The organism is Pirellulales bacterium (assembly GCA_035533075.1).
In the GTDB taxonomy this organism is placed as follows: domain Bacteria; phylum Planctomycetota; class Planctomycetia; order Pirellulales; family JAICIG01; genus DASSFG01.
On the sequence record DATLUO010000242.1, the window covers coordinates 1 to 54,661 of the forward strand.

The window sequence follows — 54,661 nt, forward strand, 5'->3', positions numbered from 1 at the left end:
AGCTCTATGCCGCGCGCCGCGGCACATCGCCGACCGGCGGGTAGCTGCTTAGAAGAACACCTGCGTGCGGAACCAGAACAAGTTGTTGTGCCCGGTGGTGCTGGTCGTGGTCAGCAATACCGGCCGGTTGTAGCCCGCATATTGCCAGTCGAAGGTCAGCTTGACGTAGTGGTTCCAGTACCAGTTGAAACCGAGGTCGGTCACGTTGGCGTTGTTGGCCGAGGTGGTCGGATCGGCCAAGGGCACGCCGAAGGCGGCGCTGGAGAACACGTTGTCGCTGAGGTGGATGTTGGCGAAGCGGGCAAAGAGCTCCACCGCGCCCAGCCGGCCTTTTTCCGACCCCTCGCCGCGGACGTGGCTGACTTCCCCCATCGGCCGGCGCGGCTCAAGCAGTTCCACGCGGCGCGTGATTTCCTCACCGGTGAGAAAGTAAAACATGGCCACGGAGTATCCGGTCGACCGCACGCGCGTGTGGATCGGGCTGCCGAATCCGGCGAACTCGTCGGTGCCCAGGTGAATGTTCTCGCGGCTGGGAATGCTGCCCGTGGCGATCGAGTAATCCTGATAGCCGCCCTGATACCCGGCGACGCAGCCAAAGCTTTTGAAGTAATAGGCCAGGTCGCCCGACCATTGCATGCGGATGCCGTTTTCGAAGGCGGCGGGGTTGAAGCGAAAAAAAGTGGGCGAGAGATTGGCGGCGGCCGCCGACGCGCTCTGATCGTTCGCCGTGCGCAGCGAAAACGGCTGGGCCGGGTTGCGCTCGTTGCCGAAATTGAACGAGCCGCCCATGTTCAGTTGTTCCAGAAAGCCGATCTTACTCTTCAAAAACGGCTTTGTGTTCATGAACCAGAACAGGTCCTTGCCGCTGTTGAAATCCTGAAACGACCGCCGCGGGCCGTTGAACAGCCCCAGGGCGTATTCGAACCGCTTCGCGAGGAGCTGGCCGTGAAACATGCCGCCGATCTCGCGGTTGGGCGCCAGGTTCGTGACGTACACCGACCGCTCCGGTGCGATCAGGTCGTTTTCCGAGACCTTGATGTATTCGTAGGTATAAGGCGTCTTCATGCGGCCAATGCGAAACTGGAGTTTCTCCTTGTCGATTTGCTCGAAGCTGATGTCGGCAAAGGCGTCCAAGAGATCGAGCGGCCCGTAACCGCGGTTGATGACCGTGTAAAAATTGACGTGCTCCGAGACATGGCCCATGAAATACCAGCGTTGCCGCGGGATGAAGAAGTTGTCGTGCAGCGGATCGCCGGTGGGGTTGAACATCCGGGCATCGACCTGCGTCAGGTTGTGGAACGTCAACTCGAAATAGTCGTCGTCGGTCTTCCAGCTAAGACCGTCGCCGAACCGCGTGCTGACCTTGCGCCGCACGGCCTCCATGTCGGGGCGATATTCTTCGGCGCCCTCTTCGGCCGCGGGGACGAGTTCTTCCGGCTGACCGACGGTTCCCAGGCTGCGGCGGGGCCGCACCGGTCCCTGCAGGGTCGGCCCGCGCAACCCTTCTTCACCCAGCGTCCCCGGCCCGCCTTCGCGCGGCGGCCCGATCGTGCCCAGCGCCGAACCTGGCCGCCGCGGCTGGAAGGTCAGGCGTTGGATCGACTCGCCCAGCGGGTCGTTCGCCACCGCCGGCTTGGGCGCCGCCGGCGCGAAAGGCCGCACCTGCGGGAACCTGAAAGTATGGTTGGGACCGATCTCGTCGCTCGGAGGGTCCGCGGCCTGCTCGTCTGCCGCTTGCACTTCGCCAGCCTTTGAATCGGCCCTGGCAAACGACAGTTGCGCGGCCGCTTCCCGGCCTTGGCCAAGAACGAAGCCCAGCAGGGCGATGCCCAGCGGAGATCGAAGAAGTGACATAGCTCAGGCGCAGAACCACGCCGCAAGGGAAGGGGCGCGGTTTATAGCACACATCGTCGCCGCCCCGCAAGAGAGAACAACCGCCGCATGCGGCATATAATGCACGCGGTGGCCGTTGCGACGAGTCGTGGTGGCGCTTGCCTAATCTCGTGGCATGAGACGCAACGCGCGTTGGCGGCAGGCGGACATCCTCTTTCCGCAAGTGAAAAGTTTTTTGCGCCTCGCATCGCGGGTGTGGGCGGCAGCGGCCGCGCGGCGGCACCCTACGAAATTGTCATCCTGGCCGCATCCACTTTCGCCCATTAGACTTGCCGCGACTGCAAACCCTCGCGAGCGGCGCGGGCGCCGAGCGCCGCCGACCGCGGTACACCATCTGCCTGTCCGTACCGCCGGCCATCGTTGTCACGGAGGCCGACAGCAGTCACGGCTGACATATTCCTGACGGAACAGTAATGAATCCAATTGTCTTTGCGATGCGGCACCCGATCACGACCATGATGCTGGTCGTGGCGCTGATCAGCGGCGGGGGGCTGGCTTATAGCCGCATGCGGGTCGATATCTTTCCCTCGCTCAATGTGCCCAAGATTTACGTCTTCCTCGATTACATCGGCATGAGCCCCGATCAAGTCGAGGGATTCATCGTCAACCAGCTCGAACTTTACTTCCAGTACGTCGACGGCATCCAAGACATCAACACGCGGAACATCCAGCAGGTTGCCTTGTGCGAGCTGTCGTTCTTCCCCGGCACCGACATGGGCCAGGCCATGGCGCAAGTGGTCGCCATGTCCGACCGGGCCATGTCGTGGATGCCCAAGGGAACGCTGCCGCCCATGATCATGCGCATGGACTCCGGCAGCGTGCCGGTCGGCTACCTGGTGTTCGAGAGCGACAAGACGTCGTTGGGAGCCATGGGCGACCTGGCGCAAAACGTCATTCGGCCGCTGGTGCAGAAATATGTGCCCGGCACGGTCGCCATCTCGCCCTTCGGCCCCAACATGCGGTCGATCGTGGTCACCGTCGATCCGCAGAAGCTGCTGGCCTACAACCTCAAGCCGCAGCAGGTGATCGAGGCGGTGGCCACCGGCAACACGATCATTCCGGCCGGAAATATCTACACCAAAGACTCGATGCCGCTGGTCAGCAACAATGCGACCGTCGTCGACATCCAACGCCTGGGCGACATACCGCTCAAGATCGGCCGGAACGTCTATCTGCGCGACGTGGCCAGCATCACGGACGATACCGACATCACCTACGGTTATGCGCTGGTCAACGGCCGCAAGTCGGTGTACCTGCCGATCATCAAGAAAGACACCGGATCGACCCTCACCGTTGTGGCCGACGTCCGCAAGTCGATGGACTTGTTCCGCAATGCCATCCGTCCCGACATGTATCCGGAGGTCAAGCTCAGCTTCGAGTTCGACGAGTCGCCGACCGTGGTGGCGGCGGTCGAGAGCGTGGCCACCGAAGGACTCATCGGCGCCTGCCTGACCGGCCTGATGATCATGCTCTTTCTCGGCGACGTGCGGAGCGTGATCGTCGTCGTCTCGAACATCCCACTGGCTCTGCTCGGCTCGCTGTTCGGCCTCTGGCTGACGGGCAACACCATCAACATCATGTCGCTGGGCGGACTGGCGCTGGCCATCGGCATTCTCGTCGACGAGGCGACGGTGGAGGTGGAGAACGTCCACGCGCAGATGGCCAAGACGTCGAAGGTGGCCTCGGCGGTGCTGCACGGCAACCTGATTACGGCCGTGCCCCGGCTCTTGGCCTTGCTCTGCATTCTGTCGGTGTTCATCCCGGCCTTCATCATGGAAGACCCGCTCCGCTCGCTGTTCATGCCGCTGACGCTGGGCGTGGGCTTCGCCATGATCTCGTCGTACCTGCTGTCCAGCACCTTCGTGCCGATCATGTGCGTCAGCCTGCTCAAGCACACGGGGCACGGGCATGGCGAGGAGAAACTCGGCCTGTTCGGCCATCTTCTGAAAGCCTACAAGAAAATTGTGAGTGGGTTCGTGCATGCCCGGTGGATCGTGGTGCCGGCCTACCTCGCCGGGTGTGTCGCGATCATCGGCGTGCTGGGTGTGCAGGTTGGCACCGAGCTGTTTCCGCAGGTCGATTCGGGACAGTTCGTGCTGCGGTTTCGCCCGCCACCCGGCTCGAACTTCGAGTTGACGCGGCAGATGGCGGTGAAGTGCCTGGAGGAGATCGAGCGGGAGGCGAAGCCGGAAAACATCGACATTTCGATGGGCTTCGTGGGCCAAGTGGCCCCCAACTTCGGCATCGATAACATGGTGCTCTTCATGCGCGGTCCCGACGACGGCCAGTTGCGCGTGGCGCTCGGCGAAGCGAGCAGCATCAAGCTGGCTGAGTTTCGCGAGCGGCTGCGCACGGTGCTGCCGGAACGGGTCGTTCCCTGGCTGGCGACGCGCCTGGAGCAGGGTGGTTTGTCCAAGGCCGAAGCCGAGCGGCAGGCCGGTCTGGCGACCTTTGGCTTCCAACCGGGTGATATCGTGACCAACGTCATGAGCTTCGGCTCGCAGACGCCGATCGCCGTGCGGCTGGTAGGCACCGATCTCAAGCTGGTCCGCCAGCACGCCGAAAAGATCGCAGCGGAGATGAAAAACATTCCCTACCTGCGCGACGTGGGATTCGAGCAGCAGCTCGACTACCCGTCGGTCGAGGTAACCATCGATCGCGAAAAGGCGGGCCTCAGCGGGGCCAAAGTCGACGACGTGGCGCGCGCCCTGGTGATGGCGACGTCGTCGACCCGCTTTACCAATCTCAATTACTGGGTCGACGTGAAGACCGGCTTCGACTACCTGGTGCAGATTCAGGTGCCGCCGTTGCGGATGGAAAAGCCCGAAGACGTCGAGGTCTTGCCGTTGGAATCGGTCAATCCGCTGGTGAACCTGATGGTCCGCGACGTGGCCGCCGTCAAGAAGGGCGTGCGGCCCGGCGAGCTCGATCGCGACATGTCGCAGCGCTACCTGACCCTGACGGCCAACGTCGAAGGTGAGGACATGGGCCGGGCCTCGCGGCAGGTGCAAGCCGCGATCGACGCCGCCGGCAGCCCGCCCCAAGGCGTTCGCGTCGAGCTGATGGGCCAGTTGCCGCCCATGCTGGCGATGTTCAAGGCGCTGAGCATCGGGCTGGCGGTCGCCGTGTTTGTGATCGTCGTGCTCTTGACGGCGTATTTCCAGTCGCCGCGATTGGCCCTGGTTTCCATCGGTGCCGTGCCCGGCGTGCTGGCGGGCATCGCCACCATCCTCTATTGCACGAATACCTCGCTGAACATAGAGTCGTTCATGGGATCGATCATGTGCCTGGGCGTCTCGGTGTCGAATTCGGTGATGCTCGTGACATTTATGAGCGACCATTGGAAGGGCGGATCGCCCGCGGTCGAGGCGGCCATCGTGGGGGCCGGCGAGCGGCTGCGGCCCATTCTCATGACGGCCTGCGCGATGACGGTGGGTATGGTGCCCATGGCGCTGGCCCTGGAGCGCGGCAGCCAGATGCAGGCGCCGCTGGGCCTGGCGGTGATCGGCGGGCTGGTGATGTCGACCTTTGCCACCCTGCTGGTGCTGCCGTCGGTGTTCGCGATGGTCATCGGCGGGAAGGTCGCCCGTTCGCCGTCGATGTACCCCGACGATCCCGAAAGCCTCTACTACGATCCGCACGCCTTCGACACCGACCGCGCATCGGGCCATGGCGATTCCGGCCACGGCGCCGACCGCTCTCGGACTGGGCCCGCCGGTCAGACCGGGCCGGTAGAAACTGCCGTCGATCGCCGCTTCGACAAGGTGTTGGCTTTCCCTTGGGATCCTACGGCCGTCAGCAGCGACCCGTTCGTCACCCATCACACCCAAGAAGAAATGCTCGACACCCTGGGCTTTGACGCCAAGGACGTGCCGCCCGACGAACGGGTGCGAGATGAGGAGAATCCGCCGCGAAGATAAAGCGATGCGGTGGCGGGCGCACCGCCGCCCAAGAGCAAGCTGAATAACGTACTACACTTTTTGCATGGGAGATTGTTGATGTACTGGCCCTTTCGTTGGAGATCGCTTATGCGACGTGGCATCTTGCCCGCGGTTTTGCCTCGTTCCGCTCACGGGCGGTGGCTGGTGTTGGGGCTGCTGGCCGCGCTGCTGGCGCCCGGTTGCGGCCGGCAACAGAAAACCGAAGTCGCACGAGCTCCGCGGCCCCTGACGGTCCAGGTCCGGCGGCCCGAAACTCGGGATATCGTGCGGTCCGTCGGGCAGCCGAGCTTTGTCGAAAGCTACGAGCGCACCAGCATCTACCCCAAGCTGAGCGCCTATATCAAAAAGTGGCACGTCGACATCGGCGACAAGGTGACGAAAAACCAGGTGCTCGCCGACCTGTTCGTGCCGGAGGTCGAGGAAGATTGCCAGACCAAGTACGAGGCCCTCGAGCTGGCCGAAGAACGCGTGAAGCTGGCCGATGAGAAGGTGAAAGTGGCCGATGCGAACGTGCTGGTGGCCGCGGCGCACCTCGACGCGGCCAAGAAGATTCTCGATCAGTACGAGGCCCAAGTCGCCCGCTGGGACGCCGAAGTGAAGCGCCTCACGCGCGAGACGAAGCTGGGCCACGTCGATGCGCGGGTGCTGGGTGAATCCGACAGCCAGCTTAAATCGAGCATCGGCGCTCGCGACGCGGCCTTGGCCGAGATCGAGAGGTCCGAGGCAGACCTGAAGTCGAAGACGGCCACCTTTGACGAAGACGAAGTGGGCGTCGAAGTCGCTCGGGCGGCGGTCGAAGTCGCCAGGCATGACTACCTACGGGTGAAGTCGCTGGTCGATTGGTACCTCAAGCTGTACGCGCCGTTCGACGGCGTGATTGTCGCGCGCAATGCGAACACCTGGGACTTTGTGCTGCCCGCCACGGGCGACCCCACCGCCGACCATCAGCGCGATCCTGACCTTTCGCCGGGCGGCAAGGCCGCACCCATCTATGTGGTCGACCGCACCGACGTGGTCCGCGTGTTTGTCGACATTCCCGAGCATGAGGCCAACTTTGTCCACGTCGGGTCGAAGGCGACCGTGCTCGCCAAGGCGTTCCGCGATCAGCCCGTGGTGGCCACCGTGACCCGCACCAGTTGGGCGCTGAACGTCAAGAGCCGCACGTTGCGGGCCGAGATCGACCTGCCCAATCGAGGCAGCACGATTCCCGACGACCTGCCGGCGAGCACTCGCGAGGCCCTGACCCACGTCAAGATGCCTGGCACCGATACCGAAATGTTGCCCGGCATGTACGCCTACGGCAAGGTCATGATCGAGCGCCCGAAAGTGCGGGCGCTGCCGGTGGCCGCCCTGATGCACAGCGGCGACCAGACGTTTTGCTGGAGCTACCAGGACGGCACGGCGGTGCGGACCGAGGTCACGACCGGCGTCAGCGACGGCGAGTGGATCGAAGTCACTAACCGCCGCCGCCGGCCGCCGGCCGAGGCCGGCCTACGCAAAGTCCGCCTCGGCGCGCCGACCGAAGTCGCCCAAGAGTTGCCAACGGCCTTCGACGAGGAGGCCGACTGGGTGCCGTTCGACGGCTCGGAGCAGGTGATTGTGGGCGACCTGTCGATTCTCACCGATGGCGCGCCCGTGCAGATGGCCCCGGCGGCAAGGGGTGGCGAGATCGCCCATGCCAGCCCCAACGGAATTTAACGCAGACCCCAACAGAAAGATTGCTCATGAACGACTCTTTTATTCATAGATCGGTTCTTCGTGCCGCACACGCCCTGGGGCCGGCGTTGGGCCTGCTGGCCGCACTGGCGGCGCCGGGTTGCGGTCACCAGCACAAGGCCGAAGTCAAAAGCGTTTCGGATCCCCCCGCCGTTCAGGTGATGCGGCCCGAGACTCGGGATATCGTCCGCATCGTCGGGCAGCCGAGCTTCGTCGAAGCTTACGAACGCACCTCGATCTACCCCAAGCTGACGGCCTATATCCAAAAGTGGAACGTCGATATCGGCGACAAAGTGACGAGAGACCAGGTGCTCGCCGACCTGTTCGTGCCCGAGATCGTGGAGGACTGGAAGCAAAAGGGCGCGACCGTCGAATACGATAAGAAGCGGGTCAAGCTGGCCGAGAAAACGCTGCTGGTGGCCAAGGCCGATGTGGAAGTGGCGATGGCGCTCGTCAAAGCCGCCAAGGCCACCTGGGCGCAATACACGTCGGAGGCGGTCCGCTGGGAATCGGAGGTCAAGCGGCTCAGGGCCGAGGTCGGACGCGGCGTGGTCGATCCCCAAGTGCTGCTCGAATCGGAGAACCGGCTGCGCGGGTGCGTCGCCGCGCGCCAGGCGGCCGAGGCCGACATCGTCAAGGCCGAGTCCGAACTGCAATCGAAAAGGGCCACGGTCGGTCAAGACGAAGTCGCCGTCAGGGTCGCCCAGGCCGACGTGGAAGTGGCCGACAGCGACTATAAACGGCTGGGGGCCTGGGCGGATTGTGGGCCGGGTCAAAAGCCCTACATCAAGCTCTATTCGCCGTTCAACGGCGTGATCGTGGCCCGCAATGCCAATACCTGGGACTTTGTCTTGCCTGCCACGGGCGACCCCTCCGCCGACGAGCACGCTCCCTACCAATCGCCCAGCGGCCAGGGCAGCCCCATCTACGTGGTCGACCGCACCGACGTGGTCCGCATCTTTGTCGACATTCCCGAACACGACGCCAATTTCGTCGACGTCGGCTCGAAGGCGAGCGTGCTCATCAAGGCCTTCCGCGAGCAACCGATCTTGGGCACGGTCACGCGCACGAGTTGGGCGCTCAACGTCAACAGCCGTACGTTACGCGCCGAGATCGATCTGCCCAACACCGGCAGCCCCATTCCCGACGACCTGCCCCAGGTCGTGCGGGATGCCCTGACCCGCGTCAAACTGCCCGACACCGACAGCCAGATCCTGCCCGGCATGTACGCCTACGGCAAGGTGATTATCGAGCGACCCAAAGTCCGTGCGCTGCCGGTGGCCGCGTTGGCCTACGCGGGCGAAAAAACCTTCTGCTGGATCCACGAGAACGGCAAGGCGGTGCGGATCGAAGTGCAAACGGGCGTGAAGGACGGCAAGGGCAAGTGGGTTGAGGTCATCAACCGCCGGCGCAGGACGGCCGCGGAAACCGGCATCCACAACGCCAGCTTCAACGCGCCGGCCGAAGTCACGCAGAACCAACGTCCGGCGATGCACGATGACGCCGACTGGCTGCCCTTCGACGGATCGGAGCAGGTGATCTTGGGCGACCTGTCGGTCCTCACCGACGGCGAGCCCGTCCACGTCGTTGCGGGGAGCGGCGAAAGCAAAGCAGCCGGCGCCGACCCGCACGGGATATAGCGGCGTGACTTCACCGGTTCAATGCTCTCGGGACAGCATGGCGTCTCCGTGGCGTCAAGCGGTGCCCCGGTTCGACGCGCCGGGGCATCGCTTCGCTTCTTGGCAAAACGTCTCGCATGGGTCACGTGAAGTAGGGAGCTGGCGGCTTAAGCACGTGCCAACGATCCATGCGGCACGCCAGTTGCTTGCCCTTCTCTTCGCAGCAGTGTGGCGACCGTCAGCGAGGACTTCTGGATCGCTGTACAGTGACAGTCATGTCTTGTTCTCATTGGCGGCGGCGACGCAAGGCTAGGCGTCGTAACATCTTCGACGGACGAGCAGACCGAGGCACCAGGCGGGGCAAAAGTACCGGGATGGCTCACCGTGCGCATCAAAGGCAGCTTCCACGTGGACAGAAACTTCTTTCCAGCACGGACAGGAAGTTTCCTTCCACTGCGCGGTACAGTGGCCCTTGCGCCGTACAGCGGCCCTCCCGCCTGGCTTTTTTCGGGCGTAGTTTTTTACGGCAGTAGCGTTCCACAGGAGTAAGCCATGAATCCGACCGTCTTCGCCATGCGGCACCCGATCACGACCCTGATGCTGGTCGTGGCGCTCGTCAGCGGCGGCGGGCTGGCCTACCAGCGGATGCGCGTCGACATCTTTCCCGCGCTCAACGTCCCCAAAATCTACGTCTTTCTCGACTACATCGGCATGAGCCCCGACCAGGTCGAAGGGTTCATCGTCAATCAGCTCGAGCTCTACTTTCAGTACGTCGACGGCATCCAGGACATCAACACGCGCAACATCCAGCAGGTCGCCTTGTGCGAGCTGTCGTTCTTCCCCGGCACCGACATGGGCCAGGCCATGGCCCAGGTGGTGGCCATGTCCGACCGGGCCATGTCGTGGATGCCCAAGGGAACCCTGCCGCCGATGATCATGCGCATGGATTCCGGCAGCGTTCCCGTCGGCTACTTGGTGTTCGAGAGCGAGCGGACGTCGCTGGGCGCGATGGGCGACCTGGCGCAGAACGTCATCCGGCCGCTGGTACAGAAATATGTGCCGGGCACGGTCGCCATCTCGCCCTTCGGCCCCAACATGCGCTCGATCGTGGTCAACGTCGATCCGCAGAAGCTGCTGGCCTACAACCTCCGGGGCGAGGACGTCATCGACGCCCTGGCCAAAGGCAACACGATCATTCCGGCCGGCAACATCTACGTCCATGACTCGATGCCGGTGGTCGCCAACAATGCGACCGTGGTCGACATCCAGCGGATGGGCGACATTCCACTCAAGGTCGGCCAGAACGTCTATCTGCGCGACGTGGCGACCATCCTGGACGACACCGACATCACCTACGGCTATGCGCTGGTCAACGGCCGCAAGTCGGTCTATCTGCCGATCATCAAGAAAGACACCGGATCGACCCTCACCGTGGTGGCCGACGTTCGCAAGTCGATGGACCTGTTCCGCAACGCCATACGTCCCGATATGTATCCCGAGGTCAAGCTCAGCTTCGAGTTCGACGAGTCGCCCACGGTGGTGGCGGCGGTCGAAAGCGTGGCCACCGAAGGCCTGATCGGCGCGGGCCTGACCGGCTTGATGATTCTCCTCTTTCTCGGCGACCTGCGGAGCGTGATCGTCGTGGTCTCGAACATTCCGCTGGCTCTGCTGGGGTCGATGTTCGGACTGTGGCTGACGGGCAACACCATCAACATCATGTCGCTGGGCGGCATGGCGCTGGCCATCGGCATTCTCGTCGACGAGGCCACCGTGACCATTGAGAACGTCCACGTGCAAATGCAACACACGCCGAACATCGCCACGGCGGTGCTGCGCGCCAGCAATGCCACCGCCGTGCCGCGGCTGTTGGCCTTGCTCTGTATCCTGTCGGTGTTCATCCCGGCGTTCATCATGGAAGACCCGCTCCGCTCGCTGTTCATGCCGCTGACGCTGGGCGTGGGCTTCGCCATGATCTCGTCGTATTTGCTCTCCAGCACGTTTGTGCCCATCTTGTGCGTCTACCTGCTGAAGCACATGGGGCACGGGCACGACGAGGAGAAACCCGGGCTGTTCGGCCGCATGCTCAAGGTCTACGGCAAGCTCGTCGCTTGGTTTGTGCGATTGCGGTGGGTGATCGTGCCGGGCTATCTGGCCGGCTGCGTGCTGATTCTCGCCGGGCTGGGGTTGCAGATCGGCACCGAGTTGTTCCCGCAGGTCGACTCCGGCCAGTTCGTACTCCGTTTCCGTCCGCCGCCCGGCTCGAACTTCGAGCTCACGCGGCAAATGGCCGTGAAGTGCCTGCAAGTGATCGAGGACGAGGCGAAGCCCGAGAATATCGACATCACCATGGGCTTCGTGGGCCAGGTGGCGCCGAACTTCGGCATTGACAACATGGTGCTCTTCATGCGCGGGCCCGACGACGGCCAGATGCGCGTGGCGCTCAACGAAGAGAGCGGCATCCGGCTCGACGAGTTCCGCGAGCGGCTCCGCAAGGTGCTGCCCGAACGCATCATCCCCTGGCTCGCCGCGCGCCTCCAGCAGGGAGGCCTGTCGACGGCGGAGGCCCAGCGGCAAGCCAAGCTGGCCACGTTCGGCTTTCAGCCGGGCGACATTGTGACTTCGGTCATGAGCTTCGGTTCACTGACGCCGATCGCGGTGCGGCTCGTGGGCACCGATCTGAAGCTGGTGCGGCAGCACGCGGAAAAGATCTCCGCCGAAATGAAAAAGATCCCCTATCTGCGCGACGTCGGCTTCGAGCAGCAACTCGACTATCCTTCGGTCGAGGTGACCATCGACCGCGAGAAGGCCGGCCTGAGCGGCGCCACCGTGGATGACGTAGCTCGCTCGATGGTCTTTGCGACTTCATCCACCCGTTTCACCAACCTCAACTACTGGATCGACGTCAAAACCGGCTTCGACTATCTCGTGCAGATTCAGGTGCCGCCCTTGCGGATGGAACAGCCGGAAGACGTGGAGATTTTGCCGGTGGAATCGGTCAATCCGCTGGTGAACCTGATGGTCCGGGACGTGGCGACGGTGCGCAGAGGCACGCGGCCGGGCGAGCTCGATCGCGACATGTCGCAACGTTACGTGACCTTGACGGCCAACGTCGAGGGCGAGGACATGGGGCGGGCCTCGCGGCAGGTGCAAGCGGCGGTCGATGCCGCCGGCGCGCCGCCCCAGGGCGTGCGCGTCGAGCCCATGGGCCAGTTGCCGCCGATGATCGCCATGTTCAAGGCCCTGGGGGCCGGCCTGGCCGTGGCCGTGTTCGTCATCCTGGTGCTCTTGACCGCCTACTTCCAGTCGCCCCGTCTGGCCCTGATCGCAATCGGGGCCGTGCCGGGGGTGCTGGCGGGCATCGCCGTCATCCTCTACACGACCAACACGGGCCTCAACATCGAGTCGTTCATGGGCTCCATCATGTGCCTGGGGGTTTCGGTGTCGAACTCGGTGATGCTGGTCACCTTTATGGACGACCATTGGAAAAAGGGAGCGCCTTCGATCGAGGCGGCCGTCGTCGGGGCGGGCGAGCGCTTGCGGCCGATCTTGATGACCGCCTGCGCCATGACCGTCGGCATGGTGCCGATGGCACTGGCGCTGGAACGAGGCAGCCAGATGCAGGCCCCACTGGGGCTGGCGGTGATCGGCGGGCTGGTGATGTCGACCTTTGCCACGCTGCTGGTGCTGCCCTCGGTGTTCGCCATCATCATCGGCAACAAGGTGGCCCGATCGCCCTCGATCTACCCCGACGACCCGGAGAGCATCCACTACGATCCGCACGTCTTCGCACACGTCGACGCGTACAAAAAGGAGGTCACCTCCAGCAAAGACGACGCGGCGTGGGACAAGCATGCCACCGAGCACGAGAACCTCCTCGCCACGGGCCGCGCAATCGAGCACAGCGGCAGCGCGCCGGGCGTGCCGCCCGATGCGCCGCCGCCGAACGAAGACGTGGGAAACTCGCCTTGAAGCGCCGCGAACCGGTGAGGATAATCAGGGGCAGGTTGGTCTTGAAAAGCACCTGGTTGCTGGGAGCTCGCTTATGCGTTGCATCGTCCTGTGCGGGGCTTGGATTCGTCCCGCCTATCTTTGTGTTCTGCTGATGGGACTGCTGGCCGCCGCCGCGGGTTGCGGTCACGAGGGCAAGGCTGAAATGAGCCGCCGTGCCGACCGGCCGCGCGATCACCTGCCGCGGCCCGAAACGAGGGGCATTGCCCAGGTCACCGAAATGACGGATCCTGCCGCCAACCAGCTCTCGCCGGCGTCCGGCGACGACGATGACTGGGTGCCCTTCGACGGCTCGGAACAGGTGATCGTGGGCGATCTCTCCATCCTCACCGACGGCGCCCTCGTGCAGATTGCCCCGTCGACAAACGTAGCCCAGGTGGCCGGCGCCAAACCGCGCGGCACGAAGTAAGCCGCCGGTAGCGCCCACGCCAGCGTCCCTCCGGCCGCCAAACGGCACGTCACGTGCTACTTCCTTCGGTCGCGGCAAAGTCACGACTGTCGCCGTAACTTCTCTTCGATGGCGGCGCGGCGACAGCCCTCTTCATGCCGCTGGCGGCAGCCACGCATCCCGCACCGGTTCCCGGCCCGACGTGGTTCGGCGCGCCGGGCATGGGGTCGTCATCCTGTCGCGATGGATGCCGGTTCGGGGGCGAGTACGCACAGAACAGGGTTCGCATCGGATGCACAAATTTTGCGGGCTCCGCGCCGGCTAATTCTCTTGCCATCGCGAACAATTCTTATCCCTTGATGGTAGAAGTTTGTGCCGACTGTACATGAAGCTTCCCCGCATAGCGATTTTGACGGTTTAGGTGGATTTTCCGAGAACGTCGCGACGATGACTCCCGGCAAAGGCCGATTTGTAGCTTCGAGCGACCGCGATGGGCAAGGCAAAAAGCACGCTTTCGTTAAGCCGGCAAGGCGTACGACGATGTTCGGTCGTCGTAGCCATGATCGCAGTTTGCGGCAGTTCGGCCGGTCCGAGTGGGGCACAGCCCCCTGCTCCCGCTCCAGGGCCGAGCATGCCGGCGAGCGTGCGGTTCGACATGCCGCCCGCTTCGCGTGCCCAGGTGCCTCGTCAACGGCCGCCCGTGCAAAACGTGGGCGGGCCGGCGCCGAGCAACGAAGTGCAGTTCATGAGCTACCAGTTCGGCATTCAGCCGGCCAATGGCGAGGTGCCATCGCCGCAGCGACGGCGGCCACTGGCAGCGAGAGGACCGTTAGCGCCGCCAGGCCCGGCCGGCGTCATGGCGCCCCCCCGTGCAGCGTGGCCCGCAGGCGCAGATCGACAGGCGACGCAGCCTCCGCAGTTTCCCAAGGCGGCGCAGCATGATGCCGATCTGCGGCTGGCTCCTCCTGCGCGGATCGACGCGGCACATCAGCTTCAAACGCCGGTGCTGCTCAACCGGCCCTTTCAGCCAAGCACAAAGTCTCCGCTGGAGTTACCGCCGCCGCCCGGAGGCGAAACCGTGGTCCTGCCGCTGCCGCCCGTGCAGTCCGGCGATCTCCGCTTTCCGATTAACCTGGCCACCGCCTTGCGGCTGGCCGATGCGCGGCCCTTGCTCGTCGCCGCCGCCCAAGCCAGCGCCTGGTCGGCCGAGGCGCAACTGCAGAAGGCGAAGGTGCTGTGGGTCCCCTCGTTCATGGTGTCGACTTCCTACGCGCGGCACGACGGCCCGATCGACTTCAATCAGGGCATCAACGTGCCGGTGGGGGTCGGCATCTACGGGCAACCGGCGCCGGGCGGCTTTGGCAAGCCCCTCAACCAGAATTACAACTGGTTCCTGGCCGGCGTCAGTTTGTACCAGGTCGTCTCCACGACCGACGTCATCTTCCAGCCGTTGGCCGCGCGGCAAGTCTTGGATGCCAAGCGTTGGGATATCCAGACCGCCAAAAACGACGTCGTCTTGGAAGTGGCCCGGTCGTATTTCAATGTCCATCGTCATCGCGGACAGTACGCCGGCGCCCTCTATACGGTGCAGGAAGGGCGAAAGCTGATTGCCAAAATTGACGCCTTGAGCAAAGACTTGATTCCCAAGGTGGAGGTGGACCGTGCCCGAAACCTGCTCGCCTTTCTCGAGCAGCAATCCGTCTCGGCGCGCGAGAACTGGCGTCTGGCGAGCGCCGATCTGACGCAGGTCATCCGCCTCGATCCCCGCGCCGTGTGCGAGCCGTTGGAGAACGACCATCTGCAGATCACCTTGATCGACGCCTCGCGTCCGCTCGACGATCTGATTCCGATTGGCCTGAGCAATCGTCCCGAGTTGGCCGCGAACCAGGCCGAGGTCAAGGCGGCAATGGTCCGCATTCGGCAGGAAAAAATGCGGCCGTTGCTTCCGGCGGTCTTGCTCACCGGCTGGCAGACTCCCGGAGGGATGGCGCCTCAAGCATCGATCTTTGGCACGGGCCACGGCGGCAAGCTGAACTTTTGGAGCTTCCGTGACGATATTAGCGCGCAAGTGGTCTGGCAGTTGGACAGCTTTGGCTTCGGCAACATGGCGCTCGTCAAAAGGCGGCGCGGCGAACAATCGCAAGCCATCGCCAAGCTCGCCCAGGCCCAAGACACCGTGGCGGCGGAAATCAATCAGGCCCAGGCCCAAGTTCAGTCGGCGGCGGCGCGAGTGGTCCAAGCCGAACGCTCGTTGCGGACGGGACTGGTCACCTATCAAGGAAATCACGAGGGCCTCGGACAAACCAGGCGCTTTGAGAACGTGCTGGAATTGGTCTATCGACCGCAAGAGGTGGTCTATGCCCTCAAGTTGCTGCACCTGGCCTTCAACGAATACTTCAACACGGTCGCCGACTACAACACGGCGCAGTTCAGGCTGTTCCACGCGCTAGGCTATCCCGCTCGCGAGGTCACGTTTTTCCGGCCGCCGGGCGCGGTCGTACCGGTCAATACCGAGCGGCCGGCTTATCTGCCGCGGGTGGGCACGGGACCGCCGCAGCCACCGCGCTAAGAAACGGACGAATAAATGACTTATGGAATCCAGATAGATGTCTGTAGGGAACGCGCTCTGTGGCGTTCCGCGGACCCGGTATCGACAATCCATCGCGGATCACGGAACGCCACAGAGGGCGTTCCCTACAGAAATGCGGTCCAGCGGACGGGAAAGGAGTCGTCGCGATGAAAGCGTGCAAGCGATCGCTGGTCGTGTGTGCGAGCATGGCGCTACTGTGGGTCGGCACGCCCTGCCGCGCCGAGCGTGCGGGGCGGCCACCGGCCTCTGCTGCGCCTTCACGCGCAACGCCGCCGGAGGTCGTGCCGCCGCCGGCGCCGGCGCTCCCGATGAATCCGGAGGGGCGCGGTGTGAGCGAGCAGGCCCCGACGCCTATGGGGCTGGAGTTGCCGGCCAAGCCCAGCGAGTTATCTCCTCTGGAGGTGCCTCCGCCGGCCGAGGTCGTACACCTGGAGCTGCCCAAGCCTGAACCGGGCGACCTGCGGTTTCCGATCAACCTGGCCACCGCCTTGCGGCTGGCCGACGAGCGGCCGCTGGTGATCGCCGCCGCGCAAGCGACCGCCTGGGTCGCCGAGGCGCGGATGCAAAGTGCCAAAACTCTCTGGATCCCGACCTTGAACCTCGGCTTCGACTACACCCGCCACGACGGGTTGGGACCCGACACGCTCAACGGCTATAATGTCCCCGTGGGGCAAAACGCCAACGGCCAGTTCACCCCGACCACGTTTGGCAAGCCGCTTAGCCAGAACATCAATTTCTTCTATGGCGGCGGCGCCTTTTTCCTGATGCAGTACGCCACGGACATGATTTTTCAACCGCTGGCCGCGCGGCAAAACCTCAACGCTGCACGCTGGAACATCCAGACCGCGAAGAACGATGCCCTGTTGATGACCGCCGACGCCTACTTCGAAGTACACAAGTGGCGTGGCAGCTACGCGGGGGCCATCGATGTGGTCGTCAAAGGCCGCCGGCTGCTGGCGCAGATCGACGAGTTGAGCCGCGACCTGGTGCCGGCCGTGGAAGTCGATCGCGCCCGCAACTTTCTGGCGGACATGGAGCAGCAGGCCGTCATGTCGCGGCAGAACTGGAGGAAATCGAGCGCCGACCTGACCCAAGTGCTCCGCTTGGATCCGCGCGCCGTGGTCGAGCCCCTGGAGCCCGACCACCTGCAGATCACGTTGATCGATCCCGGACGGTCGCTGGATGCGCTGATGCCGATCGCCTTGTCCAACCGCCCGGAGGTGGCATCGCAGAAAGCGCTGGTCCAGGCCGCGCTGGTGAACATTCGCCGCGAAAAAATGCGTCCGGTCCTGCCCATCCCCATGCTCAATGGCTTTCAGACTCCCTACGAGCAGCTCCAATTTGGGGTCAATGGCATCGGCACGGGCAACTCGATGAACAATTGGCTGTGGCGCGACGACTTCGCCCCCGGCATGATGTTTCAGCTCGACTCGATGGGGTTGGGCAACGCGGCCATGGTCAAATGGATGCGGGGCGACGCCTCGGGGGCCATCGTGCAGTTGTTTCGGGCCCAAGACATGGTGGCCGCCGACGTGACGCGCTCGCAGGCGCGGCTGCAATCGGCGGCCGCCCGCGTGGTGCAGGCCGAGCGCGAGTTGCGCGGCGCGCTCGTCAATTACGCGGGCAACATCGAAGGCTTGGGGCAGACCAAACGGTTCGGCAACGTCCTGCAGCAAGTCTTTCGGCCGCAGGAAGCCATATTCTCCCTCAAGCTGCTGAAGTTGGCCTACGATCATTACTGGCTCACGGTCGCCGAGTACAACCAGGCACAGTTCCGCGTGTACCACGCGCTAGGCTATCCGGCCCGCGAGTTGGCGTATTTCCGCCGCACCGGACCGATCCTGGCGATCAACACGGTGCGTCCGCGCTACTTGCCGTCGGTCGGCACGGGGCCGCCGCCGCCGTCGAGATAGTGCCGTTTCCAGTTCAAGTTTTACAAACATCGTACCGAAGCACACTTGAGTTGGGCCATGCCCAAAGTAACGGAAGGAACCGTCTCCATGCGACAAACGAACCGTTTGCTGATCGTCGCCACCTGCGCGTTCGTTGCCGGCATGCATCCTTGGGCCTGCGGCGGGCAACAACCGCCGCCTGTGCCTGCCAATGGCGGTCGCGGTGCGAGCCAGCGGAGCCCAGCGCCGCCCGTGGACGACTCGGCGACGCCGCCGGGCCCGCCCCTGGTCACCTTTCCCGCGCGCGGTGACAAACCACCGGGCCGGCCCGGCCAAAAGTCGCCGCTGGAAGAGCCACCGGTGCCCGGCGGCGAAGTGCTCGGTATGAGGCCGCCGCCGCCCGGCCCGGGCGACTTGCGTTTTCCCATCAACCTGGCCACCGCCCTGCGGCTGGCGGATGCACGACCGATCATCGTGGCCGCCACCAGCGCCAATGTCTGGGTCGCTGAGGCGAAGCTTCAAAAATCGAAGGTGCTCTGGGTCCCGACGATCAACCTCGGCGCCGATTACATCCGCCACGACGGTGGTGGTCCGGATCTCAATAACGGTTACAACATTCCAATAGGACAGAATTGGTATGGGCAGCCCTCGCCGGGCAGCTTGGGCCGCCCGCTCAACCAGAACATCAACTTCTTTTACGGCGGCGGCGGATTCACCTGGGCGCCGCTCGGCCCCAACTATTTCTACCAGCCCACGCCCGGTCTGCCGCTGCTCCCCTCGCCGCAGTTTCAATTCGGCACCGACATGATTTTCCAGCCGTTGCACGACCGGCAGGTGCTCAATTCGGCGCGCTGGGACCTGCAAACCGCCAAAAACGACGCCTTGTTCATGACGGCCAAGGCGTACTTTGGCGTGCATCGCCAACGCGGGCGGTATGCCGTGACGATCGATGCCGTCGAGCGGGGCCGCCAGCTTGTGGCCAAGGTCTCCGCGCTCAGTGCCGACCTGGTTCCGAGAGTCGAGATCGACCGGGCGCGCAACCTGCTGGCCGACTTGGAGCAAGAGGCGGTCACCGCCCGGCAGAATTGGCGCATGGCCAGCGCCGACCTGACCCGCGTGCTGCGGCTCGACCCGCGTGCCGTGGTCGAACCGCTCGAGCACGACCACCTGCAAATCACCCTGATCGCCCCGCGCCGTTCGCTCGACGAGTTGATCCCCATCGCCTTGACCAACCGCCCTGAATTGGCGTCGCAGCAGGCGTTGGTTCAGGCGACGCTGGTGTCGATCCGTCAGGAAAAGCTCCGCGTGGCGATTCCCGCGCTCTACATGAACGGCTTCCAGACGCCCTATGAATTGCTTCAGGTGGGGGCCAATGGCATCGGGAGAGACAGCAAGATGAACCAATGGAGCCCGCGCGACGACATCACGCCGCAGATGATGATGACGGCCGATGGCATGGGACTGAGGAACCTGGCCCAGATCAAGGAGGCCCGCGGAATGTCGTCGCAGCAATTGGTCGAATTGTTTCGCACTCAGGATTCGATCGCGGGGGGCGTGACGCGCACTCAGGCCGACTTGCAGGCCGCGGCGGCCCGCGTCGTGCAGGCCGAACGCGAAGTGAAGTCGGCCCTGATCAACTACAACGGCAACGTCGAAGGACTGGCGCAAACGCAACGCTTCGGCAACGTCTTGGTCCAGGTGTTTCGCCCGCAGGAAGCGGTCTTTGCGTTGCAGTTGCTGATGACGGCCTACGAGAATTACATCGACAGCGTTGCCGATTACAACACGGCCCAGTTCGCGATGTTTCACGAACTGGGCTACCCGGCCCGCGAGATCGCGTTCTCGCGGCGAACGGGGCCGATCGTGCCGGTCAACACCCAGCGGCCCAACTACCTGCCGCCGGTGGGAACAGGACCGCCGCCGGCGACGCGCTAGCAAGTGACCCGCAAATACAAGGATACGTTCAATGACACACCGTTTTACACGCCTTTTTGGTTCGGCGGCCCTGGTCGCGATCATGTCGCTGCCGACGGACGCACAAGAGTATTCCAACGGCGGCACCGGCGCGGCCGGACGCAGAGCGGCGATTCTCACCCCGGTGGAGGCTTACGGCGTTCACCCGCCTGGACTGGCGCCCGCCGACGCGAGGCACTGGAAACCCTATATCCCCTACTACGCACCGCTCTCGCCGGTCGCATCGTCGAGCCGCTGGAGGCCCTGGGCATATTATCCACTGTTGCCTTACTACACGCCTTATTATGTCGGTTACGGCACCCATCGGCTCTCTAACCCGCGGCCGCGGCCCTATGGCTCAAATGGTTGGGGGCAGGGCCCCATGCCCGAGATGCCCCTGCCCGAAGAGCCGGATACAACTCCACTCCACTACGCAAACTACACCTCGGTGGTGGCCGACGATACCACTTACTGGAACATGGGCGGCAACGGTCTCGTTCCGTATGGCGCCGCTCCACCGGCCGAGGTGAGGCCTGCCGATTTGGTAGACGCGATCCAAGCCAGCCGCCCGCGCGGCCGCGGACATGCGAATGTCCGAGGGGCGGCTCCTGGGGCGCCGCCCGCCATTTTTGCTCCCGGGGAGGGCCGTGGTGACCTGGAACAAGGAGATAACCTCGGCCCCGAACCCTCCAGCCACCGGCGTACCAAGCCAGCGGAGGCGATTCCGCCCGGTGATGCTTCGAAGGAACATGGCGTTGGCGCCAGTCCGGACCGTTCCAGCCCGAGTAACCTACCGGCGGCGCCGAGTCCTCCCGGCGATTCGGATTGATGCCATCGCCGCCAAGCATGAGAAAAGGTGACACCTGACGCCTGACGCCTACATCCCACCCTACTCGGTCAATACCTTGCCCACCTGCATGCCGAGAGCGCGGAGCTTGGCCCGCAAGGTAACGCGGCTCAGGCCGAGCAGTTCCGAGGCGCGGGCCTGGTTGCCCTCGGCCTGATCCATGGCGCGACGAATCATCAAGCGGTCGAAGTGCTCCAACGCCCGGCGGTAGAGGTCGGTCTCGCCCGCCGCGATCCAGGCCTCGACCTGCCGCGGCAAGTGCTGCCAGTCGGCCACGTCTTGCGTCGGGGCGGCAGGACCGGGCAGGCCGCGCCGCACTTCGGCCGGTAAGAACTCCGGCAGAATCGTCGGCCCGGCGGAGACGATCAGCGACTCGCGCACGATGCTTTGCAGCTCGCGCACGTTGCCCGGCCAGTCGTAGTTTTGCAGCAGCTCCAGCGCGGCCGGCGAGATCGACTGCACGGTGGTGCCGATCTGCCGGTTATAACGGAACAGGAAATAGTGCGCCAGCTCCGAGATGTCTTCCCGCCGCTCGCGCAAGGGTGGCAGGTGGATGGTCACGCCCCGCAGCCGGTAATACAGGTCCTTGCGGAACCGGTTCTCGTCGATCAGCCGTTCCAGGTTCTGATTGGTGGCCGCAATCACGCGAACGTCGACCGAGATCGTCTCGTTGCCGCCGACGCGCTCGAAGCGGCCTTCTTGCAGCAGCCGCAAAATCTTGGCCTGCGTGTTGGCGGTCATGTCGCCCACTTCGTCGAGGAACAGCGTACCGTTATGGCACTGTTCGAACTTGCCGATCCGCCGCCGTTCGGCCCCCGTGAACGCACCGCGCTCGTGGCCGAACAGCTCGCTTTCCAACAGCGATTCGGGGATGGCCGAGCAATTGATCGCCAGAAACGGCGAACGGCTGCGCTGGCTGTGGTGATAGATGGCCCGCGCCACCAACTCTTTGCCGGTGCCGCTTTCGCCCAACACCAGCACGTTCACGTTCTGCGGGGCCACGCGGCCGATCTGCTTGCAAACCGATTGCATGGCCGCTCCCGAACCGACGAGCAGGTCGGGCCGGTCTTGCGGACGCTCGCCTTCCTCCAGCAGGGCCGGCACATGCATCATGCGGCTGATCGAAAACGCCTGCTCCACAATCTGCTGAAGCTGGTTGGCGTCGAGCGGCTTGACGAGATAGTCGTAGGCGCCGACCTTCATGGCCTCGATGGCCGTGTCGGTGGTGCCATGCCCGGTGATGAAGATCACCAGGCTCTTGGGGTCGATCTCGCGCAGATCCTGAAAAACATCGAGGCCGGAGCGTTGGCCCAGGCGGATGTCGAGCAGGATCACGTCGGGCGAGTGCTCGGCGGCCAGGCGCAGTCCCTCTTCGGCGGTGGCCGCCTCCAGCACCTCGATGCGGTCGTCGGCCAGCACCTGGCCGATGCTGTAGCGGATGTTTGCCTCGTCATCAATGACGAGCAGCTTCAACAGTTTGCTCAAAGAACGTCTCCGAGGCCCGATGCGAAGTGGGACTGTCGCTGCCCGTGAGGCCGCCTTGCTCCCCGGCTTCGGCCAAGGGCACTTCCACGACAAACATGGCGCCGCCCGGCGGCGGATTGGAAGCGGTCAGGCTGCCGCCGTGCTCCTGCATAATCCTGCGGCTGATGGCCAGCCCCAGGCCGATGCCGCGTTCTTTGCTGGTCACGAACGGCTCAAACAGCCGCGACATCACCTCGTCGGAAATGCCGGTGCCCGTGTCGCGAAACACGATCCGCAACAGTCCGTCCGAGGAATTCGCGCCGCGGTCGATCGCCACGTGCAAGATCCCGCCGCCCGTCATGGCCTCGATGGCGTTCAACAGCAGGTTCACAAAGACCTGGTCCAACTGTTCGGGGTCGGCATCGACCGGGGCGGGCACGCAGCCAAGCTCCTCCTCGATGACGACGTGGCCCTGCTGGGCGCGGCTGGCGACGAGCGTCAGTGCCCGCCGCAAGGTGTCGCGCACGTTGTGGCGCACGCGGCGGAGCTTGGGCGGCCGGGCAAAATCGAGCAGCTCCCGAATGGTGGTCTCCATGCGGGCCACCTCTTGCTCGACGACCCGCAGCCGCTCGGCATCGGGCGTCGCCGCCGCCTGGTTTCGCTGCACGGCCTGGATCAGCAGCTTGACGGAAGTCAGCGGGTTGCGCAACTCGTGCGCCACGCCGGTGGCCAGCTCGCCGACGGCCGCCAGGCGTTCCGCCCGCACCGCTTCGCGGCGCGTGCGCTGCAGCTCCGTGACCACTTGCTTGATGCGGCCCGATACGGCCTGCACTTGTTGTTGCAGCGCCGGCAGGCCGTTCAGCTCGTCCGTGGGATGCACTTCGACCAGGCCGATTTGCTGGTCCAGGTCGCCGCTGGCCCCGCGCAGCGTGACGCTGATTTCAGAGATCGTATGGTGCAGGCCGCGCGCGACCCACAGCCCGAGCAGAATGCCGACCGCGGGACCGATGATGATGAAGCTGATGCGCGCGGCTTCAACCCTGCCACGGAGCCGGTCCAGGCGTTGGAAGGCCTCGCTCGTCAACCGCTGAGCCACCTCCGAGAGGTCGTCGCACGGCTTCGCCACGGCCCGCGCCAGCCGCATCGCCGCATCGACCGAACTGGCGGCTTCTTCCGGCGAGAGGCCCGTTCGCGCAAGCTGCTCGCGCGAAAAAGCCTGGTATTTGGCGAAAGCCTCGCCGATTGAAACGATCAGGGCCTTTTCGTCGGCCGTCGAGCTGTTCTCGCTGGCCCGCGCCAGCGCCCCGTCGAAGGCGGCTTCGATCCGCTCCGCGTCGGCCCGGAAGCGCACGCGCGCCCCGCTCCGTTTTTCCAACAACTCGGCGGCTTCCAGCAGCGTGGCCTGCAATCGCCACAGGTTTTCTTGCATGCCGCCGGCCGCCTGAATCACGCTGCGGTTTTGGTTGAGCAGGCTCGTCTGCGTCTCGTCCAATTGATTGAGGACGTACGATGTGCCGCAGCTCACCACCACCCAGAACAAGCTCACCAGCGCGGTGGGAGCGACGACTTTTTTCCACATAGCGACGCCAACATTGCCAGAGGCGAACGATTGGTCTCGAGCGAGGCAGGGCCAAGCCGGCCCGCGGATTAGCGCCCTACCCTTCTCGATAATCCATGTTACCCAGCGCGTGGTCATTTGCGCAGCCACCGCCAAGGTCTCATTCTCGGCCGCGTGATGTAAAATGCCTTGCAATCGTTGCGCCCAAACGGCCGCTGCCCTGGCGAAAAGACGCGCAACGCTTGTGCGGCACGCGAGTAATGGCTTGCCCTTTGGCTCAACGCCGTCGGCAACGTTGCCCGACGACCAGACCGCGATTTCGCAAAGGGTGGAAAGAACCTGTCCCCAAGTGTCAACCCTTATCCACACCGATTGCCAGCACAAAGAGGGCGGACGTTATATCGCCCTTGCCGCGCGCGGCCGCTTTGGCTAAGAATACGGCCCACTTCACTTCCATCGCATTTGCCACTTGGGCCATCCCGGCGGAGCTGCCCGGCTTTCCTTCCCCACGAGGCAGAATCTGTCGTGAACGTACGGCATTCGTGCGTCCTACTGATGCTGGCGGCCGCCGTTTTGGACCCGCCGTCGGCGCGGGCCCAATCCGGGGCCACGGGGACCGTGCCGTCCCTCAGCGACGCGATGTCCGCCGACGCGTCGGGACCGGCGGAAACAACCCCGGCCGGGCCCTCCCTGGCCGCGCTGCAGACCGCGCCGGTCGCCCCGCCTCCCGCGGCACAACCCGCGCCGGTCGCCCTGCAACCGCCCCGCGCGCCCAATATCCGCTCTCTGCTCCAAGGGCCCGAGTTGCCGGAAAACAACGAGGAAGGTTACCGTCGGCGAGTGCGCGCCACGGAGTTGGAGTTGGAAGACCTTCGGCGCCGACTGCAAGCGGGAGAGATCAGCGGAGGCATCTTGTTTCGCGGCCGCGACCCCGACAGCTTCCAGCCGTTCGCCCCGCGCATCTCGGGGCCGGGAGAGGAGCCCGTCAGCTATCCCAATATGTCGGTGAGCGGCTTTTTCCAGCAGGATACCGGGTTCTTTTCACAAGACCAAAACAGCGAGAAGACCTTCGGCACGCTGCAAAACGGCGCCGACTTCCGCCGCGCGCGCATCGCCCTGCTGGGCAACGCGGCCGAGAACCTCAACTATTTCATGGAGCTCGATTTCGCGCTGGCCGGGCACCCCAGCTTCCGTGACGTGTGGGCCGAAGCCACCAACCTTCCCTGGATCGGCGCCATTCGGGCCGGTTATTTCAAAGCGCCGTTCAGCTTGGATGAGCTGCAAAGCGCCCGCAGTTTGGAGTTCTTGGAACGGGCCAATCCGGTCAACGCCTTTGCTCCCTTCCGCCGACTGGGCGTGCTGATGTACAACCACTTGGAGTCGGGACGGGCGACCTGGGCCGGCTCGTTCACCCGCGGGCTGGCCGATCCCTACGGCGGCGACATCGGCAACAGCGGCGGCTGGGCGGGCACCGGACGCGCCACTTGGCTGCCCTACTACGACGAGCCGTCCGGCGGCCGATACTACCTGCACCTGGGGGCGGCCTACGAGCTCAATTATCCGGGTGGCAATGCTTTCCGTTACCGCGCGACGCCGGAGGTTTTCATCGGTTCGCAGCAATCCTCGGGAGCCATCGGCAACAGCGGCGTCACCTTGCCCGGACCTCTCAACGGCACCCCCTTCTTCGTCGACTCCGGCACGCTCAACACCGACCATTTCAGCGTCTACGGCACCGAACTGGCCGGCTCCTGGGGAGCGTTCAATTTTCAGTCGGAATGGATGGGGACCACGGTCAGCCAGATTCACAACCCGGTGGCCTTCATGCAGGGCGCCTACTTTCAAGCCAGCTATTTCCTGACCGGCGAGCATCGCCCCTACACCCGGCCCTCCGGCACGCTGGGAGCCGTGAAGCCCTTCGAGAATTTCTTTATCGTGGGCAAGGGGCAAGGCTGGGGCCACGGCGCCTGGGAAGTGGCCAGCCGCCTCTCGTGGGTCGATCTCGACAGCAAGAACGTGCAAGGCGGACGGCTCACCGACTACACCGCCGGGCTGAACTGGTATCTGCACGCCAACGTCAAGCTGCAGATCAACTACATTCACGCCTGGCTGGACAATCCGGTGTACGGCAAGAGCAACACCGATATCTTCGCCACGCGGCTGCAGGCCCAGTTCTAGAAATAGATCTGCGACCGAAACCAGAACAGGTTGTTGAACTTCGTCGTGCTGCCGGGCGTGAGCGCCACGGGTCGGTTGTACTCGCTGTATTGCCAGTCGACCGTGAGCTTCACGTAATGCACGAGATACCAGTTGAAGCCGATATCGGTCACGTTGGCGTTGTTGGCCGAGGTGGCGGTGGCCAGCCCCGACGAGAGCACATCGCCGCCGAGGTGCATGTTGGCGAAACGGCCGAACAGCTCGATCGCCCCGAAGCCGCGCCGGGGATTGTCGCCCCGCGTGTCGCCGATTTCGCCCAACGGGTTGCGCGGCTGGAGCAAGTAGCCGCGGCGCGTGATCTCCTCGCCGGTAAGAAAATAGAACAGCGAGACCTCGTAGCCGCTCAACGGCACGCGCGTGCGCACCGGAGTGGTGGGGCTGGTCGAGTAATCCTGGAAGCCGCCTTGGTAGCCCGACATGATGCCCAGGCTCTTGTAGTAGTAGGTCACGTCGGCCCCCCATTGCATCCGAAGTCCGTTTTCGAGGTCGTTGGGATTGAAGGTCAGGAAGGCGGGCGAGACGGTCGCCGCCTGATCCAGTCGGCTTTGATCGTTGGCGGTCCGCAACGTCGCCGGCTGCAGCGGGTTGTGCTCTTGGCCGAAGTTGAACGAACCGCCCAAGTTGAGCTGTTGCAGGGCCTCGACCTTGGTCTTCAAAAACGGCCGGCTGCTGAAATAGGTATAAAGATCCTTGCCGTTGTTGAAGTCCTGAAACGAGCGCCGCTGGCCGTTGAAGACGCCGACGGCGTAGCGCAGCCGGTTCTCCAAAACATCGCCGTGGACCATCATTCCGAGTTGGCGATTGCCCGCCATGTTGCCGATGAAGACCGAACGCTCGGGAGCAATGAGATTGCTCTCCGACATCTCGCTGTATTCATAGGTGTAGGGCGTCTTCATGCGCCCCACGCGGACCTCCAACTTTCTCCGGTCGAGCCGCTCGCCGGACATGGGACGCCCTTCGAAGTTGAAGTCGGCGAACGCATCCAAGACGTCGAGCGAGCCGTAGCCCTTGTTGATGACGGTGTAGTAGCTGGCATACTGAGAAACGTAGCCCTCGAAATACCAGCGTTGCCGAGGAATCACGAAGTTATCGACCAAGGGGTTGCCGGTCGGGTTGAAGACCCTCAGGTCCAACTGCGTCAGGTCGTGGAACGCCAATTCGAAGAAACCGTCGTCGCTCTTCCACGTCAACCCGCGGCCGAAACTGGTGCCGACTTTCCGTCGTATCGGTGGCATGTCGGCGCGATAGGGTTCCCGCACGTCCTCGGAAGCACCCCAGTCGGCGCCGCTTGGCGGTCCGCGAGGCGGCCGAAGGTCGCCCTGCCCGGACACCGTGCCGCCCAAAGGCCCGAGTTGCGGAAAGACAAACGTGGGCTGCGAAAGGGCGTCGCCCGGCCCGCTCGGCGGCGCGTCGAATTGATCGGTGATTTGCCCGATCGTCAGGGGCGTTCTTGCAATCGTCGCCGGCGATTGTGCCAGCGCATCGCAGCCACGGGCGGCGACGGCCAACCAGACCGCGAGCACGCGCAGCAAGACCAACTCGCGGCAGCGGAGACTCCCCCCGGTATCGTCCGGCATCTCATCGGCACTTGTTCATGGCGAAAATAGAGAGGTTTTGACGGCAAAACGGCATGGCGGGAATGGAGTTGCATTGGCAGCGGCTCGTTGACAAGCGGAAACCATGAAGAGCCCGCCGCGCCTACCGTCATCATCGGCACAGTCGATGAACTTCTTATTCCCGCCACAACCGGCTTCATCCGGTGGACATGGAAACGACTTGTTTATCGGCAAAGTCCGCCTCTCCCTCCGGCGGCGGTTCGTTGGTGGCCGCACCGAGCTTGACCGGCAGAGACACGGTGAACTCGCTCCCCGCTCCCGGCCCTGCGCTGTTGGCCTCGATTCTGCCGCCGTGCAGCTCGGTCAGCCGTTTCGCCAGCGCCAGACCCAGGCCCAGGCCGCCCTGCGAACGTTGCGGCGCCCCGTCGACCTGAGTGAAGATGTCGAAGATGTGCGGCAACATGTCATGGGGAATGCCGAGGCCCGTGTCCTTGACCGTCACCACGGCCTCGCCGTCGAGTTGCTCGGCCGTCAGCCAGATGCGGCCTCCCGGCCCGGTGTACTTCGCGGCGTTGTTCAGCAGATTCGACAAAACCTGCGTGAGCCGCAACGGATCGACTTCCAGGTACACCGGCTGCGTGGGCAACTTCACGTCGAGTACATGGCCCATCCGATCGATGAGCGGACGGCTGGCTTCGACGGCGTCGTTGCACATCACCGCCAACTCGGTCCGCCGCTTTTGCAGTTCGACTTTGCCATTCGAAATCCGGGCGATGTCGAGCAGGTCATCCACCAGTCGCACCATGTTGGTGATCTGCCTCTCAAGGATCGTATGCGCTTCGTCGGCGATCTGCTTGTCGGTCCCCGACTGTCGGAGAAGTTGCAGGGCACCGTGGCCGGCGCTTAGCGGGTTGCGCAGCTCATGCGCCACGATAGCCAAGAAGGCGTCTTTTTGCCGGTCCGCCTCCCGGAGCGTTTTTTCCGCCTTCTTCCGCCTGAGAATCTCTTCCCGCAGTCGCTTTTGCTTGGCGACACCATATCGCCAATTGGCCTCGGCGCGATTTCGGGCCACGCGCAGCGCTTCTCCGACGCCGACGATAATGAAACACGTAACCAGGTACAGGCCGAGACGCTCGGTGTCCTGAACGGCCCAAGCGCCGCGGGGCTCGATGAACAGGTAGTTGCACGCCAAGTAGCCAAGAACCGTGGCGAGCAGGGCGGGCCGCCAGCCCGCATAGGCGGTCGTGGCGGCGACCGCCGCGTAAAGCGTCACGAGATGCACCGTGTCGCCCACCCACGGATCGACCACCCAGCGGATGAGCACCGCCACCGCCGTGGTGGAAATGGCAATGAAACAGCCCCTGAGGCCCATCAATTTCCCAAACCGGACCGCCATGGTCATCCGCTCCTTTGCAGATCGTGTTTCCGTCAAATCCAAGGCACCGCCGGCAAGTGGGGCGTCTGGCCCACACGCGACTTCCTTGTTTAGCATGCCCGCGGCGGACAGGTAAAGCAACTCGCGCGCGAGGTCTCTTACAAAGCCGTTAGGTTCCGCGACGTCGGACGCAGTGGCCGCGCGCACGAGCTGAGCGCCGTGCCCGGTTGGCTATCAGACAATCGTGTCGGCGTCGGCCGTGAGCAAACCTGCCAACAGCGCTAGGACGAGGACGATCAAAACCTTCGGCAGGCCGAAGGAAATCAGCGCGGTGGCAACCGCCGCGGCGCCGTGAGCGATGAAATTCAACATGATTGATTTCCTTTCCGAACTCGCGGAGGGTTGCCCCCGTCATCTCCACGCGGTGTGGGTAAAAGCAAACCACGGGCCCTCGCGCCTTGAATCCGACGGCGAGCTCCGACCCGCCGGCTGTGCAGCGTGCGACGCGATCGACGAGCGCCCAAACCGGCGATCGCCTTCGACGACCATGAGGCCGTCTCGGCGCATCAAATCGAGCAGATCCTCGCCCTCGGGGCTGGCCGACATCAGGTCCGTGAGGTCAACGCACAGCGGTCGCCCGCCGCCGATCGCTTGCAGAATGCCGCAGCATCTATCCAGTTCGTCCACGTCCGGCCCGCTCAACACGCCCTCGAGCTTCAGCGTGGTGCCCACCGCGCCACTGATCACCGTCATTTTGAGCATCTGCTTTCACCTTCGTTCGGCCGCGGCCGACAAGCGCCTCTCCGCTTGTCCCCTTGCCCTGAGGCGCGCTTTGTCATGGCGCCGGACCCGCAATTGATCTATTGGCATTCTAGCCGGCGGCCGTGGCAGGGCAGCGCCCGGCAGGTTTACATCTTTGCAAGGCCGGGCCGGCCACTCGGCTAGAAATAAATCTGCGAGCGGAACCAAAACAGGTTGTTGAAGCTCGTGGTGCCGGTCGTCGTGAGCGCCACGGGCCGGTTGTAGGCGCCGTACTGCCAATCGAGCGTGAGCTTGACGTAGGCGTTCAGATACCAGTTCACGCCCACGTCGGTCACGTTGGCGTTGTTGGCCGAGGTGCTGGTCGCCAGGCCGGAGGTGAGCACATCCGCGCCCATGTGCAGGTTGGCGAAGCGGCTGAAAAGCTCGATGGCCCCGATGCGCCGCGTGGGGTTCTCGCCCCGCACGCCATCCACACGCCCCAAGGGTCGGCGCGGCTCGAGCAACCGCGGCGAGATCTCTTCGCCGGTGAGAAAGTAAAACAGCGTCACCTGGTAGCCGCTCATGGGCACGCGCGTTCGCAACGGCGTGGCGGCGCTGGTCGAATAATCCTGAAAGCCGCCCTGGTAGCCCGACAAGATGCCCAGGCTCCGGTAGTAATAGGCCACATCGGCCGACCACTGCATCCGCGGGCCGTTCTCGATGTCGCCCGGATTGAACGTCAAAAAGCCGGGCGAGACGCTGCCCACGGCTGTGGAAGAATTGACCTGGTTGGCGGTCCGCAAGGCGTTGGGCGAAAGCGAATTGTGTTCGCGGCCGAAGTTGAAGGAGCCGCCCAGATTGAGCTGCCGCAAGGCTTCCATTCCGGTCAGCAGAAACGGCGTGCTGTTGAAAAACGTGTACAGGTCTTTGCCGTTGTTGAAGTCCTGAAACGAGTTTCGCTGGCCGTTGAACACGCCCACGGCGTATTCCAAGCGTTGCTCCAGCAGGCGGCCGTGGGCCATGGCGCCCAACTGGCGGTCGCCCGACAGATTGGCGACGAACACCGAGCGTTCCGGCGCGATCAGGTCGTTTTCGGCCATTTTGACATATTCATAGGTGTAGGGCGTTTTCATCCGGCCCACGCGCACTTCGAGTGCTTCGCGATCGGCGTCCCGCTCGTTGGTGGCGTTGCCCGCCAGGCTGAAGTCGGCGAACGCGTCCAGCACATCGAGCGGGCCGTAGTCGCGGTTGATGACGGTGTAATACCTGACGTAATTGGAGACGTGGCCGGTGAAGTACCAGCGTTGGCGAGGCAGGACGAAGCTGTCGACCAACGGATCACCGGTGGGCTGAAACACGCGCAGGTCGAACTGCGTCAGGTTGTGAAACGTCAACTGAAAGTAGTTGTCGTTGCTGCGCCAGGTGAGTCCGTCGGCGAAGTAGGTGCTGATCTTCCTTTTCTGGGGCGGCATGTCGGGGCGATAGAGTTCTTCCGGCCCCCCGTCCGCGAAGCCGCGTTCGCCGCTGCCGCCGACGGTGCCCAGGTTTTCGCCGGGCGGGGTGGGGAGGACCGAATATCGGCTATCCGAACGCGCGTCGCTCGTGGCCCTGTGGTTCCCGCCTCTCAGCGGCGCCACCGTGCCCAGCGCGGAACCGCTCGCCGCGGGCGGCGGCGACAGATAGGCCCGCGTGCTGAGTTGAAAGTCGTCGGGCGACTCCTCGGCGAATTGCGGATCGCCGAACGGCCGCAGTTGCGGGAAGGCAAAAGTCCGCTCCGCGGCGGCCGAGATGTCTGGCCGGCCGAATTCGCCGGCCAGTCCGGCGGTCGCCCCGGCCGAGGTTCGGGCGTAACGCGTCGGCGATTGCGCCCAACTGTGCGTACCGCCCGCCGCCGCCAACGCCAACAGGCCGCTGAGCAGTGCTCCGACGCGACGTGGCAGGTTCCGCGCGGGAGCGTCTTGCATTTCAATAGCCATCCGGACGGCGATCGGCTTGAGTTAAGCGGCGCGGCAAAGCCGCCTAGCGTCATAATCGGCACATTTGGCCTTGTCGAGCAAAACGCGCGATTTTGCTGATTGTGACGGCGGAGGCGGCCGATACCAACAGGAAGGGTGAGCCCGCTTTGATTTTCATCAACGGCCCACTGGCCGGAGGGAAGCCAATACCACCAGTGACCCTTGTAGAACTTGCCGTGTGCGGTTTCGCACGGCGACAGTCCGCATTCGCGCGCCTTTCCGGCACACCTGCCGCGACCTCATGGACGCACTATGATTTCTTCTCAGGCTTGGCCGCCGGCAGCTTATCGCGCCAACGGGCGGCGGCGTCTTTCTTGCCAGGCCTCGTAGAGCCGCACGAGTCGTTCGAGCGCACCACGTTCTGGCCCGATTCGACGCGCTCGCCGCCGGTCTGCTGCTGAAAGGTGTTCCAGGCCGACGGCGGCAGGGGAGCGACCCAAAAAACGATGTCTTCGAATTCGATGGTCCCCGTCGCTCGCCATGTTGCGGCCAACTGCGTCGGAGCGCGGGGGATCGACTCATCTCTCATCCCTCATCTCTCATCCCTCGACCGCGAATCCCTCCTACGGAACTACGAGATGATGAAATCCCTCGGGTTTTTCCCGTTCGTGCAAATTTGCACGGACGAGGAGCGGCGCAGCAAGCTTCGCACGGTCCGCTCCGCAGAAGGACGTTTCCTGCGCGCCTTTGACAACCACGGATGACTCGGATGGGCACGGATTTGGTCGGGAAGCCGCACGGCGACGATGCTTGGTTTGGCGTGCCGCTCGTTAGAGCGCGAACGTCGGTAACCGCCGGGCGAGCCGGCGGCATGGCGTCCGACGTCTTCGCAGCCTTTGCGCTGGTACAAGTCGGCGTCCATTTTTTCCCGTACGGCCGCAAACGGCTGGCCCCGACCAGCTTAGATGGCCCAGGCGGCGCGCTTGATTTTTATTTTTCACAAGCAAATCAGCCCTCCAACCCCCAACCCCAACCACCACCTTTCTTGCCGTTGCGATACAATAAAACGGCGAAACCTTGCCTGTTCGAAGCCAACTTGCACCGTCGAAGAATGGACGCAACACCAACCCTGCCCGATAGTTTGAGCCTGGCCTTCGTCGAGGGACTCTACGACGATTACCTGCGCGACCCGCAATCGGTCGATGCCCAGTGGCGGGCCTATTTCGACGCCCTGGGCCGGCCCTCGAACGGCCGCGCCGGACATCGCTGGAAGTCGCGGCCGACGTTTCGCCCGGCCAGCCTGTTCAACCCGCGCCCCGGCGGCGACGGCGCGGCGGCCATGCCGGTCGCCCAGGTCGCCAATCTGCAAGATCGCGTCGACCAGTTGATCCGGGCCTACCGCGTGCGCGGGCATCGGGCCGCCCAGATCAACCCGCTCAACCTGCCGCGGCCCCATCAGCCCGAACTCGATCTCGAATTCTATCATTTCACCGACGCCGACCTGGCGCGCCAGTTTTCGATCGACACCATTCCGGGCGGCGATACGCTGAGCCTGGCCGACATCGTCGAGCACCTCCGCAACACCTATTGCCGCTCGATCGGCGTGCAGTTCATGCACATCGACGATTTGAGCGTCCGCCATTGGCTGCAAGACCGCATGGAGGCCAGCGAGAACCGCTCGCAGCTCACGCGCCAGGAGCAGTTGCGCATTCTCACGCGGCTGACCAACGCCCACCTCTTCGAGGAGTTCATCCAAAAGAAATACGTCGGGGCAAAAAGTTTTTCGCTGGAAGGGGCCGAGAGCCTGATTCCGCTTTTGGATCTGGCGATCGAAGAGGCCGGCGAACAGGGCGTCGACGAGATTGTGCTGGCCATGGCCCACCGCGGGCGGCTGAACGTGCTGGCCAACATCATGGGCAAGTCGCCGCAACTCATCTTCCGCGAGTTCGAAGATCGCGAGCCGGAGCTGCATCTTGGCCGCGGCGACGTGAAATATCACCTCGGCTACAGCACCGATTGGCAGACCGACACCGGCCACCAGGTCCATCTCTCGCTGTGCTTCAACCCCAGCCACTTGGAATTCGTCAACCCGGTGGCCGTCGGCCGCATGCGGGCCAAGCAAGACCGCGTCGACGATGCCGAACGGCGGCACGGCATGGTGCTGTTGATTCACGGCGATGCGGCGTTCGCGGGCGAAGGCGTGGTGCAAGAGACGCTCATGCTCAGCCAGTTGCCCGGCTATGCGGTGGGCGGCACGATCCACGTGGTGGTCAACAACCAGATCGGCTTCACGGCCACGCCCGCCGAGCTGCACTCCAGCGTCTACGCCACCGACGTGGCGAAGATGCTGCAAATCCCCATCTTCCACGTCAACGGCGAGAACCCCGAAGCCGCGGCCCAGGTGGTGCGGCTGGCGCTCGACTTCCGCCGCGAGTTTCAGCGCGACGTGGTGATTGACATGTACTGTTATCGCCGCCGCGGGCACAACGAGGGCGACGAGCCGTCGTTCACGCAGCCGATGCTTTACCAAGCGATCGACGACCGCATGAGCGTTCACGAGGCGTATCTCGAGCAGCTCCTGATGCTGGGCGGCGTCACCTGTGAGGAAGCCGAGAAGATCGTGGCCATGCGCCGCGAGCAGCTCGAACAAGAACTGTCGGCCGCGCGGCGTGACGATTTCAAGGGGCAGGGGGAAATGCTCTCCGGCGTGTGGGCGGGTTACCTCGGCGGAGCGGAGCCGCCGCCGATCGCCACCGGCGTCGAACGTCCGCGGTTGGCGGGCCTGCTCGAAACACTTTCGCGGGTGCCGGCCGACTTTCATCCGCACCCCAAGCTGAAACGCTTCATGGAAGCCCGGCTGGAGATGGCACAGGGCGGCAAGCCGCTCGATTGGTCGACGGCCGAGGCCTTGGCGCTGGCCAGCCTGGCGACGGAAGGGATGCGTATTCGCATGAGCGGCCAGGACACGGCCCGCGGCACCTTCAGCCAGCGGCACGCCGTGCTGCACGATTATGAAACCGGCGACACCTATATGCCGCTGGCCCATATCTCGCCCGATCAGGCGCCGGTCGAGATCTACAACAGTCCGCTGTCGGAGACGGGCGTATTGGGTTTTGAGTACGGCTACAGTCTCGATTGTCCGGCGGGACTGGTGCTGTGGGAGGCCCAGTTCGGCGATTTCTGCAACGCGGCCCAGGTGATCATCGACCAGTTCCTCACCAGTGCCGAGGAAAAGTGGCGGCGGCTGAGCGGACTGGTGCTATTGTTGCCGCACGGCTTCGAAGGCATGGGGCCGGAGCACTCGCACGCCCGGCTGGAACGGTTTTTGACGGCGGGCGCCGACGACAACATTCAGGTGGTCAACCTGACGACGCCGGCCCAGTATTTTCACTGCTTGCGGAGGCAGGTGTTGCGGCGCTGGCGCAAGCCGCTGATCATGATGACGCCCAAGAGCCTGTTGCGTCATCCGCAGTGCGTCTCCCCGCTCGACCACTGCGCGGAGGGCGGGTTCCAACGTGTGATTGCCGAGAAGCCGCCGGAGGGGCAACACGTGGACCGCATCTTGCTCTGTTCGGGCAAGATCTATTACGACCTGCTGGCCGAGCGCGAGCGGTTGGGGCGCGGCGACGTGGCCATCGTGCGGATCGAGCAGCTTTATCCGCTGCCGCTCGACGACCTACGGGCGGCCTTGGCGGTCTATGCTGACGGCACGCCGGTCTTGTGGGTGCAAGAAGAGCCCGAGAACATGGGAGCGTGGCGGTTCTTGCGGGTGCAGTTGGGCGAGCGGCTATTTGAGCGGTTTCCGTTTTCCGGCGTCACGCGTCCCGCGGCGGCGAGTCCCGCCACCGGCTCGCACAGCAGCCACAAGCTGGAGCAGCAGATTTTGCTGGCCAAGACGTTCGGAGGGAACTAAACCGGGCGGGGAAAGGCGTAGGGTGGGACCAGCGAGCTTGCGAGCGCCGGCCCACCGATTGCGGCGTTTGATCGACCGATCGACTTGCGCGTGGTACAAGTAGAGTTTGGTGGGCCAATGTTTTCGGCAATGCGAGGTGCTTATGTCTGCATCGATGAAGGAGCTGGGGATTGATCGGCTCAGTGTGGCGGAGCGTATCTTGTTGGTTGAAGAGATTTGGGACAGCATCGCGGCCAGCCCCGAAGCCTTCACACTGACCGAGTCACACCGGCAGGATCTGGACCGTCGCTTGGAACAATACCGCGACAACCCCAAGGCAGGCGCTCCCTGGGAGGAAGTCAAGGCGCGATTGCAGAGGAAGACCGATTGAGCCTCAAGCTGATCATCAACCCTGAAGCGGAAGCGGATTTGGCCCAGGCGCGGCGATGGTACGACGAGAAGCGCGCTGGACTCGGCGACCGTTCCTTATGTCGGTTGAAGCTGTTTTTGATCGCATTTGCCGCCACCCGGAGCTGCACGCGATCGTATATCGCGACTTGCGGATGGCGTTGGTTCGCCGGTTTCCCTACGCGGTGGTGTACCGCGTGGACGACGATCAAATCACCGTGATCGCAGTTTATCACACTCGGCGAGATGAGCGCGGTTGGCAGTTGCGAGCATAAGATGGTATGGAATTTGAGTCTCTCCGATTTCCGAAGATGCCCAATGGTTGTGGCCACGTCCACCGGAGTCCCGTTCATGACCGAACCATCCGGCGAGCCGCCGGCCCGCTATCAGTTCTCAATTGGCCACATTCTGCTCCTAACCGCTCGTGCGGCACTGAATTCGGTTACGACGATGCGACGCAGCCCATTGAGCAGATCCGACAAGCGTGGGTCGATCGCGGAGCAGTCTGGTGGAGCGATAGCCGCCGGCCGCCCGCGGGTTGGTCAGGCACCCGGCAATTGGAAGAGTCAGGATTGCTGAATCCGAAATCATGAGCATCGAACTGAAAGTCCCCATCGTTGGTGAATCGATCCGCGAAGTGCAGATCGGCGATTGGCTGAAAGCCGAAGGCGAGTTCGTCGAGAAAGACCAGCCGGTCGTCGAGCTTGAGTCCGACAAGGCCACCGTCGAGCTGCCCGCTCCGGAATCGGGCAAGATCAGCAAAGTGCTCAAACGAAAAGGCGAGACGGCAAGCGTCGGTGAGGTCATCGGACAGCTTGAGCAAGCGGCCGCGCCGACGGGCGAGAAGCCGCCGGCGCCAAAACCTGATGAGCAGGCAAAGCCAAAGGCGGCAAAACCGGCGGCGAACCAACCGGCCGCCAAAACGGAGAGCGCCAAACCGCCGCAGCCGGCGCCGAAAGAACACGAGAAATCCGAGCGGTGGGTCGTGCCCGCCGCGCGACGCGCTTTGGCCGAACACGGCCTGACCGCCGAACAAGTCGAAGCATCCGGCCGCGGAGGCCGCTTGCTGAAGGAAGACGTCGACCGCTACTTGGAGCACGCCAGGCAGCCTGCGCCGCAGCGCTCCGCGGTGGCCGACGCCCTGCACACGAGCGTGCTTGTGTCGGCGGGCGGCGGCGAAGACGAAGTCGTGCCCATGAGCCCCTTGCGGCGGCGCGTGGCCGAGCGGCTGGTCGAGGCGCAGCAGACCGCCGCCCTGCTGACGACGTTCAACGAAGTCGACATGTCGGCCGTGATGGCCTTGCGGCAAAAGTATCGCGACCCGTTCCAGGAAAAGTACGGCGTCAAGCTGGGCTTCATGTCGTTCTTCATGAAGGCGGTCATCGAGGCGCTCAAGCGGTTTCCGCAGGTCAACGCCGAGATTCGCGGCACCGATATCGTGTATCACAACTACTACGACATCGGCATCGCCGTGGGCGGCGGCAAAGGGCTGGTCGTTCCGGTGCTGCGCGGGGCCGACCGCATGAGCTTCGCCGAGACCGAAAAGGCGATCGCCGATTTCGGCCAGCGTGCCCGCGACAACAAGATCAAAATCGAGGAGCTCTACGGGGGCACGTTCACGATATCCAACGGCGGCGTGTATGGTTCGCTGCTGTCGACGCCGATCGTGAACCCGCCGCAGAGCGGCATCTTGGGCCTGCACGCCATTCAAGACCGGCCGGTGGCCCGCGACGGGCAAGTCGTGGTGCGGCCCATGATGTATCTGGCCCTGACCTACGATCATCGGCTCGTCGATGGCCGCGAGGCCGTGCTCTTTCTGCGGCACGTGAAAGAACTGATTGAAGAACCGTCGCGGATTTTGTTGGAAATCTGAACCCCGAACCCTTCCTCGGGCCCTTGCCATCGCCGCTCGCCATCGGTAACTTGTTCGGTGTCACCCAGATTAGGAGATCCGTCATGACGACGTTGGTCACGAAGACCCTGCCCAGCAGGCGACTCACCTTGCGAGACAAGCTCTCGCGCCTCACGTTTCTCGAAGCCGCCAAGCTGCTCGGCCCGGAAGGCAAACGGCTCATTCAAACGAGCGGCAATCTTTGGTCGATCAAGATCGACCAGCACGTCCATCTGGGCGACGACCTGTTTCGCCTGCGAATTCCCGGCGAAAGCGTCAACGGCCAGCCGGTGATCGTGACCATCACGCTGATGGCCGAGGCCCGCGACCGGCTTCACTGGAATTGCACCGCGTGCGACGGGGCCTGCAAGCACGTGGGCGCCGCCTTCTCGCTCATTCTCGAAGACAAGACGCCGCTGGGCCTGGCCGCCGTGCCGCCCAAGCGCGTGGCCGTGGCCAGCCTGAGTGAAGAGGAGCTGATCGCCAAGGCCCTGGCCGAGCGGCTGGAGCGGGCCAAGGCCGAAAAGATGAAGCTGGAAGCGGCCGATCCCGCGCGGCCCTGGACCGACTACACCGTCACCAATCGCCTGACCGGCAAGAGCTACCGCGTCGCCCTGCGCGGCCTGGAGCCGGGCGATTCGTTCTGCTCGTGCCCCGATTTCCGCACCAACACGCTGGGCACCTGCAAGCACGTGCTGCACGTGATTCACAAGATCAAGCGGAAGTTCAACGCGGCCGAGCTGCGGCGGACCTATCGACGCAAGCACATCGGCCTGCACTTGCGGTACGAGCGCGACGTGACGCTGCGATGGCTGCTGCCGGACAAAATGGACGAGGCGGCCGCGAAGATCGTCGGTCCCTTGCGAGATCGGCCCATCGAAGACCTGCACGACCTCATCGACCGGTTGGCGAAGCTCGAAAAGCTGGGCCACGAGGTGATGGTCTATCCCGATGCCGACGAGTTCATCCAGCAGCGGCTGGTGCAAGACCGCTTGCGGGAGCGCATGGCCGCCATCCGCCGCGACCCGGCCAATCACCCGCTGCGCACCTCGCTGCTCAAGGCGCCGTTGTTGCCGTACCAGTTGGACGGCGCGGCCTTCGCGGCCGGCGCGGGCCGGGCCATTCTGGCCGACGACATGGGACTGGGCAAGACGATTCAGGGCGTCGGCGCGGCCGAGCTGCTGGCCCGCGAGGCCGATATCAAGAAGGTGCTGGTGGTTTGCCCGGCGTCGCTCAAGTCGCAATGGCGCAGCGAGATTCACCGCTTCTGCCAGCGAGACGTGCAACTCATCGGCGGCGCCGCCCGCGACCGCTGGAACCAATACTCCAACGAATGCTTCTTCACCATTTGCAACTACGAGCAGGTGCTGCGCGACATTTTGTCGGTCGAGCGCGTCAAGTGGGATTTGATCATTCTCGACGAAGGACAGCGGATCAAGAACTGGGAGGCCAAGACCAGCAACGTCGTCAAGAGCCTCAAATCGCGGTTCGCCCTGGTGCTGTCGGGCACGCCGCTGGAGAACCGGCTCGACGACCTTTATTCGGTGGTGCAGTTCATCGACGCCCGGCGGCTGGGGCCGGGCTTCCGCTTCTTCAATAAGCACCGCGTGATCGACGAGAAGGGGAAGGTGCTGGGCTACAAGGACCTGGCCGACCTGCGCCAGGCGCTCAAGCCGGTGCTGCTGCGCCGCACGCGCGACAGCGTGCGTCTGGATCTGCCGCCGCGGACGAGCGAGATCATCCGCATTCCGCCCACCGACGAACAGGTCGCGTTGCATGCGGGGCACATGCACACCGTGGCCACGATCGTGGGCAAAAAGTTCATCAGCGAAATGGATTTGCTGCGGCTGCAAAAAGCACTCTTGATGTGCCGCATGTCGGCCGACAGCACCTATCTATGCGACAAACAAAAGCCCGGCTGGTCGAGCAAGCTGGAATACCTCGACGAACTTTTCGAGCGACTGTTCGAGGAGCAGGGGCGCAAGGTCGTGCTCTTTTCGGAGTGGACGACGATGCTCGATCTGATCGAGCCGCTGTTGAAGAAGCGTCAGCTCAACTTCGTGCGTCTCGACGGCAGCGTGCCGCAGCGGCAGCGGCAAGACCTGGTTCAAAAGTTCCAGACCGATCCGGAGTGCAAGCTGTTTATCACGACCAACGCCGGCTCGGTGGGCCTCAACCTGCAAGCGGCCAATACGGTGATCAACGTCGATCTGCCGTGGAATCCGGCCGTGCTCGAACAGCGCATCGCACGGGCACACCGCATGGGCCAGACGCAAAGCGTGCAGGTCTACGTCTTGGTCACTGAGGAAACCATCGAAGACAACCTGCTGGCCACGATCGCCGCGAAAAAGGATCTGGCCTTGGCGGCGCTCGATTTCGAGTCGGAGGTGGACCGCGTCGACTTGTCCACCGGCATGGAGGAGTTGAAGAGCCGGCTGGAGATTTTGCTGGGCGCCAAGCCCGAAGCGCCGGTCGACGAGACGGTCAAGCAGGCGGCCACGGAGGAAACGCGCCGGCTGACGGAAGGCCATCGCGAGCGCGTGGCTGCGGCGGGCGGCGAGTTGCTGGGCGCGGCGTTCAAGTTCTTGGGCGAGTTGGTTTCTCAGCAAGAGGTGGCGCCGCCGCCGCCCGAGTCGTTGGTCGCCAACCTTCGCGCCGGGCTAGGCGCCTGCGTCGAGGAAGACAGCGACGGCAAGCCGCGGCTGACCGTGACCTTGCCCGACCGCGGCGCGCTGGAGAGCCTGGCGCAGGCGCTGGCCAAACTACTGGCAACGGGCGGCGGGTAGCATGTCGTCCATCGACGCGGGTGCTTGCGTCGGAACGGCGTCTGACCATCAGTGCGGCCGTCTGCTCTAATCAGGTGTCCTTGTAAGGATCGCTCATTTCGGCGTTTTATGCCCGGCCTTTATGAACAGGAACTGCCCCTCGGCACCCGGAAGAAGAGATGGCCAGTGAAATCACCAACGCCAACAGAGCAAAGCTTGTCACGCCGGACAGTTGGAATCAGCGTGGATGACACCACACGTCAGGTGACTCTAACTCAACATCGCGAGCGCATCCACAGCCTGTTACTCGACCAACTCGCAAACGTGGGGCTCGCGATCGACGTAAGGCAAGACTTGCGGGACGTAGATCTCGGTAACTGCTTTGTTCAGGCGATGCGTCTCCCAGGCGGCCTTCGACTCCCACCATTCGACGAGCAGAAAGCGGCGCTCGTCGGCCTGCGACTGGTAGACTTCGAACCGTTCGCAGCCCGGCTCCTGCCGGGAGAGCTGACAAGCCTTGGCCAGCCGCTCGCGAACGGCGGCGATGTTGGCGGGGTCTTTCACCGTCAGCCAGACGTTCAGGTAATACATTCGACGAAAACTCCGTGATGAGCCGGGAATGGTTCAATCGGCTTTGTTGCGCCAGGTGGGCTTCTTGGCGCGCGAGGCCGGGTGCCGCCGCAACATGCGAAACTCGCTCGGCTGTGGGGCGATGGCCGGCGGCGCCGCCTGCATGGGCCGCACCCGACTGGCGCGCGGGCCGCGGTCGGCCGCGTCCGTTTGGTCCAGATCGTATTCGACGCGCTGCCCCGGCACGAGCGTGGCGAATTGGTCGCCCGCCACCGTCGAGCCGTGAAAGAAAACATCGGGCCCGCCGAGCGTCGGTTCGACGAATCCGCAATACTTACCGGGAAGTAATCTTTTGATCGTGCCTGTGGCCATTTTGATGCAAGTCAGGTGCTGGTGAATGGTTATTGTCGCTGGTTTCCGGCCGTTCGCCAAGTGCCTTGCCCGCCCAGCGTAGCGGGTCTGACGTAAAAAAGGTTGGCCGAGACGGGGCCGTTGTATACGATGAGAACGCACGGAACGCATCAAGTGGGGTTGATACATCCGTTGAATTCCGCAACAACCTATGGCAGTCATGCGACCGGCCACCAGACCATCATGGAGGAAAGGTATGGACGTCCCAAACAACTCGGAGACTTTGGTCTCACACCGCGGCGGCCGCGGCAGGTCGGCCGGCAGGCACTGGGCAACGGCCCTTGTCCTGGCGGCGGCGGTCTTGGGTGCCCGCAATGCTCCGGCCGATGAGAAGGCGGCGCCCGACAAACCGGTGGAAAAGCTCAATGGCAAGCTGGTGATCTGCGGCGGAGGAGTGTTGCCGGCGCAGCTTCGCAACCGCTTTCTCGAGCTGGCCGGTGGGGCCGCGGCGCGTGTCGTGGTTGTCACCACGGCCAGCGTTTATGCGGACACCGACAAGATGGCGGCCAAGCTCGCCTTTTGGCACGAGCAGAAGTTGGCCTCGCTGACGGTCCTGCACACGCGCTCGCGTCAAACCGCCGACGACCCGACTTTCGCCCAGCCGTTGCGCGAGGCGACGGGCGTTTGGTTCGTCGGCGGCAATCAGAATTGGCTCACCGAGACCTACTTGGGCACGCTCACTGAACAGGAAATCCGCGGCGTCTTGTGCCGTTCGGGCGTCGTCGGCGGCACTTCAGCCGGCGCGGCCATCATGTCGCCGATCATGATCCGACGCGACAGACCCCAGCTCGAGGTCGGGCCGGGATTCGGCTTCCTGCCCGGCACGGTCGTCGATCAGCACTTCCTGAAGCGAAACCGTCAGGGCCGGCTGCTGAAGGTGCTCGATTTGTACCGCGACCTCGTCGGCTTGGGCATCGACGAAGGCACGGGCGTGGTCGTGGAAGGGAAGCACATCAGCGTGGTCGGCGACTCGCAAGTGGTCGTCTGCTCTCCTGCCACGTCGGACGGACCGGAGTCGGTGCAATCGCTCGATCCCGGCGCCGAGGCCGATTTGGACGAGCTTCGCACGCTGGTGGCGCAGGTGCTGACCAAGCCGCAAATCGCCACCTCGTCAACCGTGAGCGTTTCGGCCCCTATCGCAAAGGAGCCGACGCCCAAAGCCGTTGATCCGCCGGAGCCGGCTGAGCCGGCGGCACGCGCGGCGCAGTGAAAGAGAAATGGAGGGACAGAGAGAGGGAGAGACGGAGCGAGAGAGAGACGGAGAGACAGGGAGAGGGGGAGAAAACAGGGAGCGACCGAAACGGCGATTCTACGTTGTGTCGCTCTTTCCCTCCCTCGCTCCGTCTCTCCGTCCTTCACTTGCTCCGTCCCTCCCTCGCTTAGACGTCCAGCGTTCCCTTGGTGCTGGGAACGCCTTCCAGCCGCGGATCGTTTTCGACGGCCATCCGTAAGGCACGGGCGGCGGCCTTGAAAAGGGCTTCGCTGATGTGGTGGCTGTTGCGGCCGTAATGCACGAGCACGTGCAAATTGCACAGTGCGTTGGCGGCCAGGGCCTGCCAAAAATCTTCGACCAGCTCGCTGTCGAATTCGCCGATCTTGGCCGAGGGAAACTGGGCCTGGAAAACCAGAAAATAGCGGCCGCTCAGATCGACGGCGACCGTGGCCAGAGTCTCTTCCATCGGCAGTGTGAAGTGCCCGTAGCGGCGAATGCCCGATTTGTCGCCCAGGGCCTGGCGCAGCGCCCGGCCGAGGCAGATGCCGACGTCTTCGACGGTGTGGTGCTGATCGACGTGCAAATCGCCCTGGGCTTCGACGGTCAGGTCGAACGCCGCGTGTTTCGCCAGCAGCGTGAGCATGTGGTCGAAGAAGCCGATGCCGGTCGCCACGGCCGCGCTGCCCGCACCGTCGACGTTCAGTTCGACGCGAATCTCGGTTTCAGCCGTCTTGCGTTCAATGCGTGCGGAGCGGGCCATGCGGTTTAAGTCCCTGGAATGCGCGGTAAGGTGGGGCTAGTGAGCTTGCGAGCGCCGGACCACCAATGCAAGTTTAAGCCACGGACGGTCAGGAACCAAATGCCCCATGCCGCAAAGGCATCACCTGACGTATAATAAGGCCATATACCAGAGCGGCGCATTGAGACAAACACGATGCCGGTTCACGACTGGACCCGCGTGAAAGCGGGCATATTCCACGATTTCCATAACGCGTGGATCACGCACCTCAAAGAAACCCTCAACGGCGGTTTGCTGCCGAAGGGTTACTACGCCTTGGGCGAACAGCACGCCGGCCGCCTGATCGCCGATATCCTCACCCTGCACGACGGAGAGCCGCGGACGACGCCGCCCGACAAGGGCGGCGTGGCCGTGGCCGATGCACCGCCGCAAGTCGGCCGCAAAATGGTGGCCAGCGAAAACGCGGCATATCGCGCCCTGCGGCGGACGCTCGCTATCCGCCACACCAGCGGCCATCGGCTCGTGGCGCTCGTAGAAATCGTGTCACCCGCCAACAAAGATCGCCGCCAAAGCGTGCAGGACTTCGTCGAAAAGGCAATCGGCGCGCTTCGCGCCGGGTGCCATCTGACCGTCGTCGATATGTTTCCACCGGGCATTGATGATCCCCAGGGCATGCATGGCCTGATTTGGGAGTACTTCGACCCGGAAGACTACCTGATGCCCGCCGCGAAGCCCTTGACCCTGGCTTCGTACTGTGCCGGCGACGTGCCCGAGGCCTATGTGGCTCATATCGCCCTGGGCGACAAGATCCCTGAGATGCCCTTGTTCTTGCATGACGGCCACTATGTCAACCTGCCGCTGGCCGCCACTTACGATGCGGCCTGGCGCGGCGTTCCGCAATACTGGCAGCAGGTGCTGGAAGCCATCCTATGACCACCATCCACACCGACGCCCACGCGTGTCTCAAGATTCGCTCGTGTGCGGCCGATAAGAGCATTGAATACGGTTGGCCTCACTCATTGTGCCGAGACGTTATCTAATGCGGCTGGCGATTCTGATTGCGGTCTTCGTGTGTGCGGCAGCCCGCTCCGATTTGGCGCTGGCGAGCGGCCCGGCTGCCAGCCTGGCTCGCTTCTCCGTCATCTATCCCGAGGCCGAACTGAAGGACGACGACGATGATTTGCAGCCCAACGCCGTCTGGCTGCGTCCTGCCGTAAAGAATACCGGCGATGCGGAGGCGATGGCCGCTGGCAAGCTGCGCAAAACCGTCGGCCGCAAGGGCAAACAGCCGCCGCCGACTGTGGCTCCCTTGCGCCGCCAGCGCCCCAAGAGCGAGGTCGATCCCCCCAAGACCCGACGTCGCTCGCTCGGTTGGTAGTCATTTCAATAGCCCGTTCAGCCGGGCGGCGATGGTCTCCAGCAGCTCGTCGTTCGTCGATTGACGATCTCGCCGGGTAGCGACGGGAATCGCTTCGCCCACTTCGATCACGGCCGACAAAGGCCGGTGAATTCGCGCACGGTCGGTCACGTCTTCCTCCAGCCGCTCCACCGTCTCCAAAATCCGTTCGGGCGTGGGATCGTCGCGAAGATAGTCGGGCGGATACCACGAAAGCTGCTGCGCCAAATAGCAATGGGCAAGCTGCTGCCAGCGATGCCGCTTGTCGATCTCCTTCAACTTGCCGGCGATCAAGGTGGGCACGATGGCCGCCCGCAAACGCTTGACGCGCACCAGCGTGCTCGTCGCCCCGTCGCCCGTGAGCCATTGGCGCTCGAGCGGAACCAGCAAATGGTCGATCAGCCCGTTCAGCCGTTCGTGGAGCTCGCCCGTTTGCGGCCGGCCGAGATGCTCCAACTCCTTCAAGGTGAGAAGCGCCTGCCCGACCTTGGCGATCCGCTCGGTGAGCGGCATCTGCGTCGCGGCATGCCAGGTGAGCCTGGTCTCGATCTCCGCCACCACGGGCTCGACGGCCGCGCGGAGATCGCCGAGAAAGTGGTATCGCACAGCGACCGGATGCACCACGACTTCTCCCAGCCCCGCCTTCTGCCGCCGCTTGGCGGCCGAGCGCGCGATGAGCGCCGTTCCTTCCAGCAACGGATTCAAGCGGTCGTTGGTCCGCGAGACGGCCCCTTCGGGAAAGATCAACAGCGGCCGCTCCGCGGAGACAAGAATGTCGATGGCGGTGTTGATGGCCGTCCGATCGACGCCTTCGCGAAACACGCTGAAGCCGCCGAGCTTGTGCATCAGCCAGGCCTGCCAGCCTCCGTTCATGAACAGGTGCCAGCTCGCCATGCTGAAAAACGGCTTCCACACCCGCCGCGACAGCTCGCCCACCACCAGCGGGTCGCAAGGCCGCGGATGGTTCGCCGCCAGCAGAACGCCGTGGTTGCCCGCCAGCGACCGCCGGAGGTGTTCCACGCCGCGCAGCTCCGTGCGTTCGATGCCCCAGTAGCGCCGCAAATACCAAGGCAGCCCCCTTTCGACCAACCGCCACCAAAAGCGGCTGTGGTAGGGCGGCACAAACCGGTAAGGCTGCTCGCTCACGACTTCTTGCACCGGCACCGCCTCCCCCCTGATTTTGGATTTTGGATTGTGGTTTGTGGATTGACGATGCCAGTGTACTCAATCCACAATCCAAAATCGAAAATCCAAAATCCAAAATCGTAGCGGGGTGATTTGTGTCTCTCGATTGTCTGTCCGTCGGCGTGTTGGTGGCCGACCACTTGTGCGCGCCGATCTCACATTGTCCGAAGCCGGGAGAGCTGGTGCTGGCGGATTGCCTGTCGTTGAACATCGGCGGCTGTGCCTCGAACGCGGCCATCGACCTGGCGCGGGTCGGCGTGCGGGTCGGCGTGGTGGGCTGCGTGGGCGACGATCCCTTTGGGCGGTTCGTGATCGAGACGCTGCGGCAGGCCGGCGTCGATACGCAGTCGATCCGCTCGCTGGCCGACGTGGGCACGTCGGGGACCTTGATCGTCAATGTTCAAGGCGAAGACCGCCGCTTCATCCACACCATCGGGGCCAATGGCCGGATCGCCGTGAGCGATATTCCGCTCGACCGCGTGCGCCAGGCGCGGGTGCTGTACGTGGGGGGCTACCTGCTGATGCCCGCCCTGGAAGCCCGGCCGCTGGCCGAATTGTTTCGCCAGGCGCGGGCCGCCGGCGTCACCACGCTGCTCGACGTGGTCGTGCCGGGAGCCGGTGAATACTGGCCGCTGCTCGAACCGCTGTTGCCCGAAACGGACGTCTTTTTGCCCAACAACGACGAGGGCGAGATCCTGACCGGGCTGACCGATCCGCATGGGCAAGCCGAGCGATTTCGCTCGGCCGGCGCGCGGACGGTGGTCATCACATGCGGCGGACGCGGCACGGTGCTGGCCGGCGAGGCGTTGCGGCTTGAGGCCGGCAGCTACCCGGTGGAATACGTGGGGGCCACGGGGGCGGGCGACGCCTTTGATGCCGGTTACATCGCCGGCCTGCTCGAAGGGGGCGGCCCGCGGCGGTGCTTGGAGTGGGGAAGCGCGCTGGGTGCAAGCTGTGTGCGTTCGATCGGCGCCACCGAGAGCGTTTTCGATCGCGAACAGGCCGAGGCGTTCATGCGTCAACACCGGCTGGCAATAAAAGAATGGTGAGGCATCCCGTTTGCATGGTGAGGCGTCAGGCGTCAGGCGTCAGGCAAAGGCCAATTCAACTATTCCTGAACCCTGAACCCTGACGGTGGGCCGGCGCTCGTAAGCTCGCTGGTCCTACCCTACGATCAACCGGTAAGGAGGAACGAATGGACACTTGGATCTTGGTTGCCGATTCGAGCCGAGCGCGAATCTTTGCGTCGCCGAAAAAAGGGAAACCGTGGGAGTTGATCGAAGAGCTGGGCCATCCGGAAAGCCGGATGAAAAACCGCGAGATCAACATGAAGGAGCAGGGACGAACGCGGCAGATTTTCGGTGCCGGGCATCGGCCGCGGATGGAGCCCGACACGGAGCCGAAGGAGGTCGAAGCGGAGCATTTCGCCCACGAATTGGTCGACAAGCTCAGCGACGGTCTTAACCAGAATGCCTACGCAGCGCTGGCCTTGGTGGCGCCGCCGCATTTCCTGGGTCACCTGCGTAAGCTCCTGAGCGACCAGGCGAGCAAATGCCTGGTGGCGACGGTCGACAAAGACTACACCGGTTCCGACGTGCGCGAACTGATGGAACGGCTCGACGACGTGGTCCGCGGCGAAACGATGAGGGCTGGAGCTACATAGTCGTCGTTTCGGCCGTGGCCGGATCGATCGTCGCCTTCACTTCCGAGATCTTGTCGACCGGAAAGCCGCCCTGCCGGGCGTGTTCGCGAACCAGTTCTTCGCGGGGTGCGATGTAGACGCAGTAGACCTTGTCGGGCGTGACGTAGCTCTCGACCCACTGAATCGCCGGGCCAAGCTTGTTCAGCACGCCGCAAGAGGTCTGCGAAATGCCGCGCAGCTCAGCGGGCGTTAGATTGCCGACCCCCGGTATGTCGCGTTCAATGATGTACTTGGGCATGACCTCGCCTCGATGTTGCCCTCTGGGGATGTGCTCGCATTGTAGGGTGGGGCCGGCGAGTTTGCGAGCGCCGGCCCACCATTGGCGACGTCGGTTACGGTGGGCCGGCGCTCGCAAGCTCGCTGGTCCCACCCTACCCAGCCACCAATGCCGCATTCTTACGCGTGCGGTAGTTCAGCGCCGCATCGCCTATCGCCCACGGCCAGATAGACGTTATAGCTCTGCCCCTCGTCGTCGCGGATTTGCGACAAGAACGGCACGTCGGGCACGCGCGACTTGAAAGCCTGCTTTTCTTCGTCGGGCGAATAGACCCAGTAGAGGCCGCCCGGCAGAAGCTGAAAGGCGATGCCTTCGCCGGCCGCGTCGGCCGGAACATCGAGTTCTTCCGGGCCGATGCCGAGCCGGCCGGCCAACGCCGCTCGCCGCTTGTCGATGCTATTCATGGCTCTTTGTTCCTGCGATCTTTACCTGCTTTGCCCCGCTTAAGTATGGCACGCATTTGGCGATTGAACTCTATCAGTTGTCCTATGATGAATGCGACGGCTGGGCGGGTAAAAACTTGGCTTTGCAGCCGGAGGATGGCCCTGCTTGGCCGTCTTGGAGCGATTCCGGGGTCCCGTCATTTGCCGGCGGCGGGCAGCCACCGCTTCAACGTCTTGATGGACCGCCGAACGCTTCGCTCGACCGAGTCGCGCGACCAACCCGGCCGGCGCGCGATCTCCGCCAGCAGCATGCCGTCGAATAAACGCCATTGGACGATGTTCCGCTCGCCCCAATTGCCGTCCCGCGAAAGATCAAGACACGTGCCACCCAAACCTTCGCCCGAAAGGCGGACCGCCGAGAACCGCGCCAGCACGTTTGTTCGGTCGGCCGAGAATTCGACGATGTGCGGCTGGCGGTGATAACGGTACCAGCATGCCCAAGAAAAAACCCGCCCGACAGAACGCGTTTGCCGGCCGCTGGCACATGATCGATCAACGACAACTCGGCGAGGCGCTAAGGTCGATACGCAAGCTGCGGGGCATGACGCAAGCGGAGCTGGCCAATGCGGTCGGCGTGGCTTCAAACACGATGGCAATTCTGGAGCGAGGCGAGCGGGCCTTTTCGCTCAAGTTGCTGAACGCCCTGGGCAAAGCACTCGACGTGCCAACGGCTTGCCTGGCGATCATGGGCTCGCCGAGCACCGGAACAAGGAATCCTGCGGCGTCGCAGGCGCTGGCGAAACTGCAGTCGTTGATTTCCGCCACCATCCACTCAGAACGGTTTTAAAATCGTTCTGACCCTTTTTCTGACCAATCACCGCTCGGCGGGCACAAGGCCCGGACGGGGCGAGCGTGCGGGACTGGCGGCGGCGGTCTTGCTTGCCGAACATGTGCTAAATCAACCGGGCGCTCTCGACGCAGTTGGCACATAATCTGAGCGAAGGCTGCGCGGAACGGTGCGGCGCCTCATTGGCCAAAGCGTCACCTGCGGCGGCCAATGGCGTCGCTCAACTCCAAAAGCAGACGAACGCCTAGGAAGAAATACAGGGCCTCGGCCAAACTACATTTGAAACGCTCAACATCGTGCTGCGACGGAATCCGGTAGGATTTGTATAGGTTCATGGCAATACTCGCGAAACGACGTTCAAGTTCATCGCCGTGCATCACTCGTTCTTGTAGCACTGTGCTTACTTTGGGCTCCGGTTGGGTGTTGGTGAACTTCTCATTCCAAACGCGGCGAGCCAAGCCCTTAATGGCCGGCCCCAGACACAGAACAACCTGTTCGGGAAACGCTGAGGCATCGCCTTTTTCAAGCATCGTTTGAACCTGGAGGAGCGTTCCGCGAATCTTGTCCGGCGACGACTCCTCCGTCAGGCGCACAAGGCGTAGCATTTGCTGCGCCGCCAAGCGCGGCGCTGCCGCCCCGCGTGCGTCAGGATCGCCCTGCGCTGAGTGAAGAATCTCGCCGAAGGCGAGCCACACCGCATCTCTAATTACTGATACGTTGCGGATTTCGTCGGCTACGTCGTCCTGCCATTCACCGTACAAGTCGTCCCGAAATCCACCCCACTTGTCAGGGGCTAGCGCCTGAATTTGGTACGGCAAACACGTTTCGGCCAAATGCCGAAGGCAAGTTGCCGCGTTTCCATCGGGGGCTAGAAGCGCGGATTCTGCCAGAATCGGCAATCGTTTACGGATCGTTGCGCGCCAGCCGGCGCGCGCCTTCTCAAACCGCTCAATATCCTTGTTGCCAGAAATGTAGAGAAGGTAGAACAGCTCTTGCTGCCAGTCTTCGCATGCGGCAAGAATGCTCCCAATTGCGCGCCCCGCGTCAAAGGCTGCCGCGTCGTCGCCAGAGGCCAAGCCGCTGATGACGGCATCGATCTTATTCCGATCATCGATGCCCCCTCTTTTAGTGTTCGGATGGTTGAAGCCTCGCTGCTGAACGAGCCCCCAAGGCGTTTCGCTTGTGGCCAGATTGAATCTTGCATCGTCCGCTGGACTTCGTTCCGCATGCGGGGCCACAAGCTCCGCGATGATGTCAAGTAGGTTTCTTGCCGAGGGGTCAATTCGCGTGGACTGAATCGCTTGTCGACTAGCCCAGGCGACGAGCGCCGAGCGGCCCGGACCTTCCTCGGAGCTTTCAACGTCCTCGCGGAGGCTTTCCGAGGCCGCCAGAAAGTACGACTCTGGGAGGCTCCGCGCGAACCCAGCCCGAAAAATCCCCGGCTCTCGCTCGACCCACGTAATGTCGGGAGGAACATCATCCACGTTCATCAAAACGGTCGACACGCGTGCAATAGGCGGATAAAACGGTGAGAGTCTCTTGTCTAGGAAGTCGAAAAAGCACGCCCGCTCGTCATCGGAGTCCAAATACTCCTGAAGCGCACAACCTAAAAGTGCCGCTTCTCGCGGAAAGATAAATGGCATGTTGCGGTCCTTTGGTACAGTCGCGGCCGTCGCTTGGCGACGCGACAACGCATTATGGTGGCATACCGGGCTGCTTCGTGCAATCGGCCGCTCGGCGGCCCCGCCAAGGCCAGTGCCGGAGTCATCTACGTCGTAGATGCCGCATAGGATGCCACCCGTCGTTGCGCGGGCCGACGCAACGGTTGTCGTGGGGGTTTGGGGCCGGTCGCCGTTATCCTTCGCCTTCGCGGACGCACACGCTGCAACGGGGGGACTTTAGCGCGGCTGCTCCGGTTCGCTTAAAAAAGCCCGCACTTTTTCGGCGTTCTCATCATCAGGGAAGCGAGAGATCGCATCCCCCCAAATCTGCAAGGCCCTTGCGCGATCGCCAACGTTCCAGTAGGCACCGCCCAGATTGAACCACGCAACCGCGTAGGTGCGATCTAGCTCGATGGCTTTCTCGTACGCCGCGATGGCGTTGCGGTGATCGCCCACATGGTCGTAGCACGTTCCGAGGTTTCCCCAGGACATCGCATCCGGTTGATGCTTTTCGGCAGCACCCTTGATGAAACCCAGCGCCTCATCGTATTGACCGAGCTGCATGAGCGTTGAGCCAAGGCAGTATCCGAAGGATGCTGGATCGTGCTGCGCTGCAAGGCGAAATGCTTCAACAGCATTTCCAAGTTTGCCTTCGTCGGAGTAGATGTGGCCTAAGCGGTCCGGTATTAGGCCGTCATCGAGAAAGCCGAGCTCGATCGCCCTCGAGAATGCAACGATGCATTGCCGTGTAAGCTGCGGGGTCGCTGCAGTAAGTCGCGATCGCCAGTAGGCATAACCTAGATTGCCCCAGACTTGGCCGTTTTCGGGGAAGCGCGACGCGAGGCGTTCCGCGAAAACCCGGGCGGCGTCGCGCCACATAGTATCGTCGCCTTGCGCAATGGCATAGACGCGCGCTGCATAGAACCACGGCCAGTCGATATTTGGCGCCAGGGAAATGGCCACTTCTACCGCTCGTATGGCGGCCGCGTGATCGCCGAGGTGCGAGAGGCACTCCGCGCGGCGGCCATGCACCCATGATTGTTGAACCGGCGGCAGCTCGACCAGGCGGATTTGCGACAACTCGTCGAGCGAATCCTGGTACGCGCCACGTTCCATCGCCATCGTCGCTAGAGAGTAACGGGCTTCAAATTGCCGCGGATCATGCGCGACCGCTTGGCGGAAGCAGTGGATGGCTTCGCCTGGATTGCCGACATCGACGAATGACGTCCCAAGATTCTTCCAGCACATGGCGAACGCGGGCTCCAGCGAAAGCGCCTGCTTGTAGCACGCAATGGCGTCTTCGTGGCGCTTTAGCACGCCGAGTGCGTTTCCCTGACAGTAGGCGAGGCTGGCCGCCGACGTATGCTTTAGTAGGCTCGGATCCTCCCAGAAGGCGATTGCACTATCGAGTCTCTCCGGGCCGATCGGCTCACCATTCATGGCGAGATTCACGTTTGCCATATGCACAAAGTTGGTGATCAACGGGATGTGGCCGAATTTCAGTTCGATTTGCGGTGCCAACTGATGTATCGCCTTGTCATGGCCGGCACCGTAGAGTTGCTCTAGTTGCTCGTACGCGGCCTTTGGATCGTCGCTCAAGAACAGATCGGGCACCAATTCGAGGGCTACCGCCGGTGGCGTGTAGCGCGGCTGCGGGGGCCCCCCATGGATTTGACGAAAGCAGCGGGTGAATTCTTGGAGCAGCGCGTTTCGGATCTGGGCCGCCAGATCGTGTGGCGTTCTGATTGAGTTACCGCGAAAAAACGTTGCCTGAACCTCGTCGATGAAATGAACCTGCTGGGACTCCCGGTTCTCTGCGTGTAGTAAAAAAGGGAAGATGGGTTTCTTCCGGGATAATGCGTGACGGTATTCAAGATGGGTTGCCGACAGGCCGCGCTCAATGACCGTGCCGTATTTCTCGCCCAACAGGAGAATAATTCCGTCCGCTTCATCGATTCGCCGGAAACACTCTGCCATACCGCCGACCGCAACCGGCGCTGGTGGCCATGCTTCAAAACGCGAGCCATCAATCTCAAGCCCCTCCAATACCCGCTCGGTTTCGTCGCGTTGATCTTTCAGCGCGGCCGGGCTGCTGATGAAGATAATGAGTTTGTGAACCATTTGATCCGTCTCCGGAGGGCAACGCAGTTGCACGAAACCAAAATTATACCGGCGCGAATTGCGTTATAGAGGAAGTGACGGGTCGGAACGGCGTCGGAACGCCTTAAATAAAACGCTCCGAACGCTATACCGAGCACGAGCTTTGGCTTTTAGCGCTCGACGATCGCCGACTAACCGTAGTCGCGCAACGGAAGGACCATCCGATCTGCCCAAGCCGAGCGGCGCGGCAATGCGCGCCCGATCAGCGTTTGAACGGTTGTCGAGCGCCTGGAGAAAGCGGATGAATAGAACATGGCTCTTGGGAGGCGCGCGGCCCGATCGCCAGAAATGCGCTTTTCCCAGCTTTTCGGTAACCATTCATCGCCACGCGGTCGAATTGGCAACGAGCCTTTCAGCGACCAGCGGCGTTGAAGCACATTCACGCGCCACTCAGACCGCACTTGGAGACGTTTCTTCTGGTCAAACAGCCCCGCCTGGAGCTACATTCAAATGTGTGCGGAACCGCGCGGTTTTGTCATTTTCGCACACCTGCGTGGCGCGCCGAATCGCATTGGCACCCGCGGAATATGAACCTAAGCCCCGAAAAACAGGCCGGCTTGGGCCGGCATAGAAGCTGCCACTATGCTCAATCTTGGGGGCAGGTAAACGGGACCGGTCCAATTTCCAAGGATCGCCAATGATTAAGACGACGGACGACGACGACAACCCGTTGCAGTGCCAACCGCTGAACGCCGCGTGAGCCTCAATGTTCTCGCTGGTGCACTCGTCAGCCGAAGGAGAGTCTGCTGGAGAAGGCCCTGAAAGCGAAAATCGGCCCGAACAAATCGGCGGCGGCCGGTGGTCGCGTGCTTCTATCCTGGCGTTGCGTCGGATCGCGGGCAGGATCAATCCCGATTCGGCAGGAATGTGGCGGCCCAGGCGAGGAGGGGAGCAAGACATCCGCCATTGCAGCGCCAACAGGTGAACTCCGGCTGAGCCGCAATGCTTTCGCTGGTGCATTCGTCAACCGAAGGCGAGTTCGTTGAAGCGAAGGCCCTGAAGGCGCAAATCCGCGCGAACGGCTCGCGCGCGCCGCCATGCTCGATAAACGCCCCACCGCCCCACCGCACAGCGGCGCCATCACCCCAAACAGCTTACCGTGTCGGCAGAAAACCACGGCTCGGTACGCGTGCCGGCGGTGCCGTAGCGGCCGTTGCTCCGGCCCCACTGTGAGGTCATGCCAAAGTCCAGTCCTCGACCTGAAGTCCGGTCACTCTGGAGAATTCGTTCGTGTTGTGGGTCGCCACAGTCACGCCATGCTGCAGCGCAATGGCTGCGATCATGGTGTCGTTCGTGTCGAGCGGATAGAGGCTCAAAGTTCCTCGCGCTTTTCGAAGTCGCCCTCGTAGCCGGCCTCAAAGTCGCCCTCCCATGCTCCCACGACCCGGTCCAGGAAGTCCTGCGGCCAAGCGTCCGCGGTCGCGATTTCGGCAGGCGCTTTCTCGGGTTCG

The 54,661-nt window shown here is 63.4% G+C and carries 39 protein-coding genes and 1 pseudogene; 21 read left to right on the forward strand and 19 right to left on the reverse strand.

Features of this window, described 5'->3' with window-relative positions:
- Window positions 1-48: 48 nt before the first annotated feature.
- Entirely contained in the window at window positions 49-1,854 is a 1,806-nt protein-coding gene (locus tag VNH11_30090; GenBank protein HVA50635.1) for a hypothetical protein, read from the reverse strand.
- 452 nt (window positions 1,855-2,306) lie between these two features.
- Between VNH11_30090 and VNH11_30095 the strand changes: the two genes are divergently transcribed.
- The 9 genes from VNH11_30095 (at window position 2,307) to VNH11_30135 (ending at window position 20,829) form a co-directional block, all read left to right on the forward strand.
- Window positions 2,307-5,813, forward strand: coding sequence for an efflux RND transporter permease subunit (locus VNH11_30095; GenBank protein ID HVA50636.1), 3,507 nt, complete (start codon window positions 2,307-2,309; stop codon window positions 5,811-5,813).
- Window positions 5,814-5,921: 108 nt separating this feature from the next.
- Entirely contained in the window at window positions 5,922-7,532 is a 1,611-nt protein-coding gene (locus tag VNH11_30100) for an efflux RND transporter periplasmic adaptor subunit (protein HVA50637.1), read from the forward strand.
- Window positions 7,533-7,558: 26 nt separating this feature from the next.
- Window positions 7,559-9,190: an efflux RND transporter periplasmic adaptor subunit gene (locus VNH11_30105; protein HVA50638.1), complete on the forward strand. Its 1,632-nt coding sequence runs from the start codon at window positions 7,559-7,561 to the stop codon at window positions 9,188-9,190.
- Window positions 9,191-9,721: 531 nt separating this feature from the next.
- A complete protein-coding gene (locus VNH11_30110; GenBank protein HVA50639.1) occupies window positions 9,722-13,138 on the forward strand; it encodes an efflux RND transporter permease subunit in 3,417 nt (1,138 codons plus the stop codon).
- 73 nt (window positions 13,139-13,211) lie between these two features.
- Window positions 13,212-13,586, forward strand: a complete 375-nt coding sequence (locus tag VNH11_30115; protein HVA50640.1) for a hypothetical protein — start codon at window positions 13,212-13,214, stop codon at window positions 13,584-13,586.
- Between the two features lie 610 nt (window positions 13,587-14,196).
- Entirely contained in the window at window positions 14,197-16,134 is a 1,938-nt protein-coding gene (locus VNH11_30120; GenBank protein ID HVA50641.1) for a TolC family protein, read from the forward strand.
- A 167-nt stretch (window positions 16,135-16,301) separates the two neighbouring features.
- The gene (locus tag VNH11_30125) at window positions 16,302-18,068 is read left to right on the forward strand and encodes a hypothetical protein (GenBank protein HVA50642.1); all 1,767 of its coding nucleotides are present in this window, start codon (window positions 16,302-16,304) and stop codon (window positions 18,066-18,068) included.
- 87 nt (window positions 18,069-18,155) lie between these two features.
- Entirely contained in the window at window positions 18,156-19,982 is a 1,827-nt protein-coding gene (locus VNH11_30130) for a hypothetical protein (GenBank protein ID HVA50643.1), read from the forward strand.
- A 31-nt stretch (window positions 19,983-20,013) separates the two neighbouring features.
- Window positions 20,014-20,829: a hypothetical protein gene (locus VNH11_30135; protein HVA50644.1), complete on the forward strand. Its 816-nt coding sequence runs from the start codon at window positions 20,014-20,016 to the stop codon at window positions 20,827-20,829.
- A gap of 60 nt (window positions 20,830-20,889) precedes the next feature.
- Here VNH11_30135 and VNH11_30140 read toward each other — a convergent pair whose 3' ends face one another.
- The gene (locus VNH11_30140) at window positions 20,890-22,332 is read right to left on the reverse strand and encodes a sigma-54 dependent transcriptional regulator (GenBank protein ID HVA50645.1); all 1,443 of its coding nucleotides are present in this window, start codon (window positions 22,330-22,332) and stop codon (window positions 20,890-20,892) included.
- Window positions 22,301-23,890 carry an ATP-binding protein gene (locus VNH11_30145; protein ID HVA50646.1) on the reverse strand — a complete coding sequence of 530 codons (1,590 nt, stop codon included), beginning with the start codon at window positions 23,888-23,890 and terminating at the stop codon, window positions 22,301-22,303. The genes VNH11_30140 and VNH11_30145 overlap by 32 nt, the downstream gene beginning before the upstream one ends.
- Before the next feature lie 504 nt (window positions 23,891-24,394).
- On the opposite strand from VNH11_30145, the gene VNH11_30150 reads away from it, so the two are divergent.
- Entirely contained in the window at window positions 24,395-26,044 is a 1,650-nt protein-coding gene (locus tag VNH11_30150; protein HVA50647.1) for a porin, read from the forward strand.
- On the opposite strand, the gene VNH11_30155 is transcribed toward VNH11_30150, so the two are convergent.
- The 6 genes from VNH11_30155 to VNH11_30180 form a co-directional block, all read right to left on the reverse strand.
- On the reverse strand, window positions 26,041-27,660 hold the full coding sequence (locus VNH11_30155; GenBank protein HVA50648.1) for a porin: 1,620 nt from the start codon (window positions 27,658-27,660) through the stop codon (window positions 26,041-26,043). The two genes, VNH11_30150 and VNH11_30155, sit on opposite strands and share 4 nt — an antisense overlap.
- A 175-nt stretch (window positions 27,661-27,835) precedes the next feature.
- Window positions 27,836-29,035, reverse strand: a complete 1,200-nt coding sequence (locus VNH11_30160) for a HAMP domain-containing sensor histidine kinase (GenBank protein HVA50649.1) — start codon at window positions 29,033-29,035, stop codon at window positions 27,836-27,838.
- Between the two features lie 213 nt (window positions 29,036-29,248).
- Complete coding sequence (locus tag VNH11_30165; GenBank protein HVA50650.1) at window positions 29,249-29,386, reverse strand: hypothetical protein; 138 nt, start codon at window positions 29,384-29,386, stop codon at window positions 29,249-29,251.
- 39 nt (window positions 29,387-29,425) lie between these two features.
- Window positions 29,426-29,776, reverse strand: coding sequence for a hypothetical protein (locus VNH11_30170; protein ID HVA50651.1), 351 nt, complete (start codon window positions 29,774-29,776; stop codon window positions 29,426-29,428).
- A 179-nt stretch (window positions 29,777-29,955) separates the two neighbouring features.
- A complete protein-coding gene (locus VNH11_30175) occupies window positions 29,956-31,719 on the reverse strand; it encodes a porin (protein HVA50652.1) in 1,764 nt (587 codons plus the stop codon).
- 301 nt (window positions 31,720-32,020) lie between these two features.
- A complete protein-coding gene (locus VNH11_30180) occupies window positions 32,021-32,299 on the reverse strand; it encodes a hypothetical protein (GenBank protein ID HVA50653.1) in 279 nt (92 codons plus the stop codon).
- 522 nt (window positions 32,300-32,821) lie between these two features.
- Between VNH11_30180 and VNH11_30185 the strand changes: the two genes are divergently transcribed.
- The 5 genes from VNH11_30185 (at window position 32,822) to VNH11_30205 (ending at window position 40,687) form a co-directional block, all read left to right on the forward strand.
- The gene (locus tag VNH11_30185; GenBank protein HVA50654.1) at window positions 32,822-35,623 is read left to right on the forward strand and encodes a 2-oxoglutarate dehydrogenase E1 component; all 2,802 of its coding nucleotides are present in this window, start codon (window positions 32,822-32,824) and stop codon (window positions 35,621-35,623) included.
- A gap of 142 nt (window positions 35,624-35,765) precedes the next feature.
- Entirely contained in the window at window positions 35,766-35,993 is a 228-nt protein-coding gene (locus VNH11_30190) for an addiction module protein (GenBank protein HVA50655.1), read from the forward strand.
- Between the two features lie 55 nt (window positions 35,994-36,048).
- On the forward strand, window positions 36,049-36,285 hold the full coding sequence (locus tag VNH11_30195; protein HVA50656.1) for a type II toxin-antitoxin system RelE/ParE family toxin: 237 nt from the start codon (window positions 36,049-36,051) through the stop codon (window positions 36,283-36,285).
- A 314-nt stretch (window positions 36,286-36,599) separates the two neighbouring features.
- Window positions 36,600-37,883, forward strand: a complete 1,284-nt coding sequence (gene odhB / locus VNH11_30200; protein ID HVA50657.1) for a 2-oxoglutarate dehydrogenase complex dihydrolipoyllysine-residue succinyltransferase — start codon at window positions 36,600-36,602, stop codon at window positions 37,881-37,883.
- A gap of 83 nt (window positions 37,884-37,966) precedes the next feature.
- Window positions 37,967-40,687 (forward strand): DEAD/DEAH box helicase, encoded by a 2,721-nt coding sequence (locus tag VNH11_30205; GenBank protein HVA50658.1) that lies wholly within the window; start codon window positions 37,967-37,969, stop codon window positions 40,685-40,687.
- Between the two features lie 282 nt (window positions 40,688-40,969).
- Here the strand turns inward: VNH11_30205 and VNH11_30210 are convergent, their stop codons facing one another.
- Window positions 40,970-41,257, reverse strand: a complete 288-nt coding sequence (locus VNH11_30210) for a putative quinol monooxygenase (protein ID HVA50659.1) — start codon at window positions 41,255-41,257, stop codon at window positions 40,970-40,972.
- A 33-nt stretch (window positions 41,258-41,290) separates the two neighbouring features.
- A complete protein-coding gene (locus tag VNH11_30215) occupies window positions 41,291-41,608 on the reverse strand; it encodes a cold shock domain-containing protein (protein ID HVA50660.1) in 318 nt (105 codons plus the stop codon).
- Between the two features lie 235 nt (window positions 41,609-41,843).
- Here VNH11_30215 and VNH11_30220 point away from each other — a divergent pair, with 235 nt between their 5' ends.
- Entirely contained in the window at window positions 41,844-42,857 is a 1,014-nt protein-coding gene (locus VNH11_30220; GenBank protein HVA50661.1) for a cyanophycinase, read from the forward strand.
- 169 nt (window positions 42,858-43,026) lie between these two features.
- On the opposite strand, the gene hisB is transcribed toward VNH11_30220, so the two are convergent.
- Window positions 43,027-43,620, reverse strand: coding sequence for an imidazoleglycerol-phosphate dehydratase HisB (gene hisB / locus VNH11_30225; protein ID HVA50662.1), 594 nt, complete (start codon window positions 43,618-43,620; stop codon window positions 43,027-43,029).
- A gap of 174 nt (window positions 43,621-43,794) precedes the next feature.
- On the opposite strand from hisB, the gene VNH11_30230 reads away from it, so the two are divergent.
- Both VNH11_30230 and VNH11_30235 read left to right on the forward strand, forming a co-directional pair.
- A complete protein-coding gene (locus tag VNH11_30230; protein ID HVA50663.1) occupies window positions 43,795-44,532 on the forward strand; it encodes a DUF4058 family protein in 738 nt (245 codons plus the stop codon).
- A 106-nt stretch (window positions 44,533-44,638) separates the two neighbouring features.
- Entirely contained in the window at window positions 44,639-44,977 is a 339-nt protein-coding gene (locus VNH11_30235; GenBank protein HVA50664.1) for a hypothetical protein, read from the forward strand.
- Here VNH11_30235 and VNH11_30240 read toward each other — a convergent pair whose 3' ends face one another.
- Window positions 44,978-46,159 carry a 1-acyl-sn-glycerol-3-phosphate acyltransferase gene (locus VNH11_30240; GenBank protein ID HVA50665.1) on the reverse strand — a complete coding sequence of 394 codons (1,182 nt, stop codon included), beginning with the start codon at window positions 46,157-46,159 and terminating at the stop codon, window positions 44,978-44,980.
- 116 nt (window positions 46,160-46,275) lie between these two features.
- Here VNH11_30240 and VNH11_30245 point away from each other — a divergent pair, with 116 nt between their 5' ends.
- Both VNH11_30245 and VNH11_30250 read left to right on the forward strand, forming a co-directional pair.
- Entirely contained in the window at window positions 46,276-47,229 is a 954-nt protein-coding gene (locus VNH11_30245; protein HVA50666.1) for a sugar kinase, read from the forward strand.
- Between the two features lie 146 nt (window positions 47,230-47,375).
- Window positions 47,376-47,843, forward strand: a complete 468-nt coding sequence (locus tag VNH11_30250) for a host attachment protein (GenBank protein HVA50667.1) — start codon at window positions 47,376-47,378, stop codon at window positions 47,841-47,843.
- Here VNH11_30250 and VNH11_30255 read toward each other — a convergent pair.
- From VNH11_30255 to VNH11_30265, 3 genes are all read right to left on the reverse strand, one after another.
- Complete coding sequence (locus tag VNH11_30255; GenBank protein ID HVA50668.1) at window positions 47,836-48,120, reverse strand: DUF4242 domain-containing protein; 285 nt, start codon at window positions 48,118-48,120, stop codon at window positions 47,836-47,838. The genes VNH11_30250 and VNH11_30255 overlap by 8 nt on opposite strands.
- Before the next feature lie 158 nt (window positions 48,121-48,278).
- Window positions 48,279-48,563, reverse strand: coding sequence for a hypothetical protein (locus tag VNH11_30260; GenBank protein ID HVA50669.1), 285 nt, complete (start codon window positions 48,561-48,563; stop codon window positions 48,279-48,281).
- A gap of 176 nt (window positions 48,564-48,739) precedes the next feature.
- A complete protein-coding gene (locus VNH11_30265; protein HVA50670.1) occupies window positions 48,740-48,976 on the reverse strand; it encodes a hypothetical protein in 237 nt (78 codons plus the stop codon).
- Between the two features lie 59 nt (window positions 48,977-49,035).
- On the opposite strand from VNH11_30265, the gene VNH11_30270 reads away from it, so the two are divergent.
- A complete protein-coding gene (locus tag VNH11_30270) occupies window positions 49,036-49,389 on the forward strand; it encodes a helix-turn-helix transcriptional regulator (protein HVA50671.1) in 354 nt (117 codons plus the stop codon).
- A gap of 194 nt (window positions 49,390-49,583) precedes the next feature.
- On the opposite strand, the gene VNH11_30275 is transcribed toward VNH11_30270, so the two are convergent.
- From VNH11_30275 to VNH11_30285, 3 genes and pseudogenes are all read right to left on the reverse strand, one after another.
- Entirely contained in the window at window positions 49,584-51,032 is a 1,449-nt protein-coding gene (locus VNH11_30275) for a hypothetical protein (GenBank protein ID HVA50672.1), read from the reverse strand.
- A 255-nt stretch (window positions 51,033-51,287) separates the two neighbouring features.
- A complete protein-coding gene (locus tag VNH11_30280) occupies window positions 51,288-53,171 on the reverse strand; it encodes a tetratricopeptide repeat protein (protein ID HVA50673.1) in 1,884 nt (627 codons plus the stop codon).
- 1,214 nt (window positions 53,172-54,385) lie between these two features.
- Window positions 54,386-54,532, reverse strand: a pseudogene (locus tag VNH11_30285) (PIN domain-containing protein).
- Window positions 54,533-54,661: the final 129 nt, after the last annotated feature.

What these genes read in the sequence shown, in the direction of transcription:
- VNH11_30090 (HVA50635.1), bottom strand. Translation starts at nt 1,854, where the DNA reads ATGTCACTTCTTCGATCTCCGCTGGGCATCGCCCTGCTGGGCTTCGTT.
- VNH11_30095 (HVA50636.1), top strand. Translation starts at nt 2,307, where the DNA reads ATGAATCCAATTGTCTTTGCGATGCGGCACCCGATCACGACCATGATG.
- VNH11_30100 (HVA50637.1), top strand. Translation starts at nt 5,922, where the DNA reads ATGCGACGTGGCATCTTGCCCGCGGTTTTGCCTCGTTCCGCTCACGGG.
- VNH11_30105 (HVA50638.1), top strand. Translation starts at nt 7,559, where the DNA reads ATGAACGACTCTTTTATTCATAGATCGGTTCTTCGTGCCGCACACGCC.
- VNH11_30110 (HVA50639.1), top strand. Translation starts at nt 9,722, where the DNA reads ATGAATCCGACCGTCTTCGCCATGCGGCACCCGATCACGACCCTGATG.
- VNH11_30115 (HVA50640.1), top strand. Translation starts at nt 13,212, where the DNA reads ATGCGTTGCATCGTCCTGTGCGGGGCTTGGATTCGTCCCGCCTATCTT.
- VNH11_30120 (HVA50641.1), top strand. Translation starts at nt 14,197, where the DNA reads ATGCCGGCGAGCGTGCGGTTCGACATGCCGCCCGCTTCGCGTGCCCAG.
- VNH11_30125 (HVA50642.1), top strand. Translation starts at nt 16,302, where the DNA reads ATGAAAGCGTGCAAGCGATCGCTGGTCGTGTGTGCGAGCATGGCGCTA.
- VNH11_30130 (HVA50643.1), top strand. Translation starts at nt 18,156, where the DNA reads ATGCGACAAACGAACCGTTTGCTGATCGTCGCCACCTGCGCGTTCGTT.
- VNH11_30135 (HVA50644.1), top strand. Translation starts at nt 20,014, where the DNA reads ATGACACACCGTTTTACACGCCTTTTTGGTTCGGCGGCCCTGGTCGCG.
- VNH11_30145 (HVA50646.1), bottom strand. Translation starts at nt 23,890, where the DNA reads ATGTGGAAAAAAGTCGTCGCTCCCACCGCGCTGGTGAGCTTGTTCTGG.
- VNH11_30155 (HVA50648.1), bottom strand. Translation starts at nt 27,660, where the DNA reads ATGCCGGACGATACCGGGGGGAGTCTCCGCTGCCGCGAGTTGGTCTTG.
- VNH11_30160 (HVA50649.1), bottom strand. Translation starts at nt 29,035, where the DNA reads ATGGCGGTCCGGTTTGGGAAATTGATGGGCCTCAGGGGCTGTTTCATT.
- VNH11_30165 (HVA50650.1), bottom strand. Translation starts at nt 29,386, where the DNA reads ATGTTGAATTTCATCGCTCACGGCGCCGCGGCGGTTGCCACCGCGCTG.
- VNH11_30170 (HVA50651.1), bottom strand. Translation starts at nt 29,776, where the DNA reads ATGCTCAAAATGACGGTGATCAGTGGCGCGGTGGGCACCACGCTGAAG.
- VNH11_30175 (HVA50652.1), bottom strand. Translation starts at nt 31,719, where the DNA reads ATGCAAGACGCTCCCGCGCGGAACCTGCCACGTCGCGTCGGAGCACTG.
- VNH11_30180 (HVA50653.1), bottom strand. Translation starts at nt 32,299, where the DNA reads ATGAGAGATGAGTCGATCCCCCGCGCTCCGACGCAGTTGGCCGCAACA.
- VNH11_30185 (HVA50654.1), top strand. Translation starts at nt 32,822, where the DNA reads ATGGACGCAACACCAACCCTGCCCGATAGTTTGAGCCTGGCCTTCGTC.
- VNH11_30190 (HVA50655.1), top strand. Translation starts at nt 35,766, where the DNA reads ATGTCTGCATCGATGAAGGAGCTGGGGATTGATCGGCTCAGTGTGGCG.
- VNH11_30195 (HVA50656.1), top strand. Translation starts at nt 36,049, where the DNA reads ATGGTACGACGAGAAGCGCGCTGGACTCGGCGACCGTTCCTTATGTCG.
- odhB (HVA50657.1), top strand. Translation starts at nt 36,600, where the DNA reads ATGAGCATCGAACTGAAAGTCCCCATCGTTGGTGAATCGATCCGCGAA.
- VNH11_30205 (HVA50658.1), top strand. Translation starts at nt 37,967, where the DNA reads ATGACGACGTTGGTCACGAAGACCCTGCCCAGCAGGCGACTCACCTTG.
- VNH11_30210 (HVA50659.1), bottom strand. Translation starts at nt 41,257, where the DNA reads ATGTATTACCTGAACGTCTGGCTGACGGTGAAAGACCCCGCCAACATC.
- VNH11_30215 (HVA50660.1), bottom strand. Translation starts at nt 41,608, where the DNA reads ATGGCCACAGGCACGATCAAAAGATTACTTCCCGGTAAGTATTGCGGA.
- VNH11_30220 (HVA50661.1), top strand. Translation starts at nt 41,844, where the DNA reads ATGGACGTCCCAAACAACTCGGAGACTTTGGTCTCACACCGCGGCGGC.
- hisB (HVA50662.1), bottom strand. Translation starts at nt 43,620, where the DNA reads ATGGCCCGCTCCGCACGCATTGAACGCAAGACGGCTGAAACCGAGATT.
- VNH11_30230 (HVA50663.1), top strand. Translation starts at nt 43,795, where the DNA reads ATGCCGGTTCACGACTGGACCCGCGTGAAAGCGGGCATATTCCACGAT.
- VNH11_30235 (HVA50664.1), top strand. Translation starts at nt 44,639, where the DNA reads ATGCGGCTGGCGATTCTGATTGCGGTCTTCGTGTGTGCGGCAGCCCGC.
- VNH11_30250 (HVA50667.1), top strand. Translation starts at nt 47,376, where the DNA reads ATGGACACTTGGATCTTGGTTGCCGATTCGAGCCGAGCGCGAATCTTT.
- VNH11_30255 (HVA50668.1), bottom strand. Translation starts at nt 48,120, where the DNA reads ATGCCCAAGTACATCATTGAACGCGACATACCGGGGGTCGGCAATCTA.
- VNH11_30260 (HVA50669.1), bottom strand. Translation starts at nt 48,563, where the DNA reads ATGAATAGCATCGACAAGCGGCGAGCGGCGTTGGCCGGCCGGCTCGGC.
- VNH11_30270 (HVA50671.1), top strand. Translation starts at nt 49,036, where the DNA reads ATGCCCAAGAAAAAACCCGCCCGACAGAACGCGTTTGCCGGCCGCTGG.
- VNH11_30275 (HVA50672.1), bottom strand. Translation starts at nt 51,032, where the DNA reads ATGCCATTTATCTTTCCGCGAGAAGCGGCACTTTTAGGTTGTGCGCTT.
- VNH11_30280 (HVA50673.1), bottom strand. Translation starts at nt 53,171, where the DNA reads ATGGTTCACAAACTCATTATCTTCATCAGCAGCCCGGCCGCGCTGAAA.